Below are 57,671 nucleotides of genomic sequence, written 5' to 3'. Positions count from 1 at the left end.
GGCAAACACGTGACACCTGGCGGGGCGATGGCTTGGTGCGCAAATTGTTGTGGGAGATATGGCGGCTACAACGATTTGCTTGTCGCTGCGATCAGTTGGTTCGATCGATGTGTAGTGTGCAACTCGACGAAGCCGGGCCCGCCATTCAGGAACTGTCCGACATGTTGGACCGAGAGCCTGCGGTCATGTGGCAACGTCGGTGGCATAGTGAACTGCTACTTTGCGCTTCTGAGCGGACGTTGAATCCGAAGGAGGACGCAGTGCGCAGGCCGGGTGCCCATGACGAGATGGAAAGCGAGTTTCTGGAGGGGGGCCGCGGCGCTCGCCGGCCCATCGTCCGGCGTTAGGAGTCAGTCAATGCCCTTCTCAAATGCGCCTTTACGTTGGAGCTCGAGCAAGACGGCAACAGCTTCCAACCTGCGCTCCGCGCGGCCAGCTATCTGACCTGCTAGTTCCCCAGCGGCGTCGCGCCATTTGAGTTCGCCGTGAAAATACAGCCGGTCTACCAGTCCATCAAGCAGCTCCTGCGCGCTCGTGAGGTCTTGCTGCGCTTGTAAAAGCGTCTGAAGCACCACCTCGAGGGATGGAAGGTCTGCCGAGTCGGCCCGATTGTCTTGCACCGAAGCACTCCTGGTTCGCATCCCGAAAAGGAATACGGTGGATTTTCACTAGTGAAAATTTTACAAGAGATATTGCTTGAAGGTAAAGGTCGCTGAGTGAAATCACCCCCCTCTTCTGGCGAGCATCGGTTGAGCCATGTGAGTGAAATCACCCCCCTTTGGACAAAGAGTCTCTCGATGCGATGGCGCCGATCACCAGCAGGCCTGTCTCCCGCAATGAGATTCAGCATGATCGACATGGTTGGAGTGAAATCACCCCCCCTTTTTCTGTCCACGGATCTTGCCCGGTTTCCGAGTGAAATCACCCCCCTTTCGTCCTCTTGTCATGATGGCTAGTTAGTGCCCACTATCAATAAAAAGCCTTTAAAATTGATACCTTATGATCTCTCGACAGCTATTTGATCCCGCATTTGCGCGCGCAATCTATGCGTGAAATCTCCCCCCTTCAGGGGCGTGGGTTGCAGCTAGCTCCGTGCGTGAAATCACCCCCCCTAGTTGACGGCCTATTTTTGGAGTTGCGTGCGTGAAATCACCCCCTATTGGGCAGAGAGCCTCAACCGGTTGTGGATAAGTGGATAAGTCTGCATTTTCCAAAAGTTATCCACGTGAAATCACCCCCCCTTGATGAGTGAAATCGCCCACTTTTAGCGCGTGATATCTGCCCCCTTTTTTGCGTGAAATCACCCCCTCTCATATATATCCTGTATTTTTCCTTTAGTTTTTCCTCTACTACTCCCTGTATGAGCCCCCAGTACCTGGGGACAACTTGCCAACTTATCCCGGCGCTTCGCGCCGACACCCATAACTAGAGCCCCCCAGAGGGGGGGCCGAATCGAAGCCCCCCACAAGAAAATCGAGCCCCCCTAAGGGGGGTGAACGGGCCCCCAACCCCCTTCACACCACCACCTTTCATCAGCAAACTGTCTGCCGGGATACGGAGTTGGCACCGCTTAAGCGGCGCCAAGCCCTCCGGGCCGGCTCCTACCGGCAGACCTGGGCGTCCCCCGGACGCCCAGGCAAGCACCTTTGCTTCAACCCGATCCCAAAACACAATGTCCCAACCCAAGTAACCAACAGTAAGGCCTTCCACCAAACGCATGGCGCTCCAAGAGCTCGCACAGGGCCTCAGAGCGCATAACGTCAGTGTCCTGCGGGGGTAGGTACTGCTGCTAGTTCAAATCGCTCAGCGGCCGTTTCATTCGCTTCTAGTCTTCGCCCAAGCAACTCCACGCATTCGTTGCCGCATGTCTTATCATTTGCTTGCGCAAAAGCCCGGTCATCTGCATACTGGTCAACGTTCAATACCTCGAGAGCCCTCGATGCAACCGTTAACGCTCGACCAATTGAAGCTTCTCCACACGAACGGCGGCGTTCGCACAGTGCAACTTGCGGGGCAAGGCGGCGCCTTCGTCGTCAATATCCAATTGCAGCAAGAGAAAGCTCGAGGCTTTCTCGTTACTCTCCGGAGCAATGACAAGCCGCGACGCTTTTCGAGCACTGATGCCGCCTTGACCGCATTGCGGCGGATTGGCATCACGGCTGTCGACGTCGATATCAGCGATTGGCACCCCACTGAGCGCAAGCACGAGCGCGGCAATCCTGGCCGTGCTGCCGCACTGCGCGCTACGCACGAGGCCGCAGCAGCCCACAAGCGCGCTGCGTAACCGAGGAGCACACATGAACCGGCAGGCCCCCCTCGAATTGGTAGACCAGAGCCACAAGATTCGCTTTGATGTTGAAGCCTACAATGAACAACTGCAGCTCTTGGGTTTTCCCGCGAAGCGCGCAGCTGTTCAAGCCCGGGTTGTTGACATGGCGTTTTCGCAATCGAAAAGCGCTGAAGAGTTTGAAGTCAACCTGGTCAAAGCAGGCATCGCAGAAGACGTAGCTCACCACCAGGCGCAGGCATTTCATGCGTGCTTGGCCACACCTCAAAAGGTGGGCAAAACGATCTCGCGCTGGTACGCGTTCGGTGATCCCTCAGTTCTGGCAAGTGCAACACAGCTGCCGGCTAGAGCCGCGCCGAAGTCGAAGGAGCGAAAGGATACGCCAGTCGAATACATCCAGTCGACCGGCCAGGTCGACTACCCGTTATTGCAGACAAAACAGACTTCGCGCGTGCTCGATATCGGCCATCAGATCCGTGAGAACCTTCCCTCTAGCGAGGATTTTGCGTTCACCCACGCCATCTTCTGCCAGGTCGCGCTGCCGCACTCACGTTTCGATGGCAAAGAGTTCATGCGCAAATCCGGGCCCAACTGGATTAACGTTCAGGCCGGGATGATCGACGAAGGGTCAGGTCCCGTCCCCCAGCCGATTCCGTATGGCCCTATTCCCCGCTTGGCTCTTGTCTGGATTTCGTCTTATGCCGTGATGAACCGAGATCGCGAGGTCCCTATCGGTTCGAGTGCGGCGGAATTTTTGGCCAACATGGGGATGGAGCGTGAGGGCAGGCGCTACCGGACACTGCGCACGCAAATGCATGCGTTGGCCGCATGCCGAATCCAGCTAGGGGTAAACGGTCGTACCTACAACGGCCAGCCTGTCGAGCAATTCGACGCTTGGATCAACAACCGGGATTCCAACCAGCGGCCTTTGTGGCCTGGAGTATTGCGCCTCTCTGAGACCTATTACAAGTCTTTGATCGAAAGCGCGGTCCCACTTGATAACCGGGCCATGTTGCTGCTCAAGGGAAGTAGCTTGAAGCTCGACATCTACACCTGGATGGCGCACCGGCTGCATCGTATTGACACCACCGATGGCCTGTTCATGCGATGGTCGAAGTTGCGCGAGCAGTTCGGTCACGAATACCAAGGACCGGATGCTGACAAGAATTTCAAGAAGACTTTCCTCTTGGCGCTCAAGGACGTGATGCAGGCCTACCCCGCGGCGAAGATTAAGAAGATCCGCGGCGGCCTGCAGTTCGATGCATCACCCCCGCCGATCGCGCCCCGGCGTCTTCGGGCGTAGGGCCGCCGCGGTACATTCGAAGGTAACGGGGGTGCGTGAAATCACCCCCCTTTCGCGTTGACGCCTTGCTGTGAATGATGTCCTTGGCGATCAGCTTTAAACATCCTAGTCACGCTGTGCACTCCGCTGGCGCAAGATCTGACGGACTCTCGCGGATTCGCACTCCTGCAGCTCGGCCACCACCTTCTCGTAATCGATACCCTTCTCCCCCAATACCCAGCGCAGGGTCTGCACCTCTACTCTGGCATGGCGTTCACGTTCATGGAGCTGCTGTAGAAGGTACTGCTGACGCGAATGCTTCCCTCGAACTCGCTTGAGTTCGGTTTGCAGCGTTTCCACGTCCCCCAGGCGCCCGAGCAGTCTGGCGATTGTGCCAAGCTCTCGACCGTGGTTGACGACGTGGGCCCAGTTGGCCAACCTCCGATCGGTGACCAGGTCATGGGGCAGGCCTGGGCCCGGTCGCACAGTTAGGTGCCCGGCCAACACGCGAAATCGCGGGCGGCCGTACTCAATCAGTCCCCATCGAGGTGGAAGTTCGTCGACCGAGACGAGGCCTGCCGGCGCAAGATAGTACCGGTAGGTGCCGCCACTCTGAGCGGGATCTTGTCGATGGGGCTTCGCCAAATCGGCTCGGAAATCTGCCCGGGACGTCTTCACCTCGATCAGGATTGAATATGTCTCCCAACCGACGGAGCGTACGCCAAAGGCATCCATAACCTCTCGCCCGCAAGGGGATTGCACCTCTGAAAAGGCGACTGTGCAGCCTGCCCCATTCTTACTGTTGGGGCGCATCAACCATTCCACGGCGGCTGAGCACAGTTCGCGATGGGTTGGTGCCGCGATTCCCGACCGCTTTGTAGTTGGTATTTTCGCCATGAACCCTCCCCAGTCCTCGCTAGGCGCGATGGGCGCGCATCATTTCCACTAATAGCGGGCCGTCGACCAAATTGACTGACTTGCCTCGCGCGAACTGTGTCGCGTCTTTTGTGAAGCCCGCTGATGCCACGATCACAATCCCGGAGGCACCGTGATGCATGGCCAGGCCGAGCATCTCACGAACAACTGCGACCCCTACGCGGGTGGACTTCCAGTGTTTGCATTGAACGAGGACTAGTTCGCCGCCGGCACCACGGAGCCGGATGTCCACTCCCCCATCAGCGCCTCCCTGGCCGACCAGGTCGACGGTATAGCCCAGGCTTGAGTAAAACTCCGCAATTAAGCGCTCAAACTGATCCCAAGACAGTTTACGTAGCGCTTCGAGGTTGCTTTGCGATTTGACCCAAGCCGCACGTCGATGCGACGCGCGCCCCGCGGCAAGGGATTTGATTGCTGTAGCGGTCAGCGCAATCCACGCGGCGCCGGCGACAATCTCGACTACAGGGTATGGTGCGGTGCTATGTATGGCCAACCACCACGCTGCGGCCCGCAGCGCTGCAAACAGCGCAAGGCCCGACCAAAACCAGAGGCGCCACGGGCGGGCTAGCCTTCCGCGGCCGGTCGACCGCCGCCTAAGCATGATAGATATGCTCACCGAACAGTTTGCGCGCGGCCTGTAGCCTGGCCCCCATGCGTTCTTCCGGTGTGACCTGCTGGACGACATTCGACGCGAGTCGCGGACTGGCGAACGCCGCAAGGAAGGTCTTGTCGTCGAGATTCAGCAGAGCGCCCCGTAGCGCCGCGGCGTGGAAAGCTTGTTCGTCAAACAATCGCTCGGTGACGGCCACGAGCAGGAGTTGCGCCAAGCAGGAGTCCCTGCTGAGTACCGGAACTCCATGAACGTCGTTGAAGTAGAGCTGGTCGAGCAGCGCCACCAGGTTCATTTTGGGATGCCACGCAAGTAGTGCCTGGAGCTTTTCATTGTTAGACATGAGTCCCACCGTCAGGCGATCACCGGGAGCGAAGATTCGACGAGCATCTTTCGGAATTCTGCTGCTCGGATGGGTCTGGAGAAGTAGTATCCCTGACACGAGTCGCATTCGAGGTCAATGAGTGCTTGGACCTGCTCCGCCTTTTCCACCCCTTCGGCGAGCGTCTTCATTTCCAGCGATTTGGCCAGAGTCACAATGCCGGAAGCCATCTTCAGATCCTTGCCGCCGGTGTGGATTCGGTCCACGAACTTCTTGTCGACCTTGATGGTTGTCACAGGCAATTCCTTGAGGTAGGCCAGGCAGGAATACCCCGTACCGAAGTCATCGACGGAGAGCTGGACGCCGGCGGAGACCAGCTTGTCTAGGATGACGCGTGCCTGGTCGACGTCCTGGACCAGGAAGCTCTCGGTGATCTCAAGATTTAGCAGATGCGGGGGTAGACCCGTCTCATGCAGTATGTCGAAGACTACGCCTGGCAGCCGCAAGTTGAACTGGCGTACTGATAGATTCACGCCGATTGCCAGTCCGTGACCATTGGGACCTCGCAAGCCCGTGTCGTACCAACTTTTTGCTTCCCGGCACGCCTCACGCAATACCCATTGACCGATTTCAACGATAAGACCAGATTCTTCTGCGATCGGGACGAACAGGTTCGGTGGAACTACGCTGCCGTCTTTCTCCCAACGGATCAGTGCTTCAGCGCCCTCGATCTGGCTAGTACGCAGGTCGACTTGCGGCTGGTACACGAGAAAGAAATGATTGCGGCGCAAGGCCAACTCCAGGCCTTGCTCCAACTCTTGTCGCTGTTGTACCGCTTTGTTGATCTCGTGACTGAAGAATGAGTAGCGGCAGCCTCCGGCGCGCTTGGCGTGGTACATCGCATCGTCTGCCTGCCGCAGGAGGACTTCTTTGTCCTTGGCGCCGTCCGGATAGATAGCAATACCGATGCTGGCGGACAACTCCAGGCTGCGATCGTTGACGATCACGGGCCTTTCGCACGCTGAGATAAAGCGCTCGGCGACGAGCCTGGCGTCTTCCGAGCTTCGCAGATCGTAAAGGAGTGCGACGAATTCGTCGCCGCCAAGGCGAGCGATCGTGTCGGAGTCACGAATGCTGCCCTGCAAGCGGCGGGCAATCTCCATCAGAACCCGATCGCCAACATCATGGCCGTGTGTGTCGTTGATTTCCTTGAACTTGTCCAGGTCGATGAACAGCACGCCCAAAAGCTTGCTGTAGCGATTGGATATCGCAATCAGCTGGGAAAGGCGCTCCTGGAACTGGTTCCGGTTTGGCAAGCCGGTCAGGCCGTCATATAGAGAGGCCCTCAGCATTTCATCTTCTTCGCGTTCCCGGTCCGAGACGTCACGCATGGTGATCGAACAAAGACGACGCGTCGGCAGGTTGATGAAGCCAAAGCGGATCTCCATCACCATTTCCCGGCTGTCTTTCCCTCTCACCTTTAGCCGCCTCGAGTTCCAAAGCGCCGCGACCTTGTCATCCTTGAAGACGTCGCCATGAACCTCCACGATTTGCGCTGGCATGAAATCGCGGATATGCCAGCCGAGCACCTCGTTTCGTTCCCAGCCGAACAGTTGCGCTGCGGGCGAATTGAACTCAACGAGGTGGCCCGCCTGGTTGACCACTGCGACTGCGTCCGTAGAGCCTTCCAGCACTGCACGGAACTGTTCTGCAGGGTCTGAACGGTTTTCATCCATCAGACGAGACAGCGACTTCATCTTGGCTTTGAGCAGCGGCAAAGCAATTGGTCGAACGACGAGGTCGGCGCCGTCGTACTCAGCAAGATCATGGGCTTCATCCAGCTCGATGTCGTCCATGATGAAGACGATGGGCGTCCACCGCGGCGCCACGGACGAGCGCAAGCACGCCAACACACTTTCGGTCGAGAGCGCCGATAGACCATAGCTCAACAGCACAATGTCGTGCTTGTGCGCAACGAATGCGTCTACACCCGCGTCAAGGCAGCTGCAGGCCTGCACTTCGAAGCCCCAGCTACCTAGCGCAGCCGTCAAGGTGCCCAGTTCAGCCTGATTCGAATCGACCACAAGTACTGAGATTTTCCGCTTCATGACATGTCCTTTTTGTTCCCTACTGGAGGGTTATTCCTTTGAGGCCTTGAGGTCCGACTCTCGCGCTTGGCGCAGTAGTTCCGCGCGGGACTCCCACCATTGCTCGGCCGACTTAGTCGGCCTATCAGCGCTAGCCACCTTCATCGCGCGGTTTCCCGTTCCCACTTTTAGGTCCGGCACAACCCCGGCGGCCTTGTAGACGAGGCCGACGTAGCCGTTGGCTACGCCGCGTTCCCAGTTGCCGGATTGATATGCCGAGATGGCCGCTTGCAGCGCCTTCTCGCCGGGGCCAAATTCTTTGGCCGCCCGTTGATAGAAGTTGGTGAGGATCTTGCCGCCGGCAGACACGTTCGTGCAGGGATCAAAGACCTCTTCCACGCTTAATCCCAAGCCTTTGAGATTGCGATCGTTCACTTGCGACAGGCCGATGCTGACGGTGTGCCCTTTCTTCAGCAACGACTTGACCAGTTCAACAGCCTCATCTTTCGATGTCGGAAAATGAGAGCGCACCATGTCTTTGCGAACGCTCCAAGGAAGGTGCACAGGCCCTGCGTCTGCCACCGCGTACACGTGACCGGACGACTCGACTTTCACAATGGACGCCATCGTGCTCACGGCGACGGTAGGCGCACATTTGGCTAGTAGTTCCGCCATAGGCATTTCGGATGCTGCTATCGCCCGGGCGCTAATCGCCGCAATGGCAATAAATAATGTAAGCCTTGCGAAAAAATTTTCACTGGTAAAAATCATCAGAACGCCCTCACTTGTTGGATCTCTTGGACAGCAATGTGATTCGCCAATAACTGGTCGACAATTCGTTGGTCAGCAGCGGTAAGCGCAGGACCGCCGGCCATTGCCTCTGACATGGCGACAGTAGCTGGAGTTGCCGCTGGCGCTGTCCGAGCTAAGCGTTCCCGAAGAGGTGTATTCGAATGCGGTGCTGGCAGTTTTGACCAGGCAGCAAAATCGGGGACTTCGTCGTATTTGATCTTTCGTCCATAAATTGGCGGATTGTTTGCCACCAGCACCACCAGATCTTCATTCGACAGCGTCATCCATTCGCCTACAGTCATCAGCGGCCGTCCTGTTTTTTTACGGGAGACGGACACGTTGCCACCCGAAATACCCATTCGATTCGCTGATACGTTTTCTTCTTCTTCCGCAACCGTAGTCTCGCCCACCATGTCTTCCAGTCGTTGCGCTGTCCGCTCGTCCGAGGGGCCATAGGCAATGCGAATATGGCATCCCGCCACAATGGTCTCGTTGTCGCCATACTTATCTTGAAGCTGTCTCAGATCTTGGCAGATCAGCATCAGCTTGATCCCATACCCTGCGACGTAAGACAGCGCATCTTCAATAATCTCGAGCTGTCCAAGCGCGGGAAACTCGTCGATCAACATCAACAAGCGGTGTTTGTACCCTCCAACAAGGCGGCCGTTCTCAGCCGCCATTGGGACGGTATTGCGCCGAATGATCATGGAGAAAAAGAGCCTTGAGAGTGGCAACAGCCGGTCTTTGTCTTCTTCAGTAGGGATGTAGTAGAGGCTGACGGGGTCATCTGCCGTCATCAGGTCTCTACACAGGAAGTCGCTTGTCCGGGTATTGGCGGCAACTAGCGGGTCGTACCAGAGGCCAAGCACGCGGCGGGCGGTCGACAAGATGGAGCCCCGTTCTTCCTCCGCGATTTTCATCATCGATGCCGCTTGTGCTGCCACCAAGGGGTGAGTCTTCGTGGGTGCGCCGGCAGTGTCGACCCATCCCATCTTCAAGGTCGGGTCATGCTCTGCAGTTAGCATTCTCTGCCACATCTGCGTGTCGGTCTCGAACCGCGGATCCGACAGATACATCACCATTCCACCGATAGAGGCGTCGGACTCGGCATACACGTGGTGTAGCGCCACGGCGGTAAGCAGCATCCACGCCGTCGATATAAAGTGGTCTTCCATCCCCTTATTCTCGGGATCCACGATCATCTGACATATGTTCATGGCATCCCCAACCTCCCGGTCGGTGCCTTTACGGATCTCATCCAGGGGATTCCACTTCCACGTGGAGCCATCGTTGCTGGTGGGAGCGAACTTTCCAACACGCTGCCCCGCTCGTTTGCGCATTCCTGCCGTAAGGGCGTAGTTCTCGCCTTTTTGGTCCGCAACCACAACTGATGCGTTCCATGCGAACAACGTGGGAATGATCAACCCTCGACCTTTACCAGAACGCGTCGGCGCAAAAACTAGAACATGGGTAGGTGCGTTGTCTCGCAGGTACTGCAAAGCCAGCACTACGCTGGGATTCACGTCATAGAGCGGACGGCCCTCGCTATCCCGCATTACGACACCACCATTCTTGCGGGTCACGTGCCTCGATCTGTAGTCGGCGTGCGCGGGAGTTACCGTCTCCCCTTCTTTGTCCAACATGATCGACCCGACACAGATGCCCTTCAGTTCAGCGCCGGGATGGCCGAGCAAACCAGTCCTATCAACCTCCTCCGCAGTTGCCCAGTGGGCATCGCCGTGTAGCGACTCCATGCCCTCGGTGCGCTTAAACGCAAAGAACGTCACTAGCAGCCCCGTGACCAAACCCATTGCGGAGCCAGATAGTGCGATGACGGCCATTTGGTACACAGTGGGCTTTACGGCGACTAGGTCAGCAAATCGCCAACCCCAACTTATCCAGTCGAACGGAAGATAGACGGCCCATGCGCCCAATGAAAAAAGGGGCGCTCCTAAATGGCGCGAGTAGTTCATCTTGGCCGCGAAGAACTGCGTGGCAAACACTGAGGCGACCATGACAATGAACATCATCGCGAGAATGCCCAACATGACATTTTGCAGCGGCGTGCGAGCTGCCTTAAACGTCTGCAAACGGGGTTTTTTATCTGCCATAGTCGCGGTGAAATTCAAGAATCAAGTGCAAACCACAAGTGTAGCCATGTGAAATACATAAAGCATATTTTATTGTGATATTAGGCGTTTTTTTCACTAGTGAAAGAACTGGCCGGCGGGCAATTTTGATAAAGGGGGGTGATTTCACTCAGGCAATTGGCGCCACAATCACGCGGTGAAGGCTCATCGATCTGAGTTCGTCGCTTGCACGACGCCGAGACCGAAGAGCCTAGCCCAAGAGCGGACCGTGGCCTTCTGGATAGCTGGGATGGACGTTTGGCTTGCCCACCAGACGTTTGCGGTGGCGATCACCACATCCGGACGATTCGATGTAGCTGCGCTTTGCAGGACCGGCCAGACAAGCAGTTGTTCATAGCAAATAAGGATCATCGCGCGATGTCCTGCGACATCTACAACGCCTGAGGCGGTCCAGTCCGCGACGACGTGTCGAATGGAAGACCATGGGGCCCACATCCCCAAAGGGACGGGGATACGCTGAGCAATTTGCGTGCCGTCGACTTGCCCCAGTCCGAACAGGCCATTGATTCGCTCGACACCGCCACCGCCAGAGGGGCTTTCCGCTCCCACCAGCAACGCTACATCGCGCGCGCGCAGCGCGCGGCTAACGTCAGTCCAATACAGCTTGTTTATCTCCCAGTTACCGCCTACTGCTTCCGGCAGCACAATAAGCGCCGCTCCGGCCCTAGCTGCCGCTTCAGTTGCTTCTTGAAGGCCTCGGATGACCTGGTAGTCATCGGCCTGCCCCAACCTAGTATTCAACCCTACCCACCCTTCTGGCGCTGAAGGCGCTGGGCGGAACGCCGCAAGGATCATCGCGCCAGCGGCCAGCAGTCCGCACGCGGCGAGAAATCTGGTTTCCAAGCTGGTCAAAATTTTCTGTCGGCCTTGCATGCGTTGCGCCAACAACTGGCCCAGGCGTGATGCCGAGGCAGCGACAGCTAGGCCGATCGCCCCACCCCACCACCCCAGGCCAGGCAGCCATACCCCGATGCCACTTGCAGGGTTGGTCCAACCGATAAAGCCTACTGGTGGCGCGCTCACAACCAGGATCGCAAAGAGCGCTCGCACCATGATCCAACGGAGGCCCCAACAAAGGCTCCAGGCGCCGGCGAGTACGAGAGCGGGTACAGTCCAGACAACCAAGCCCCACTGCCAAGAGAGGGAGTCTGGAGAAGATCCGTTCGCGAAAAAAACGGCCCCTCCGTGTAGAAGGCCACGACTGGCCGCCAAGTAGTAGACGAGCATGACCGCAAACGCGGCGCGACGGCTTCCAGCCATGCCCCATCCTGCCACCGCGAGCATGGCTACCGGCAGTGCCCACCAGATGCCGCTGTATCCAACGAGGCCCGCTGTTAGGGCTAGCGAGAAGGCGAGGTATGTAGAACGCCGATTCATTGCCGCGGCTCCAATAGGCGACGGTGCTGCGCCGCACGTCGTGATGTGGTAAGAACCTGCACGCGGGCGCTCAACATCTGTATCTCGCTTCGGAGATGATTCACAAGCATTTCTGTATCTTCGGGTAATAGGCTGCCTCGCTCTGGCTGGTCCAGTAGCTCCATCAGATCCGCTTTGCAGGCAGCGAGGTTTAACAAGACCAACTCCACTTCGGTCTTCTTCGACGCTGAAAGCTCCCGCTGCCCAAGCTGGAATTCCGCCTCGGTCACCTGCACGAGCAGCTGGTCGAGTTCTTCGTCTGCTCGCTTATTGACGGTCGGCGGCATATGCAAAGAGCAGCCCTATGAAGTGGTATGCCACCGCAAATAGGCTGCGCGCTGGTTCGACGTGAATTGGTCGAGCGGCCAAGTTTCGCTACGCGTGTAAATCATCACGCCGTAGACTTCCGCCATGAGGCTTGAATCGCGGCAGAGGACGACCCGATTGCGATCGCCTTCTGCCGAGCTTCCTTGTTTACGGATTGAGCCGCGTCCTTGAGAAGCGTTGCACCGGTTAATCGCCGCTTCAAGCGCCGCGATTCTCACAACCTGTTGGTCTTCGGACATGAGGCGCTCCTTTGGCGTGTCTAACTGCGTCAAGCGCCAGTGGACGTATGTGCTCCGCCCAGCCTGTCTACAGCGTTGCGCAACATGAAGACTTCGGACAGTGCCGTTTGTACGACCATGGTCACCGCCGAGATCAACTGCTGCTGCTGATCGGTGAGCGGCTGGTGCAGCGCATTTGTGCTTCCCCAGTCGAGTTGCGCGGCGCCGGCCGACATGGACTTGGCGTTGGTGGTCTCCGAGCCGTTCGGCTGCTGCAGCGCGCGTGCCTCCCCGGCCTGCAGGCCCTCCTCCTTCGGAGCCGCGATTGCAGGCGCAACTGCTGCAACGGGGACATCGTCCGGATGCGGAGGGACTCTGCCGATCGCATCCGCCGACGTGCGAGCATCGCTCTCCACGTCGGGAGATGCGGGAATAAGCCCGACGTCGCTCGTTGGGGTGGAAGTCGGCGCCACGGTCACCTGGCCAGCGCCACGGGCCTGCACGCTCTCTTGAGCCTGCTCGGCGTCCAACAGACCCTGTTCCTCTGCGGAGGCCTCCACAGGGCGGTGTGTGGCGGCCTGAGCGTTCGAAGCGGCCTCCATGATCCCTTCGGACTGTGCCAAACGGTTCCCGCCCAACTGACTACTTGCGAGTAGTGCCATCAATCCCGCGAACTGCTGTTGAACTTGCTGCTGGCCATGAGCCAACAGCCGCACTGCTTCTTCCAGACTTCCCGCCGCGGCATTGCCCGGCCCCTGCAACGTCAGGAGTCGATCGCCTGGTACCGCAGCGGTTTGGGGGGATGTTTGCTTGCCCGCCGGCGACGAGGGGCGCTCCTCCACCGCGCGCGTGCCGTGCAAGGCGGCGATGGGTATAGCTGCTTCGCTCGATCGTGCCAGGTCGTGGTCTTGCGCGACCTGGCGGGTCACGATCTCGGCGCGGAGGTCGTCGACCAAGGCTTTGCGGTCTGCCCCGGCCCCGGCCTCCATCGTGAGATCGTAGGAGGCCGGGATGTATGCAGCCATGTCCGCGATGACCTCTTCGACATCGGCGTCAGTGTGCACTTCCACCTTCACCCACCCCATGTTCTTCAGCACCGTGAAAAGGTCGCTGTAGCACTGACGGAGGGCCTGCGATGAAGCCCCAGCGTTGATCGCCAAGGCGTCAGAGTCGCAAGTGATCTGCACGCCGCTTTCCGCGTGGGCGAACACCAGCTCGTCAGTGCTCTCAACATCGGCGAAGCCGCATGTCAGGAAGCATCTCGAGATCCAACGATCTTCCTTCGCCAGTTGATTGTCAGTACGCAGTAGGACCGCAGCGTATTCGTTATAGCTTTCCACAAACTGGTGGGTCATTTCTTTCTCCACATAAACTGAGGCCTGTTAGCGGCCGATAAAATGCGACAAGAGCGCGCCAGCCAGCCCGCAGCACAGGCCGAAGCCCACCACTAGCCATGCAGGCACCTTCATCCCGGAGGGGGGCTTGGCCGAGGCATCGAGGAACATCGGGGCCAGCTTGGCGATAAGGCCCTTTGACACGATGGTTGCCTGGTCTTCGAGTGTTGTGCGGTGCGTGGCGATTGCGCTCGCGGTTGCCTCTTTGATTTTTTCGGGCAGTTCGTTGACCAGGTGCTGGTGAAGACCCAATATGACGAGAATAATGACGATCGGATCGTCATCGGCTATGCCGTATTGATCTTGAATGGCATTCCAATGCTGCGCGTCTTCGGCGGTGAGCGGGCGTTGGAGGATGCGCTCGACGCTGGTGACCAGGCCGCTCTTGCTGGTATGCAGCGCGGTGCCCTGGCCGGCGGAAGCCTGTTGATTGGCCATTGTCAGATGATTCCTTGCTTGAGGTTCGATGCGTCATTCGCTATGGCCGGGGCCAGAGCTTCCGTAACGTCACACATCCAGTCCCGCACACGCTTGCGGGAGAGTGCTCGCGGCGTAACCACCTCAGGCGACTCGCGGTCGCACCGTAGTTCTGCATATTCCCAGGGCGGCAGGCGCAGGCGCTTGACTCGATCAAGTTCGCCGGCCATGAGCCGCGGGAAATCGATGACATGCTCGAAACCTGGAGCGTATGTTTCGTTGAATGTGCGGAAGCGCAGTGCATCCCCGAAATGGAGGTTGCGAATCGGATAGAGCCGCTGGAAGCGCATGGAGAGCGTTTCGAGGTAGCGCAAGCCGTCCTCCGCTGGGCTCATCACGAAAAGAAATTTGAATAGGACGTCGACCTCCTCCGACATGCTCTCGGTGCATTGGAGGGTCGAGTCGAACCACCCCATCAGCTGGTCGTCCGCTCCGTCGGGCGTATTGATGACGACGTGCTCCGATACCTTGACGTAGCTCATCACGATGCGGAAGTATTCATCTTCCGTCATGCTCGAATGTGAGTCGGGCCGCAGGCGCCGAAAGTCGAGTTGCCGTGCAGGAAGCTTACGGTCATAGATCCTGTGCACGTCAGGAGTGCGCCCGTCTCCGTCGATCACGGATACCTCGTGCGTGCCAAATTCCTGCATCAGGGCTTGTGCAAGGCCAATCGCAACTGCCGATTTGCCCGCACCACCCTTGTTGCCAGATACCATCCACACTGTAGGCACGGCTACGGCCTAAAGATCCACGTAGGACCAGACTTGCTCCATCGGAACAGCGAGGTCCTTACTGAGATAGTTCTCCAGTTTCCACTGCTCGCTTTCCAGCAACTTGAATGCCGCGGCGTTTTGGACTGCCTGCGAGAACGGCATCATGCCGTCCGGATCGGCTGCGAGTTTCGTCGTGACCCGCATATGCAGGCCAGGCAGGGATACGGTAATTGCCTTTCCCTTCCGCTCAAGTTCGACGCGGAACGGTGACTCGTCCCAGATGAAGAACTGGTCAGGCGCCCCGAAAACCAGATTGCGCACGATGATGATCTTGTCGATCAAGGAGCCCACGTTTTCGTATGTCGTGTGCAGCAGATTCACTGAGTCTGCGAACAGGTTGATCAGCCAGAACATCACGACTTCGGGCTTTCCCTGTACCTTCGATTTGAGGTAACCGCAGAAGTCTTCGAAGTCCTTCTGCATGGCTTCGCCTATGCCGGCCGGCAACGAGATAGCGATGTGGTGATCCGGGTGCGCGCGAACGAAGTCAATTACGTCCATCCAGCCGTCGTCGCGGCGCAGGTTGATCATCTGGCAGACGGTTTGTCCGGAGAAGATCCGGATGACGTCAGGGTTTCGAGTGTCTGCTTCGATTACGGCCATTTTGTGCCCGCGCTGCAGCGCGCGGTCAACGAACACGTGGAAGGCGAACGACTTGCCTACGCCACCCTTATCGCCATGGAAGAGAAACACGCGTTGTTGGAAGGGCTTGGCGGACGCAGCCGGTGCCTCCGATGCTGTCGCGCCGCCGTCCACAGAAGCAGAACCGTTTTTAGCCATTTTGCACTCCGTAAATTGAATAGTGCAATATTTATAGCATACGGTTGTACTTTGTTAAGCCTAAGAATGCCAATTCCGCTCAAGAGCGGCTGGGAGGCCGCCCGGCCCGCCGGGGCTGCGCTTGTTCAACCGCGGCGGGGAATATGTGGTGTCGCCGTCGGTCGAGGCGCCGTTTCACCGAAGGTGCGCGCCATGCCTGCGTCGAGGGCTTCGCAAACTCGCTGTAGACCGGCCACGCTCAACGGTTTCGCCATCTCGTTTGACATGACTGGTGGGAGCGAATCACCTGAAGGCGTCTTGCCGTCTCGCGCCCACGCTAAGACGCTCTGCCGTAACGCAAAATCAGCCCTAGTTCCAGCTGTAGCGTTGAACAAATCATCAAGCTCGCCCTGCGCAACGCCACCTGGCAACTGGAATTTTTCGGGCTGATCCACCTCAAATCCCGGCCGTTGGTGGGCCATTGCCTGGTCAGCGACGAATTGTAGGCTGGCCCGATCGGCCAGCGGTGTTCTTCCGGTCGTATAAACCCATACGGTATCCGCAGTGAGCACTTGTTGGACAGCGCTCAAAGCGATGGAGTCGATCAATTTATTCATAGGTGCATGCTCTTATCGCTTTACCGGCCCTTGGCCGTGTTTCGCTGAAATCGCTTCGTTCGCAGCTAGCGATATCTGCTGCGCGGTTAGGCCTAGCGCTCTGAGCCTGGGAGCGAGTTGTTGGAGAGTGTGGGCAGCGCCTTCCCTCAACTTCAGATCATTGAAATCCGTCGGGCGACCGTCAAGGGATGCAAAGACAGGCACAACAGCGATGCCACCCAATATCTTCGCGGCCTCTTCGCCGCACGTGCGGCCTTTATTCTCCAGGACCAGTTGAACATGCCGGTCTGATCCCTTGCGGGCCATATCGACACGGACTTTTTGAACGCCGGCGCCATCCCGCGTCTCGATGAATAGTCGGTACTTCCCATGGTCGGTTTCATGCCAACGGTCATCCGCGATTGCGGATCCGAGAAACACACTGCGCAGGCCTGCACCATCACCAGCCTGTACTTGCACCTCCCGACCGGTGGTGTTCACATGCGGCAGGTCGGGCATTACCTCACGCACCTGGTCTAACGCCCGCTCGATTATGAATTGGTCGTTGTCACAGCAGACGATCTTAGGTTGCGTGGAAGGAAGTCGCTTGGACAGAGCCTTGGCCACCTCAACCAGGTTGCCAGCGTCAAAGGTGACGACCACAGGAAGACCGCGGCCCAGATCCTCATAAACACTTGCCGCGGTGGCATAGCCTTCTAAGAAGATTGCTGCTGGAGCAGCAGCCAATTCTGCCACGCTGTTCACACCGATAAGGTGAAAGGCCGCCTTCTTACCTGCACCGGCGACAAAGACCTTACCGCCCTTCTCCCGACTGGATATAACTTGGGCGGTCCTTATCCTGTCGTCGACGTCTTGGCCAGGGACGACCAGGAACTGATCATTCCAGCTCTTGAACTCCGGCAGGTTCAGTAGCTCGCGCAATTGACGCTCATCGCCACAATGGAACAGCCCATGCGCGTCAACGCCCTTCCGCTTCAGATATGGATGATCCTGCCCGTGGACTGCCTTGAGCTCCTGCAGGATCGATCTTGTCTGTTTCGCAATTTCACCTTGTTGGTGCGCAAGCTCCCGATCTCGCAGCGCCGACTGCTCACGTGCTTGGGCTTCATGAGCCGCGCGGGCCTCGGGACTGATGGATCTCCCGTCATATCTCCACGGACCGGATGTTCCTTTAAAGTTCTTGATGAATCCGTAGGGCACCACGGCGTCTACACAAAGGATATAGGACCCCTTCTTGCTGTTTCCCTTGGCATCGGATGTGGGCACATAGTGCCACTTGTTGTCATCCACCGGTCCTCCCAGAGGCTCAACCAGGCCATGCGCACGCATCGCCTCGGCAAACGAGTCAAGCACGTCGTTTCGCGAAACCGCTACACCACGGGGCATCCATTTATCGACTTTGCCAAGGTCGGTCCCTTGTGGCACATACCAGCCCCGAAATTCGGGGTGCCACCTCACACCGGCTGCCTTCGCGGCCGAGATCTCGCTGGGCGGAACCGCCAAGAAAATATGCCCTTGTCGGCCAGCGTTCGGTGCGGCAGGCGAGCCATCCAAGGTCCGGCGCGGCGCTGGAACAGCGGTCGATTGGGATGCTTCCCGGACAGGCTTTGCTCCCACTTGAACACTGGCAGTTCTCGCAAGTTTTGCAATATTTACTGCGATCGCCTGTGCATCTCGGGCGGCACGAAAGAACTCGTCCGGGTCTTCCAGGAGTTTGCTGGTGAGTGGTAGCAACGAGGCCGATTCGATGCTTGGTCGATACCAGTCACCGGCCTCGCGAACAAACAGATAGCTTGCCAGCTGGACGCGCAGACTGTGTTGCCATTCTGCCCCCTTGTGCGGAGAATCTAGCAATTGACCGGCTGCGCGTCTGGCGAGCGCGCTCGAGCTAAGCAAGTGTGCACGCTCGATGCGCCCTCCCAATGCGTTTGCGAAGGCGTTGATATCTATCGGTGCCGGCCGTGCGCCGGGCGTAAGATCCGGCATGCCGATCACCTCGGCAGCGTTGTAGAGCTTGATAACGGACGAGCGATACTGCTCGCGCTCATTGCCCACAGATCCCGCCGGCTCCCTTTGCCAGAAGATCAAGTTTGTTCCACCGCCTGGACGGACGCGCCAGCCTGCATTCTCGGCCTGTCGCGCGGTTATGAAGCGGGGGTCGTTCCAGCCGTGAACTTGCATCGCCGATAGCAACACCAGAGCATTAGAACTCTTGAAAATGCGTTCCGCTCCGGCGATGCCGTTGTATGGCATCGCGGGTGCAGGCAAGTCTGCACGGTCCGACCGTTGCCAGGGGGCACGCTGCTTTCGCATGAGGCTCACCATTTCGGTGACAAGGTCACGCCGGAACAGCCTCTCGGAATCGGGGTAGCTACTCACAGGTGACGGCCTTTAGTCGACCACGGCCAGGCTTTTCACGGCGGCGCGCGTTACTCCGCCAAGCGCAAATGCGGCGATTGGCACATGGGATACTCCGCTCAGAGCGTCCAGAGCGATCGGAGACAGCTTCGCGGTCCTTGATGTACCGTCCGGCGCCCCAAGAGTTCGAGACTTCCTGGAGAGGTGCAGCGACGGCGCGTCGAAGAATGGACAGTCGTGTCGGGTAGCAATGAAGGCCCCGGCTGCGGACACAAATACCTCAATCGAGATCATTGCTGCATCTTCCTTTTTCACTGGTGAAAAATCCGTCAGAGCCGATCAGCGTCGATGGGATTGCCGAATAGCCTGCTGTTCGGTTTGTGATTGAGATTTGCCCTTGTCCACTACTTGCCCGTTCTTGAACTGCAGATCCAGTACCTTGTTGACGGCAAAGGTCACTCCGCCCAAGACTGACTTGTCGATCGCCGTCGCGGTCTGAGCGCGACCGTTCACAGACAACAGCACATGGCTTTCCGTTTCACCCAAGACCAGACCGCTGTAGCGGCCGTTCTGCAGATCCGGCGCCACGTAGTTCCGTTGCAATGCGAACAACGCATCCATTGCGTTGTGCAATCCAAAGCCTGGTGCCGGCGCGCGGCTGGGCGTGATAGCCGATCCTTGAGCAAGCCCAACTTTCGCTGCTGGCGTGGACATGTTTTGACTTTCAACGAGCGACGTCGCTGACAGCAACGCTTGCCCCTTTGAAGCTAGCAGCGCCTTCATGTTGGCGAAGCCGCGCGACAGTGCAGAAGTCAACTGATCAACAGTGCTGGCTTGATTCGTGCTTTGGCTTTGCGCGACCTGATTCTGGGTTGAGGGAGGCAACAAGCCCTGCTGATTGTGATGAGCCACTGTGCTGGTCATGGCCAGGAGGCTGGTCATGGCGTGCGGCAGGGAGACAGCCGTAGAGAGATTGACGCCGCTAAGCGTTTGTGTGAATTGGTCGTAGAGATCGCTTGCACGCTTCGAAAAATCATCCATGGTGTGCCCCGACGTTATTGGTAGGATGGGTAAGAAGGTTCAGCAAACTGGCTTTCCACCAAATTGCAGAACTGGTCAACGAGGTGGACCATTTTCGCGACCGGGGTCTCGCGAACATCAAGCCTGCCGGCTTGAACGTCAGTGAGGAATCCTGCGTAAATCACCGCTTGGCGCAACTCGGGGTTGAGTTGGCCGAGCATGGTTGATGCTTGGTCTAGTCGTTGAATGACTCGGCCAACGTCAGGAAGTGCATAAGAAATTACCGCGGCATGCATCTGACACTCCTATCTTTTGGGTCGTACCCCGAGGCCGTGGTCGCGCCCGGGAACGAGCTTTCCATTTGAAAACTGCACGTTGAGCAGTTCGCCTATCTTGTAGTCGACGCCGTCGATTGCAGCCTTTTCGATCGCCGTAGCGGTATTGGCGCGGCCGTCCACGGTTACGATGATGTGGTGCGACGTGCCCGCCAAAACTCGACCGTGATAGGTCCCGCTTTGAAGATTGGGCGCGACCATATCCTTCTTGAACTTGAGGATCTGCTCTTTGGCGTCAGAAAGGGATTTCGCCACTACATCCGGGCGGCCCTCTGCCACGCTTTGCTGAGCGGCCCGTTCTGCGAGCCGGCTGTCCAGCATCGCTTGGTCTTTCTCGGTAGGTTCGTACCCTTGCACCTCCAGCCCTTGGAGACGGCCTTCGAGCCAGGAAGCCTGTCGATAGCGGGGCGTGCCGCCCACCTCGATCGACGTCCACCCCTTGCTCTTTGCAAGCTCGATACCCGCTCGAAAGGTGTCGATGTCGCGGTTTTTCAACGTGATTTGTGCGCCACCGTCGATTAGGGCTGGCTTGGTTTGGCCAACGCGCGTGTATGCGCCCGTTCCATCACGGATGTAGAGTCCGCCAAGAAGGACGTCGGGCGGCGTCTTGACTGGCGCTTTGGACTGGCTGGTGCCTGCGCGAATCAGCCCTTCGCCCTCTTCTTCGGTCGCCTTGCCGCCAGTCGACATACGCTCAGCGCCCATCTCCTTTGCTTGGGCGCCTAAGCCAGGTGGAGGCATGTCGGTTGCCTGGCCAACGCGCGGCTGCGCCGCCGCAGGCTTGCCCTGGCGGATAAATGATTCTTCAGCGACTTCGGCTTCGACCTGCGTAGCTGGTCGCCACCATCTCACGAAATCTTCATGGTGCTTCTGCAACCGAAGCAGCTCAAGAGCCTGGGGGCCCAATAGGTCCGTGCTGCTTAACCCACCCAGAGCCCGCAAGTCCTGGAGCGCCATGCCGGCCGGCGTCTTAGCCCTTGCATCGGCGCCTGCCGCGAGCAGCAGCTCGGCAATCCGCCCGTTCTGGATTCCGGCGTGATGGAGCACCGTGAAGCCCTCGGCGTCGCGTTCGTCCAGAATGGAGAGCGTCGCTTTGTCGCGAAGCATTTCCTCGACTCGTCCCTGGTCCCCCGCCTTCACGGCGTCGAACAGCTTTGTAGATTGATCCACACGGGGCATTATTTGTCGCTCCAATTTCTAAATAAAGATTGTCTGCTGGATCAATCTTTCCCCCAGCAGACCATTCGTTCGCTAAGCGTGGCGCCGGCCGGCCACGCGCTGGCTCTGGTTGATCGTCTGATGTCGTTCTTCCACCAGAGCCTTGCCGCTCGGTTGGTATGAGATCTTGACCATCTGCCCCACCTTCGGAATCTCCGCCAGATTGCGCAACTCATGTGCTTTCATGAATTCACGTCCGCTTGCCTGCAGGGCGTAGCGATCGTTGGCGTAGAGAATAGTGCCCTCTTGCCACTCGGGGGCCTTCGGTACCGGAAAGCTCACCTTGGCGCCGGCCAGGCGGTCCTGAGCGGCGGCCAGCACTTCCTTGCGCGCGAAGGTGTCTTCACGAATCTCGCGGCGGCCGTCGGCCACTGCGCGGCCGAAGACTTCCGGCGCGCCAGGTTGTTCAAGGGCGCCGTTGGGCACCACGAAGGACTTCAGGGCGGCATCGAAGGAGACTTTGCCTGCCCCGTTGAGGAACTTGTCCATTCGATGCAACGCCTGCGCGGGCCGGCTATTGTGGTGGTCAAACGCGACCAGCATGTCGCCGTTTTCGCGCCGCGTCACCGTGACGCCGTCGATCTTCTCGCCCATCGTTGCGATCAGTTTGTCGTAGCTCATGCCGGCGAATTCGGCATGGGTCTGCTGCTGGGTAAGTACGGACGCGCGGCCTTTGTCGTTGTACTTGATACCCATGTTGTCACCAACGAACACTTGGCGGTCCAGTGCCGATTGCTGGTGTATGACAATTGAGGTTTCGCCGTCGGAGCGGCCAGTTTGTTGTGCCGCGTAGTGGCGATTGGCCGCGACGATTTCCCCAGAGTAGATCCAGTCCTTGCGGTGGAAGTCCGAGACTTTGACTATTTCGCCGGCTGGGAATCTTCCCGCTGCGGGGCTCAGCTGAGCGATTACCGCTTCGCGGGCTTGCTCCTGGTCCGCCAGTGTCTGTCCGGCGGACTCCAGCGCCGGCAGAAGCGCGTTTCGCGCTTCCAGCGGAACCGACCAAACCTTCGCTTCGGTGAGGAACTGCGCGCCAGGCAGGCCGCGCATCGAGCGAACGATGTCTGGATGAAATGGGAGGCCCACTTCGTAGGTCATAGCGCCGCGGTTGAACTGGACAGACACGCGGTCCTTCAAGCTCACAAACACCGGCGGCAGGCTATCGGAATCGAGAGGGTTTGCGACGTCTTGCGCCTCGAAATGCTGCAGTACGGCTGCCACGATCGCGTCCTGCTTCTTGCCGTCGAGGCCGGCGGTCCCCGCGGCGATGCGAAAGTCCTCGAGGATTTGAAAATGCCCCTGCAGATCCGCGCCCTTGATGGTGAACCCAATACCCGACGGGTCGAACTCCACATCCGTTTTGCCCAGCTTCTTGGTCGCCATTTTTTCAATCTCCAATAAATATTGGTGAAACACTTCCACGGATCTACCGTGTGCGGCCATCAGGATCCGGCCGCGGGATTTAGCGGGAAATTCCCCCGCGCTTTTGGGTTAACCCTTGTATCGAGACATGGGCCGGGCGGCGCAAGTCATTCGAATAGGCGATATCGAGCGATTGCCCCAGCTGCGGCACGCGATCGAGCTTGGCCAACTCGTGGACGACGACTTTGCCACGTCCAACGTCCTGCACCAAGTGCAGATCGGTGCGGACCTTTACGGAGCCAGAATATGTACGGTTGGCCTCAGCAGTACTGACGAGGACTTCGTCGCCCATCTGGTTGCGCAATTGCGAAACTGCCAATGTGTAGCTCGCGTCCAGATTTCGCTCTACCAGGTCAGTGCTGATCGAGGCGAGTTGGCCAGTCTCACGCAACTCGGCTTCTGCTTCATATAGTGCGCGAGTGGTCCGCGAGACCTGTGCGGGCAAGACACCGACCCTGGTGGCCGCATCGCCCGGCCGCACCCCATCGACCATTACAAGGCGGGCGGCCGCGAGAGACTTATCCGAAAGTCGGGGCCTTTCCTGGGCCAAGCGTTCGAACAACTCCGGAGCAATCCCCATGCCTTATTTCCTTTAGCAGCCAAGCCGGCTTTTCACTGGTGAAAATCTAACCGGACTCTACATGTCTGAAAGCGCTTGCTGCGCCTTCAACCTAACACCCTCGAACCAGTTCTCAACGTCGTCCGACGTAAATGACGCCTGTTGCATCGCGAGCGACACATCTGCGGGCTCCAGTTCAGCCTTTTCAAGGTCATCGCGCGTGTAGTGTACCTGCGCCTTGTTCTCGACGGCTCGACCATTCATTACGGCACTCATCTTGACTCCTAGCCGCCCTTTGGCGACGCCAACAGCAATCTCCGGCACAAACATGCGCATTCCTTCGCGTGCAGCCGTCGACAAAGTGTCGTTGATGCTTAACACTAAGTCAACAGTAATTTAACAGTTAATTAACAGATAAAATCACATTAAATATTGCAGACTAACTTTCGGTAAAGATGACTCGCTGATATTGCGTGCGTTCATCGCTGGCATTGTCGATCTGGACCAGGCCGTTGTACTTGGGCCTCAGACGCTCAAGTTCATTCTTCGAAATCTTCAGCGACCGCGCTGCCTTCTCCCAGTAGGTGTCATCAAGACGGAAGATGAACTTGGCGCCGATGTTGACTAGGAATGCTTCGGTGAAGTTGCTGGGGGACTGGCTTACCGCCCACAAGCAAAGGCCAAATTTTCGCGCCTCTTTGGCGATCTTGTTGGGCATGTTGTCTTCGTCATCGGAGAAAAAGATGTCGCTCTCGTCTAGACAGACGATCTCTTGCACCTGTTGCTGCTGGCCTCTTTCTACCGCCTGGTCAAAGCGATCGGCCAAGACGAAATGGACAAACATTTCGGCTTCGGCGGGTTGCAACGCGCTGATGTCGTACCGCCACACGGACGCCTCCGGATCGAATGGCGGGGGCTCGGGTCTGAAAATTCCGACGTCGTTCAAGTTGGTCAAGCGGTCGTAAACGCTGTGCATCACTTCAGCGCTTTTGAGTTCCAAAACTTCATCAAGCTCACGGCCGGTTTGCACCTGTTGCAGATACGCCTGGAACGCTTCGATTGCCTTGTCCTGCGCGTCATTGCGACTTTTAAGTAGTCGCTCCAATTCCTCGCCAAGCGCTTCATTCTTCTGTTGTGCCAGGCACAACTTGTGGTAGCGCGTGGCGTATTTATTCACGTCTTGCAAGTGGTGCACAGCGGCGGTATTTGTCCCAAGGTAAGCCGCCTCGAGTCGTCGTCGTGCAAACACAACAGCATCGTCAAGCGTGGGATTAGCCTTTGCGAGACTTTTCGGTGCCCATAGCAGCAACTCACCTTCATAGCGCTCGCGCGGAACCCACCAACCCTTCATGTCCACATCGAACGCAGCGCCAGCCGCCTTGGCGAGATCCTTCTGTGCAAACGGCACGTCCAGGTACACGCGATTCTCGCGCCCCTTCATGCGCGCTGCGACCTCCGCGGGATCAAGAGGGCACCAGCTGCGGGGATCCTTGGCTGAGAATCCTCTGCTCTTGTAGAGATCCTGAAGCAGGCGACGCAGCGCCGCCTGTTGCCTCGCCCCTAGTGCGTGTCGACGCGTAATGCCAGTGATGAATTTGGCGATTTGCTTGCGAACTCCACCAAAATGAGGATGGGGATTGATCGCAAGCGGATTGATACATCCGTAGGGGGTTGATTCGCTGAACTTGACGACGCTCTCTCCTGGCGTGTCTAGATCGTTGTGCCTATCGAAGACATAGAAGCGCACACGCCCTTCGGCGCTGGCCGAAGCATGTCGTATCGCTCGGCGCAGTTGAGCTGACTTGCCTGCACCGGACTTGCCCGCGAACATGATGTGAGAGTTAACGACCCGCGCCTCGTCCCAGAAGACGCTGATTTGCTCTTTTTCGCGCTCCCACTTGTCCTGAATCACACCAACCGGAAACCGCATCTACTTCCCCGTAAAGGCCGCCTCTAGAGAGGGAAGGCAACCCGAACATTTGCAATGCTTGTGCAAGTATTTCAAGATAACACAAATATTGCCATATTGCGAACAATATGCCATATATCGGCATATATCCCCTTTCGCCTTCGCCGAAAAATGAGAATGCCCAGGTCCTAGGAGCCTGGGCATTCTCGAGCTGGCGAGCCGCTGGCCTATTTGCTGGCCAACTTGTGTCCAGCCTCGGCCAGTTTTAGCCCGAGCATCATCGGCGGCAAGCTTTCGACTTCTTCGCCTTCACCGAGTGCGCTCAGAACCTCACGCACTACCAGCTCAGGCAAGCGGAAACTGACCGACAAAGATTGAAGCGTGCCGCTGGCCTTTGCCTTCTTTTTCTGGAGCTGCACCAGAATGGCCGATAGCTGCCCGACGGAGAGCTGCGAAGTGACGATGCTGCCAGGAGCATGCGTCGCACCTGACGTCTGCCCTGCCGGCGCCGAGTCGTGTTCCTCACGGTGAGCGGTGCTGATGCCGTTACCCGGAGTGTTATCCATCGTCCTGAGCTTGCCGTCGTGCGGCTCCAAGCCTTCAGCCGAAAGGCCGTCAGGAGGGCGGTAGCCGTCCGGGGTCTCCGCAGTGTCGGCGTTCATCATCATTCGCTGCGCGGCGGCGGCCGGGTCAAGCACGTTCGATTGCGACGTAGCGCCGGGAGCAGTGCTACCGCCGTCGCCCGGCGGCGTGACGGGCAGCCCGCGCTTCACCATGGCTTCGAAACGTCGCAGTTCTTGCGAAGTAAGCTCGCCGGAGTCGCGCGCAGCGCACATGGCGTAGATCTGGTCTTGTACCTCGTCGGGCAGCTGGGTGACCGCGTAGAGGATCCAGGCCTTCTGGATGTAGCCGGGTTTCACCCACTTCTGGTAGTTAACGTCGTCCGCGAAGGCCAGATAGCGAGTGACCCATGCAGGCTTCTTGCCGAAATGCGCAGCGAGTTCATGCTTTTTCATTTCGCCCGCGGCCACAATGTCGGCGATGTAGCGCGCCGTGTCCAGTTCGGACAGATCTGCACGGTCGACGTTTTCGGCCAGGCGATACAGCCGCAGGCTTACGCCCTTCAAGTCGTTGCGGATGTTCGCCCGGATCTCTTTCCATTCGAGCAGATGGGCGGCTCGGACACGGCGTTCTCCGACCGCGATCTTGAACCTGCCATTGTCGAGCTCGATCAGTGTCACTTCGGCTTGCTGACCGTGGATCTTCATGCTCGAGGCAAGCTCCTGCAGCTTTTCCTGCACCTCGGGCGCGATCACGCCATCGGGCGTGTAAAAGTCCTGCCGCGGCTGGCTCGAGTCGAAGTCGATGAGATGCAGCGGGACGACCCTCACGCCGGCGCCGGAAACGGCTTGCGACGCCTTCGACTTTTCCGCATTCGCTGCGATTTTTTGCAATGTGGACAACGACGTCATGCGATTACCTCTCTTGTACCTGTGTTTTCTGTGCTTTGACTTACTGAACAACGGCGCGGACAAAGCCGAGCCATTGGTCCTTGGTAGCTTTGTTCGCGCGCCGATACCGCCAGACAGGCACGGGCACGTCCTCCTGGCGGCAGTCGGCGACCGCAACGCGATCGTTGAGCACCGCGATCACTTCGTCGCCATAGCTTTGCTGTACGACCGCGCAAATGGTCTTATGCGACTTTGACGATGCCTTGAACTTATTGATGGCGATCATCGTAACGAGCCCGGGATTCTCGAACCTGACCGACTCCAAGGTCTTGTAGACGTTCTGGAGGCCGATCACTGCTTCGGTATCGGGTTCAACAGGGATGACTACCCGATCCGACCAATATAACGGTGCGACATGCCGCAAGCCGATCGCCGGCGGCGTGTCGATGATCAGCACGTCGTACGGTAGTTCGCGCAGCTTCTCTTTCATCTTGGAGGAGTAGGCAAGATCTTCGACCTTCGAATCGCTGTCGATGGCCTCCAACTGCTCGTGGCCATGCCACACTTCGATTCCATTGGCGGTTGTCCGCGAGGGCTTCGCCGTGCCGCCAGATTTCAGCAGTTCCATGGCCCCGCCCACATAGTCGTGTTGTATGTCGAACTCGTTGGTCAGCGCGCGGCTGAGACTGCCCTGCGTATCAAGATCAATCACGCCTGTGCGCAGGCCTTGTTCCTGTGTGTAGCGCGCCAGGTTGAAGGCAGTAGCAGTCTTCCCGACCCCGCCCTTGCGATTGATGAACGTGTAAATAAACATCCGTTGGCATCCTTCTTGTCGCGTAGTGTTCACCCGTCACCCATTAATGTATGGCCGACGTTGGTCTGGATCTATTTTGTTTCCGCCTTACCCGCCAGCAACTTCAGCGCCGGGTTGCGTCCCAACCAGTCGCGCATTAGATCCTGAGCCGTTACCGTACTACCACTGCCCTGCTGGAGTGTGGTTTGCGCGGCGAGCGAGCGATATGCCACGATTAGGTCACCGTTCAAGCGGAGGGTGAGTGCTTCTGTTTCACCCGGGGTCTTGCTCCTAGCCATAAAATCACCGTACAGTGTTGTGATGCTGTGATGTTAGAGCATTGCATAAAATAATGCAACATCGATTTTCACCGGTGAAAAAAAAGCCTCGCATGTGCGAGGCTTGTGTCGGAACGGCGATTAGGCATTGGTCGGCGGGTACATGTATTTGACCCACCAAAAGATTGCGGTGTAACAGAACACCGACATGGAGACATCCAACTCTGTGCATAGGCGTTCAACCTGGTCCTTGAGCGCATTCGACACTTGGAGGTTAAAGGTGTTCCAACCAAGCACCGTTCGCGGCTTGGGGCGCCGCCAGGTAAGTGGACTGCTCGCCGCCCACGGTTGGTACATGATGAACTGCCTCAGCATTTCTTCGTTCATCACCATCAGCTTGCCATACTTGAGCATGGCAAGCCCCTTCAGATAGCGAATGATCTCCACTGGACAACGTGTTTGGATGATGACCAGGGGACTCTCGCCGAGCGATTGTTGCATATGCTTTAACGTGGAGGTGAAAGGCGGCGCTGCGGGCGGGACAATGGACTTGTAGGACGCCGCCACTTCATTATAAAAGGTCCATAGTCGTTTGCAGACAACATTAGAACACTACAACATCTTTTGTCCACCGCTAAAAGCCCGCATTGTGACAAGAAAAATGTCTTGTGCAGAAAATTTTCTGCACACTGCTGCGATCGGTGTGCGCCCCGCATTTCCGCGGCCGCGCCGCAGCGATGAGGAGCCCGGGACTGGTCTGTGGGTACTCGGATTCCAACGCCCTGCGCAGCTACGCTATCTTGAGTTGGACCTATTGGGGAGACGGTGCCGGCTAGCAGATTGGGCCGGTCTAGGTATGCAGCGGAAAGCGGCTGCAGCGAGATGCATAGCGAACGGATTGCGCAACAATCCGTTCGTGTTCGGCTTGAACGTGACGCGCTTGTTCAATTACCTCAAGGAGCGATGAGGAATGCCTCGCGTGATGTGCCGGCACGCTCGGCTGCACTCAACCAGCGCGGTGGCTTACCCCTTCCCGTCCAGGTGTCGCCGGTGGCCTGATCGCGATACTTCGGCGCAACCGGCGCGCGCCTGCGTGCATCGTCGGCGCGCGGCATCTTTTGCGCGCGTCTCGCCTTCGGAGCCGACTCCAGGGCCTGCCGGATATCGTCGGGTGTCAACGAATGCCCGCGCATGACCTGCACAATCCGTTGAACTTCGATCGCGCGGTGTTTCACCAGTGCACGGTCGAGCTGCGATTGCAGCTTCTTGATCTGCGAACGGAGGCGCGTGATTGTCTTGTCCATGAGCGTCGTTTCCTTAGTAGAAATGTCATTGAGCGGCTTGCGCCACCAGGTGTGGCGCGCCGTGCACTAGAAGGCGGCGGCTACTTCCACGACCAGGGGCGTTCAAACACCACGTTCTGTTTGACCAGGATGTTGAAGCGCGTCCCTTGAGACGTGGTGATGGTCGGCTGAATGTTCAAGTACCGGTTGATCATGTTTCCCGAGACCTGGCCCAACTGTGTGCCCAGCTGCGCCGAGAGCGTCTGGTTGACTGAGGGGCCTTCGTTATCGCCGTTCGACCTGCGGGATTGGGGCTGCGAGAGTTGGGCCCCCGCAGTGATCACTGACATGAACGTGGCCGCTTTAATCACTGTCCACATGTGATTGTCGACCTCCCCAGTGAGGCCTGCGGCGCCGACCTGGTCGACTGCCGGCATCCCCAATAGGGCCAATTCAGAACCGTCCGGGAACTTCAACAGGTCCCACACCACCAGCACGCGCTGCTGCCCGAAGGCGATTTGCGAGTCATAGTGGCCAACCAATCGGGCCCCGCTGGGTATTAGGACGAAACGACCAGTCGCAGAATCCATGACGTTCTGGCTTACATGCGCGCGGATGGTGCCAGGCAGGTCAGAGTTCATCTGGGAATCCATCATGGCCGGGATTAGCCACCCCGCTTCAATTTGATATGGTGACCGGGGTTTCTGAACGCTCGCGGGCAAGTAGGTAGCGGGGACGGCCCCAGCGTTGCCCGCCAACCCGCCTAAGAACGCCTCCTTGCGTGCTTGCTTGTTCTGATCGTCCTGCATGCCGTTGGGCATGCCCTGAGGATTGGGCTGACCTGCTCCCTGCTGCCCTCCTCCAATAGCGGGAACAACGCTGCGGCCTCCGGCCGGAGCGCCGTCAGCTTGCTGCCCCTGCTGAGACGAGCCGTCACGCAGGTCGGCATTGCGTGCCTCACGCAGCATTTGCTGGCGGTTTCTACGCTCTTGCTGGGCCTCCTGCTCTTCCGGTGAAAGCGTACCGTTTGCTCCCGGTTGGTGACCTGCGTTTGTGCTGGCGGCGGCTGCGAGCGGGTCCGAGCTAGATCGTACCCCCGGGACAACTGGGCCCTCGGTGCCCTGGGTGGGGCGCGTAGACGCCAGGGCCGCTTCCACATCCGCCGATTTGGAAACACCGTCCCCAGCATTTGCGACACTGTTGGGCACAGTGCTTTTGGGACCGTCACGTTTGGCCTTATCGGCCAATCTGGCCGCCTCTTCCTTCTCCTTCTGCAGCGCTGCAGTCTCCGCTGGATCTGGTAGTGCCGTTATGCCAAGGACAATGCACGCGACGATGACGCCGGCGGCGAGCGAGGCAAAGAGCTTCGCTCGCTTGCTCAAACCCAAGTAGCCTTTTGTCTTCCCTTTGAGATTGCCGGATATCTTCCCGCGCGTCGGTATCGACTGCGGCGCCGCGCTGAAACTGGGTTGTGCCTCGTTGGCTTCGTTGTCAGCCATGCTTACCAACTCCACCGCTTGTGCTTGTCCCAGATAATTGTGATTTTGGAAACCGACCCATCGCTCCCGCCGTACAGGAGTTGTGCCCTCTTGAACAGTCTGTCCACAAGAAAGAACTCGCCGTCACGGCCGATGCGCCGGCTGTTCACATCTTGCGGCTTGCCGTCGTCGTCGAGAAGAACGAGCGTGGGGACCTCGGTTCTGTCCATCATGGGAGACATTTGGATCCAAACCCGTCGGCCGTCGTTGCCGACCCGAACCGGACGCTGATCCTTATCTCCGCCGCGGACGGTGTAGCCCCAGTCCATTTGGTCGAGCGATACCGTGGGGAGGTCGGCCTTGCGCGAAGCCTCGTCTTGCGCCGCCTGATCTGCTTGCGCTTCGTTCTCCCAGGACTGGACGATCTCATCGGGATAGTAGAAGCCAATTTGGTTCATGTACTCCTTGTCAGACTTGGTTGAGACAAGCTTGATGTGATACACGCGTCGATCGGTAAAAAGGATGACGTTCGTTTCGATATCCGGCAGTGTCGGTTTGAAGACTACGTGCGTCCAGAGCGCACCAGTTTTGGGATCTTTGGACTTTGCCCGGTCCATCTTCCACAGCATCGTGTCTCCTCGCGTCGAATCCATGAGGATCTCACCGGGCTGCAGGTCGACGGAGCATGCGCGCATGATGCCGCAGGTCAACGTAGGCATGTATTGACCGAAGGGGTACAGTACGCGCCCCTCATCCGACACGATCGGTTTGATGGTGTTGGTTTGCTGCCATTGCTGCACCTGGGCCATAACGGCTTCGTCGAGCGTCTTGTAGTTGGCGCCTGGCCTAGCTTGCGCCAGGCAAGCCGTGGCAAGCAGCAGCACGCCGATTGCGTGAAGTCGAAGTGTGGTTCGTCGCATGCTTTGATCCGCCTTACATCTTCTTGGCCCAAGTCAGCTTCTGGACGTAGAAGCCGTTGGGGTTGGTCTCGAGCTGTGTCATGGAATTGGAGCCGCGGATGAACTCGATTTCTAGATGGCCTCGATATTTGATCGGTTGGCCGACGCGTCCACCGTTTAGGTCGATGAACTGTTCAAGCCACTCCACTTCCCATGTCTGTGCCGAGAGCTTCAGGCGAGATATCACGGTCACTTCCGCAGAATGCGTCTCGCCAACGACAAAGGGGTCGTTTTCACCCCGCATCTGGTCGACGAACCAGCGTCGCGCTGCTGACTCGTCCGGCAGCCTGGAATAACACCTTGCCTGCAGCTTGCGCAGGCCCATCTTGTCCCCGAGGACTGTGCGGCAGTTTTCAATGAAGTCTCCGACCTCGGTGTATTCCTGCTGTGCCAGCAGCGCGGCATCCGGGGCGGTGTCTCTCACAAGCACCGACCTGCCCAAACTGCTGGTAGCGATCGGCACTTGAATGTATTTCGGGATCTTGAGTGCGTATACCACCACCCCCAAACATGCCACGCTGAACAGGAACTGGTAGAACCACGCTCGCTGCCAGTTCCTCGCACGAATGGTTTGCCGCATCATGCGATCGTCATAGGCCCGTTGGCCGTCGAGCCAGTCGCCACTGTCTCCGTGTTGACGCGCCGCTGGGCCGGCTGCGTCGCTCGCCGCCGTGACACGAGATTCGTCAGTGGCGCGCGGCCTACCGAATCGTCCGGTCAACAAGGATTTCAGTCCCATGGATTTTCACCAGTGAAAGCAATAATTAATGCAAAAATGCCGAACGTATTCATTTTAGGCAAAGTGCAACTAATATTGCAAATTAAATTGCACTTTGCAGGCTATGGATGTCTTCACCGTTTGAAAGTCATTTCGGTCGTGGGAACCAGGGCGCGCGCGTTGACTTCATCGTCTCCTGCCTTTTGATTCTGTTGAGCAAGGTATGACCCCATGGCCTGTGCCTGAGAGGCTTGCAATTGGCGCAATTGCTGCACCTGTTGGACCAACTGCACTGAGATTGCGTTGCCGGCCTGGATCGCCTGCATTTGACCCTGAGCGGTTTGTCCCTTGGTCCGCAGGCTCTCGATTAGGCTCGCCTCGCTCTGGACCTGGTCCATTGTCCAACCGGAAGTGGATAGCAGGCTTTCGAGCGACCCCTTCGTTTGGTTGCCCCAGGCGATCAACTTGTCCAGCATATTGCCGCCCTGCGCGTATCCCTTGAAGGTGTTATTGAACCGGCTTTGGACACTAGCCAGCGAATAGCCCATAGACTGGGCGGTGTTGTAAACGTTCCTCAGGTCCTGCAGTGCGTTCATCGTCTGTGCCCAGGGCGTGTTCGGATCGCGCAGCGCGTTCTGCAACTCAATCTGAACGAGCTTTGCCTGCTGGGCAGTCTGCGATAGCAGTTCTGTGTTGTTCATGATCTGCGTAACTTCTGTCGACCCACCGGTGCCTGCAACGCTGCCGGCCAATGCGGGGGCTGCCGCCGACAGCAACGCAGCGAAAATCGTCTTCTTCATTACTCTCTCTCCTAGTCTCTACTGTGGGTGTCGACGTGCACCTGCACGTGACCGCTATCATGTTGCATGCCTTGAACGCTGCCCATCGCCGCCCTGCCCAGCTGCGTGCCGGTACCAGGCCGTTGTCCGCGCATCGCTTCGGCCATATTGTCCAGGGCCTGTGACATGCGATCCTCGCTGGTTTGAGGAGTGGCCGGCGGTGAGTCTCCAGAGGTGCTGGCCTGGCCAGCACTCCCAGGTGTGGCGCCACCACCGGCCTCGCTTGAAGCGCTGCCCCCACTTACGCCTGCATCGGATGCATCGCCGGCCTGGTCGGAGGCACCCACGGGATCGCCGCCCATAGGGCCAAGTACAGACTGCGCAGCATCGGCTGAGTTCATGCCGGCTGCCCTACCCTGTCCCCCTGCCCCACTGCTGTTGTTGGCGCCATTTCCAGCGCTCGAAATGGAACCTGAGCCGCCACCCAATGCATCAGATAGATTGGCGAAGCCGCGGCCCGCCGCAGCTCCAGCCCCGCCGGCACCCTTGGACGCCGCGTCGGCAACACCGCCCGCGAGTTGGCCGGCAGAGGCGGCTGCAGTCATCGTCGTGGCGATCGTTTGCATCATTTGGAGGCCGGCAAACATTGCTTCGTTGCCACTGATGTTGCTCTGACCACTGGCCAACGCCCCGGCAATCTTGCCGGCGGAGAAGGAGGCAACTGCACCGAGCAGGCAGCCAAAGACGACGATCCAGATAGGTGCGAGGTTGGACGCTGTGACCGTCTTGAAGTTGTTGCTCCAGGGCACCAGCTGGTCGTTCATCACGCCGACGATCACACCAAGGATGATGAGACGGTAGCCGATGGACAACATCGTTTGCAGCGGCGCGATGCTGCTCTGCTTTAACGCTTCCAGGCCGCCCATAGCGAAAGCTATAGGGGCCGCGGCGAGGATCAGAAAGAACTCCAACGTTGCGATTGCGACCGCGAGGGCAATCATGAAGAACGACAGGAGGATAGCCAAGCATGCGACCGACAACATCATCGATGGGAAGAAATACTTGAAGGCGTTCAGCAAGCCATCGCTTGCGCCTGTAGCCTCGTTGTAGGCGATCACCATATTGTTCTGCAGTGCTATGCCGTTCCACATGATGTTGCCAGGCTGCAGGTCGACACCCCCGGACGCTATCCGCCCGAGGGCTAGGAAGGAACTGAAGATCGCGTTCAATAGGCTGTAGCTGTTGCCGATCAGGTACATCAAGAACCCTAGCCACAGCATCGGAAATACGAGCTTGGCTAGCAGTTGCTTGGGATCGTCCACCGAGAACGCTGTCTTGTAATTCCGCAACGCGAACTGAATGAGAAACAGCACTCCGAGAAGGCGGAGCGCATATGGCACCAACTGGTTCGCGACGTTGCTCGCGGACTGTTGCATTTGCGCTGCCATCGCTGGGAATACATCGTCCACCGCTGACGCTGTGTGCGATACCCCCAGCCCTATTAGCGCGGCCGAAATGCACAAACAACGGCGCAAATTCTTTTTCATTGGCTCACCATGCATAATTTATTGCCTGATAAATCATAGTACCGGCTACTCGATCGACGACGTGTTGGAAATGCGTACCTGGTGTCCGCTACTTAAGTGGTACTACACGCTCATGAAGCACGGCGTTAGGTTTGAATTCCACCGCTCAGCGGTTGGTTCGTGGCGCTCGGGCGCCTGGGATCGGCAGGACAAAATCGCGGCCGTTCTCTGGCGGGTAGCCGTGTACGAAAAGTCTGCAGTTCGATCGTCGACCTACGTTGTCGACATTTGGAATGCCGCTCTCGAGGAACGTAGTCGAGAGCGTGCCCCTCTTAACTTATTGGGTTATCGCTTGAACTGCATTTCCTGTTTCGGAATGAACTGTTGCACGTCGTCTTTTGGCTGTGGCTTCGGGGCGGGGGGCTCGTCCTGTTGACATCCCGACAGGAAGACCGCCGTGATAAGCATCAGGCTACCGATGAATCTCATTGACCGTCTCCAGGGCCACCAGGCGCAGTTGGTACGGCAGTGGCGCCGCCGTGCTCAGGCAACGCTACTTCTGCGGCACGCGCGTCGACGGTGTCGAGCGCCGTCTCCTCAAATGCCCCCATGCTGTCGGCTTCTTCCTTCGTGAAAATGCCCATTACATCGACTCCTAATTATTGCCATTGTCTTGTCGGCAAAACATCAGCGGTATCTGGGGGATGGCCTTCAGGTACTGGCTGTTGTCCACCAAGTTCTTGTGAACCAGCGCCCATTTGAACTGGTCATCGCTATCGTAACTCGGGTTCCAAGTTCCCTCGGCTACTCGTTGGGGCCGTAGTTCGTTCAGGGCCTCTCGTCGCGTTTTGATCATGTCCATAGCGGCCGGCGTGAGAATGCCATAGCCGATGTAGATCGACCAGTTTTCGACAGGAGCGGTATTGTCGCTGGCTAACGGGAGCAGCGTCTGCACGGGCACCTCGGCAGGCAAGCCCCCGTCAAAGCGACGATAAATCGGGAACAGACCGCCGTCGTAGCGCTCCCAACCACTGCCGGTCAAGAAGTAGGCAATTCGCTCGCCGGGATCGTGCGCACCGACGAATACCGCTCCAGGCTGCCCTTGAGTAGGAAGACGATAGTTTTCCACCAAGTATGGCGCTTCACCAATGCACTTGATTTCCGCGGCGTGGGCTGGTTGCATGAACAAGACCCCCATAGCGGTTGTGGCGATAAGCGCCACTCCCGCTCCGAGGGTGCGCCGTGCGCCCCAGCGTCGATAGGCGAGTACGACGAGCAATACGGAGATTCTCAGCGAATGCACCACCGCAACGGTCAGATTGACTGCGGTTTGAAGAAGACCGATGGTCAATTTGGGTGCGATGAAGCAACCCACCAGGAACATGTAGAACAAGGACATCTCAGCTCCAAGAATTGAGTTTTGACGTTATGGCATTATGCAATCTTTATGGAATTTTCACTAGTGAAAATTCTGACGATGGATAGTCAAGCGCTATACAAGGACTATCCGCCTCACGCCATGCTCCTGACCTGGTCGTGACGAAAGGTGCCGGCGTCTCTCTGGTAGCGCTCCAACTGTTGGACAACTTCTTCCGCTACGTCGTATTCACGCATCCAGTGTGAAATCCAGGTATCACCGAACTCGCGCTGCAGGTCCTGGATGCGCCTTGTATTCTCGATACCTGCCACCCCCACAAGGGACAGAGCACCACGCCCCAACCCCAACTGAAACATCCGCGAGCCATAGGGGGATGTGTAGTAGTAGTCGCGCTTCTGGACACCCTTCGTCACGAGCTTGATCTGCCGCGCCGTCAAACCGAGGCGTTGGTAATAAGGTACGGAAACATCGGTATCTGCGTCACGGTCAGGCAGGAAGATCCGCGTCATGCACGCCGAGTAAATCGTGTCGCGGATCGGGGACTGGTCCAGGTCCGCAAGTTCCTGCGTGGCAAACACAACGAATGCATTCGCTTTGCGCAGAACCTTGAGCCATTTCTGCAAGATTTCCTGAAAAAGTGCGTGCTTCAACATCAGCCACGCCTCGTCCAAAACGATCATGACTGGCGATCCATCGAGCTGCCGTTCGATGACGCGGAACAGGTACATCAGCACGGGAGCGACGTGCTTGTCGTCTAGCTCCATCAGGGCTTCCATTTCAAAGACTGTGAAGCGCGTCAGGTCAACGGTGTCTCCTGTACCGTCCAAGATCCCTCCCGCCCCTACGCCGGTAGTGTAGTAGCGCAGCGCTTGCGCCATTTCAGTGTCTTGCAGCATGCCTGCGAAATGAGTAAGCGTGCGGAGGTCGCGATCTTCGCGCCCGAGGGCCGCTAGCGTCGTTCGAATCATGGTGCGCCGCGACGATGTCACTTCGACCTTGTTCAGCACGAGCATGGCTTCTATCCAAGACTCCGCCCAGGCGCGTTCCCCGATCTTATGGACTTCTCCCAAGGGGAAAAAGCCGACGTCAGTGCCCTCGCCCATGATGTTGTAATGCGTGCCTCCGCACGCCTGGTTCAATGCGTATGCGGACCAACCCTTGTCGAAGGCAAACACCTTGGCGTTCGGGTAGCGAAACCACTGAGCCATCAAGAATCCCAACATGGTGCTCTTGCCGCCGCCGGTCCTGCCAACCATCAACGTGTGGCCGACATCACCCACGTGCAGCGAGCACCGAAACGGCGTACTCCCCGAACTGACCGCGTAGAAGTGCGGCGGAACATGGAGCGCGTGCTGGTCGGGATACTGGCTTTTAATTTTGTCGCACGGATTCTGTTCGAGGCCCTGCCACGGCGCAGTGGTAGGGATGAGGTCGGCCAGGTTCAGCGTGTGAATCATTGGCCGCCGAACATTCTCCCAACCATGGCCAGGCAGGCTTCCAAGGAAGGCCTCCACGGCGTTGACGTTTTCTTCTCTTGCCACGAAGTGCTTCTGGCGTAGAGCGTCAATGACCTGCTGTGCATCGGCTTCCAGCTCGCCGAGGTCTTCGCAATACAGAACGATTACCCCGGTGTAGTACCCAAACTTCACTTCTTTGCTTCGTAATTCGTTCTTCGCGGCTTGAGCGTCATTGCTCATCCGCAATGCTTCCTCGTTTATCCTGCCGCCCACCCTGTTGAGAGCTTGGTCGAGGAATTTACGAACCTGCTGGTTCCACTTCGCATAGTGGCGATCCATCACTGCTTCTGCGTGCTCATCGTCCACGAAGATGAACCGCGTTGACCATCTGTATGCAACTCCTAGGCGATTCAGAATTTCAAGGATAGCGGCATGTGTGCCTTCGGAAGGCAATGAATCGACCGCGATGACCTTGATGTGCTTTTTTCCCACCCGCGGCTGATCGCCACCAACGAAATCCTGATTGCCAATCAGGTAGTCGATCGCAAAAGGTGCCGTGTCGGGAGGCGGGAGTGCAATCTGCTGCCGGAGGCCGGTGGCGCACCAATGGAAGACGCCGAGCTGCGGGTCGATTACCGTGCGTTGAGCCAGATGCGGGTACTCAATGGTCTGAGGAACCAACGGCTCGACGGTAACGAACTCTAGACGCAATTCGCTGGCGATGTCGTCGATGGTTTGGATGAAGTGCTTCTTCTGCTCGGCGGGCACGCTTTCGGGCACCATGTCCTCACTGGCCTCGCGAACGAGGCTCTTTACCTTGTTCTCCAAGGGAGGCGGCGGTAGCCAGGTTAAGGTCAGCACGCGTTGACTCTCAAAGTGGCGGCCCTCCCCTTCATACATTTGGCGGCGTTCTTCGTCCACAACGCGCGTAGCAGCGTCCGGAAAGTAGCCGGCCTTTGGATATCCCCGGCTCTCGAAGCGAAACGCGTTGAAGTGCAACATCCAGCCGTGGCCGAGCCGCTTCAAACCAGCATTGACGCGCTGCGAGATTGCCTCCAGGTCGCGGCCCGAACTCGAATCTGCGTCGCGCCCCATAACCGCGAATGACGCCATCAGCTGCCCAGCCTTTCCGATGACAATCCCGCGCCGGCGGTCGATAACCGCGACGTACTGAAGTAGATCGGCGTAGCCCTCGAGCTCGTCGCGAAATTCTCGTTCAAATATCATGTCGTCAATCCAAGCGCGTTGGCCAGGCACGCGGCCTGGCCTCTGATCAGCGATAACTCTTTGCTTTGGGCACTTTCGCCGAGGCTCTGCCGCGCGCGGAATAGCTGCGGCGATAAGTAAGTGCGCGACGTGCCACCAGGGTCATGAAAGGATCAGCCTTGCCCATCCTACGGGCGACCCACAACCCACCGAGACCGACGGCGGCCCCCAATGGCACACCCACAAACGGACCAAAGCCAACCGAGTCCACGAAGCCCACCATGATGCCCAGCAGAATCACGATGTAGACCAGTTCTCGTTCTCCTCCTTTGACCATGATGCGTCGCGCGAGGCTGGTGTAAATCGGCCTAAGCGGCAGCAGGTCTTCGCTTTCGCTAGCCATCAGCAGGGAATTACCGAAGGCCAGAGCCAGCGGATGATCGCAGACCCGCCGATGAGGACGGAGATGAGCATGAAGACGACGACCAGGGCTTTCATGACGCCCTTGATTTCTTCACCCCACAGGAGCGCGACGGAGGTCGCGAAGAAGACGATGACTGCGAGGGCGAATGCAGTTTTGCCCGTAAGAGCGTTGGCGAACGTGCAGAGTGGTCCTTCCCAGGGAAGAGACTGCGCTTGCGCGGCGCCCGCGTACACGCACATGATGAGGAGCGTCAGGAATCGGGACCCTCCCTGCTTCTTCGCAAGTACGATATCGCTATGCATGGTCGTAAATCCTTCAATAAATATTGAAAATAAGGGGAAACGTTTGCGCCATTTAGACGCGGACCGCGGCGGGGGCTGATCGCCAGCGGTGGATGCGGGCTCGCATGCGGGCCAGGTTTTTCAGAAAGCACACGGTGACGATCACCGCGATCAATGCCCCACCAGCAAGCGCCTGGTGAAGGTTGGTAAAGTCATTGGCATGACAAATCAAATCTTGCATGGGCACTCCATATCAGAGCGGTTTTACGATGAATTGGTTGTTGCGGCTGTCATATCCATCGACAGCTAGTACCTCCTTCAATACGCGCCGGCCCGGCGTAGTCGGGTCTTTCTCCAGGTACAGCACAATGTCGACCGCGCGCCCGATCAGCGAGAGCTTCGACGGAACACCTGCTTCCTGGATTAGCTCATCCAGGCGGTATAGGCCGTCCAGCGCGCCATCTGCGTGGATAGTCCCCATCCCGCCTGGGTGTCCTGTGTTCCATGCCTTCAAAAGGTACAACGCCTCGGCGCCTCGCACTTCGCCGACCATGATTCGGTCCGGCCGAAGCCGCATGGTGGCTCGCAACAGATCCTGAATCGAGGTGTGGCGCGACGTTCTGAGGAACTCGACAAATGGCGCCTTGCACTGCAGCTCGCGAGTGTCCTCGATGATGATGATGCGATGTTCGGGAGTGTGTGCGGCCATGGCTTGCAGAATGGCATTGACCAATGTGGTCTTGCCCGATGCGGTGCCCCCCACCACCAGTATGTTCTTGCGCTGGCGAACCGCATCAAGAATTACTTCCATTTGCGCCACGGTGATGATTCCTTGGCGCACATAGTGCTCTAGGGTAAAAATCTTCTCCGCGAGCTTGCGCATGGCGAAAATTGGGCGCTCAACGACTGGCGGTAGCAGCCCCTCGAACCGCTCTCCTCCCAGCGGAAATTCGCCTTCCAAGATTGGCTTCTCGGCGCTGACTGTTGTGTCGAGGAGCTGCGCCACAGTCCACATCATGTTGCGGGCGGCCGTTGCGTGGATACGCACGGGAACTCCACCATGGCAGAGCATCTTCAAGCCGTGATTCACGGAATCTGTAAGGACAGTGCCGTTCACCGTGAGCATGACTTCGAACACCATGGGGTCGCGCAGAGCGGCAAGTACCTCACTGCCGAGATTGCGCTTGACCGATTCGAGCAATCGCTCGCGCTTCGCGCGTTCTTCTGGCGACAAGCCTTCATCAAGAGCTAGCGCATCGGCGACGCTTGCATTAAGTGGGGCATTCATGATTGTCGCCGCGTGGGGCCACGTTTGCCCTGCTGGGGCAAGGCCTTGGAAACGGGCTTGGCCTCCGGGATAGCGCTTTCCGTGGCAATTCCCACCGCTGTCCCCGACCTTGCCTTTTCTTCCGCCTCTCGCTGCGCGCGCTGTTCGGCCCGGCGGACGAAGGAAATTAATGTCGACCTTTTCACCTCGACGCCATTCTTGGCGAGGAAGTCTTTGATTTGGTAATAGGAGTAGCCGCGCTGCTTTAGTTCCGTGACCTCCTCCATGTGCATCCACACCTTCGACGAACGGCGTCGCCCGCGTTTCGCGGGCGTTTGCTCAATGAATTGTTCAACGGAAATGGTCATATCTGTGTCGGAAGAGGAAGATTCGCGCCTTGCAAGATTTTCACCAGTGAAAAAGGACCCGGCGAACTATTTTTACAATTATCTATGCATCCTTGCAAATGTGCAATATAGCTTGCATAATCTACGCAAAATCACCCTTTCTGCCGGTGTTCAATGCTGTTTCCTCCAACTCGCCTGAGTCCAATAGCGCTGTCAATAATTATTGCTTGTTGCCCATCGATGGCAACTGCCGGCTTTCGCGCGCTTGAGGACGGTAGTGGAAAGACCCAGGGGCCTTCTCGTGCTAGCACGATGGAGCCTCGGTACTCTCCCATCCCGAATGTGGTCTTGTCATTTCATGCGCGGAGCAACCGATTGACTGGTGACTCACAGACGGGCCTGTTTGAGTTTGTCAGGCATGGTGCAACGAATGCCAGCTACGTGATTGTGGTGAAGGGCGATCGTTCCATGGGAGCGTCGGTTGTGTCCGCCCGAGTTGCGGCGACTAGGCAGGCACTCATTGATGCCGGGGTCGACCCGAGCAGGTTTTCCTTAGGTGTGACTGCTGATTACGAGGATGACCTCCCCGCGCCCTACGTCCGCGTGTTCCTTGCGCCTGCTCAAGCCGTCCAACTGTCTACCTCGACGCGCACGGGGGCCAACACGTCGGCTGCATCCGCCCTGTCCAGTGCCGATGTTCAGGTCGAAATTGCCAGCCGACTAATCGCCATCAGCCAGTCTGGAAAGCTGGAGCCACAAACGGCTCTGATGTTGATGCAGAACTTTTTGGGACCTCAAGGCCAACGCCCCGAACAAGCAGGCGAAGCCCGTTCCGATCGTGCTCAGTCGGCGACCGTAGGCTCGCGGCCAGCGGAAGTAGCTCCGCATTGGCGGAATGCCGATGGTTTCCCTGCCGCAGCGCCGATTGCGCGGGCACAACAGCAGCAGGCGCAATCGCAATCTCAGCGCATAAGCCAGGGCGGCCAATCATTGCCGGCTGCACTACCTATTGTGAGGGAATCTGATAGCGCGGTCGCATCTTCTCCCCGCACACCGATCGCGAGGCCCGAGGTGGCTCGGCCACAACCCACGATGGCATCGGCATTCAGACTTGCTCCGACCAGCGAAACCGATGTCACCGCGGCATTTGCGCGGGCCACAGCGCCCTCTGTGGCACCGCGAGTGGAGACGCCGCCGGCGCCACCCGCCCAAGCGATTGCGGCTGCTAGCGCGTCCGCAACATCTTTCGAGTCGATAGAGAAGTTTTTTGGAGTTACCACTGCACCCAAACGCCACGAGGGATTCAGCGCAGCGCGATACGTCGCGGTGGGGCCGGCGTTCTCGTTCCCGGCCAGCGTCGATCAATCGAGCGGAAGGGGATTAGCCACGGCCCCGGAGGGAATTGCACCGGCACCGGCACCTGCAACCGCTCTGCCGATCGCCGTTGCATCCATGGCGATACCCAACGTCCCATTGGCGACCAACGAGAAAACCGGTCCACAGGTGTCGAGGGATTCCCCGCCACGCGCCGGCGATGAAACCCCAGCCGGCGCAAGAATGCCCACACTGACAGTGCACGCTAGCGTGCGTCTGGCAGGCGAGGTGGCATTGGCGGACTATCCCAGCGGCGCGGCGGAAGCGATCGCCTCGGGCGCGGCCAAACGCACTGCGTCCCCCAGCCCCGCTGCGCCAGACGCGGACGGCGCGCATGTAGGTGTTGATCCTGACGGTACCAGCGCCGCCATCAGCGACGTTGCTGAGCAGGCGGCCACCCCCGCACTGCCAACGTGGCATCTGGATGCGCAAAAGACGCTTCGCGACAACCTTGAAGAATGGGCGACCACAGCAGGCTACAGGTTGAAGTGGGACGCTTCCAACTACATCCAAGTCGTCACGCCGCGAACCTACTCCACCGAATTTCTTAGCGTCGTGAAGTCGGTTGGTCAGGCTGTCGCTTCGCTCGTGCATATCGAGGTCTATCCAGACGCAAATCCTCCGGAGATCCGCGTTTCCGACGCCACGCAATAGAACGCTCTACGCCATCTAAACAACGGACCAACCCAATGATCATTCACCGCATTTTCATCGCCGCCGCGGCCTCCTCTTTGCTTGTCGCGTGCGCCACAAACTACGACAAGGAGGCGCGGGAGTTCCATGAAGGAGCCACTAAAGGCCTGGACGACGTGAAGGAACAGCAGCGCAAACAAGAGGAGATTGTCCGCGCGGGAGAAGTCCCTTTGGAATTCAAGCGGTTGTCTGAGGCCGAGCAAGAGGCCAAGCAACACGCTTGGCTGCGCGCCAAGAAAGTCACTTACGTGCCCAAAAATGCGGTCAGCGCCATGGAGATCCTCAAGGTGCTGCGCGCCCACGGCATCAACATCGCCACCTCACTGCCGTTGGATAACTATCTCTACAGCGGGCTGGGTGTGACCCAGCTGGATGGCGAGACCGCCCTCAAGACACTCCTACTTCCTATGGGCCTCGACTACCAGCTGGACAACCAGGCCAAGGTCGTAGAGATCATTCCCATGCGCTCGCAAACGTGGACGATCAACATCGGGAACCGCACAAGCAGCTACAGCTCGGCAACTACGGACATCGATGACGAGGATGGATCGCCTACAGGCGCAGGCATGGGCGGAGTCGGAAATACGGGCGCGGCGAACCGGCGCAATAGTTCCGACGGCGACGGTGGCAACAAAAACATGAACACCGTCACCAGTACGGACAATTTCTGGAAAAGCCTCTCCAACGAGTTGTGCAGCCGGCTCGCCACCCTTATCCCGACGGCGGCCAACAATAACGGTGTCAGTTTGAATGCCGCGCCGCAGATCCAAGGCGGCTCGCCAATTGTCCCGGGAATCAATCCCGGAATGGCAATCGGCGGGCGCGTTGGCGCCGACGCGGGCGGCGGGGGGGCCGCCACTTGTGGTGGCCAGAGCGCTGGAGGCAACTCGCTCTACACCGCAACGCGCATTGGCTTGCCTTCGATGAACCCGGAGACGGGCGCAATCACTATCCAGGCCCCCGGCTGGCTGATGAAGCAGATCAGCCCCTACATGGACAGCATTCAGGCCAAGTACAACACCCAGATCACCTTCGACGTGGAGGTCGTTGAGGTCACGACTAGCAAGAGGTCAACTCGCGGTCTTGATATTGCGAGCTTCGCGCGCTTCGCGAAAGGCCGCTATGGCGCCGTCGTCACCAACAACATCCTTGGTGGCGCCACGATCAGCTTCCCGGGCGGGGGAAGCCAAATTCCCAGCGTCAATGTTCCGTCGACGTCGCTGGCGGCGACGCCCACAACGCTGCTGGGCGTCTCGTCTGCCGCAGATGGGCTGCAGATCTTCAACGCTTACATGGACACGCAAGAAAATACTCGCACCATTCAGAAGCCGACGGTTTCCACGACGAGCGGCTCGCCCGCTGAGTTCGACTACCGGACCACCGGTCACTACACGATCAACAGTCAGCAAGCCGCCTACGGCACGAACACGGGAGCGGCCGCCACCGCAACGCAGAACATTCTCGTGCCCTACAGCACCGGTATGCGGTTGCGCATTAACCCGCGCTACGACTCCACATCTGGAATCGTGCGCGCCCAGGTTTCCATGTTGCTGAAAAAGGTCGTGGGATGGGACTCCTCCAACCAGGTCATCACCGCCGGCGAGAAGGTCGTACAGATCCCCCAGCGCATCCCAATCATCAACAAGCAAACGAACAATGCCGAAGTGGTCTTGCGCGATGGCGATTTGATCTTGCTGGGTGGCTTGAGCCAGGAGAACACCAACGACCTTGGCAGTGGCATTCCCGGCCTTAAAGATGTGCCGGTGCTGAGCGCTGTGTTTGGCAACGAAAACAACAGCGGATCCAAGACCTCGATGTACCTGGTCTTGCGCGTAGGCATTACAAAACGCAATTAGGTCGCGACATGAATCGACGTCAACAATATCGCGCGAGCGAACGACAGGCCTCACGCCAGGACGGCTTTACGCTGATCGAAATCCTGTCGTGCGTCGCGTTGCTGGGAGGGCTGCTGTACCTACTGGCGCCCATGGTTCGAGACGGATACAGCGCTCTAGTACGCGCCGCCGATGGACGTCAAGCGCTGAGCAACCAGAACGTTGCCGCGGTGCTTCTTGACGCGGCGCGGACCCGGTCGGTGCTTGGAAAGTTGCCCGAGCCGTACAGCGGCGGGGGCTTGCGCAACGCTGTTCTGGATCCCTTGGATTCTGACCTGGTGAGCCTGTTCTCACAATCTGGGCTGCTGCCGCGTGATATCAATAGCGACGGCACTGCAGCGCAGAACGCGCGCGTCTATCAGCGGACGCCGGACATCTCGATGCAGGTTCCCTTGTACTTCCGCAGTGGGCCGCTCGTGACCCTCGCTTATCAAATTGGCGCGGTGTACAGCACCCGGTGCCCGATCTCGTCAGGTGCATGCGCTGGCGTGGCGGGGATTCCGGGCGCGAGTGCCGCCCTCACCGTCGCGAATGTGGCAACTTGGGCGCCTACGCAACCTGACTACGGCGTGCAGATCTTCAGCACGCTGCAACTCCAACGCTCCATGATGCAGACGACCGTGACAAACGTCGACCTCATGCGCGACAACTTCCAGAACTACTACCGCGAAAGCCAGCGTCTGGCGTCCGCCACGGACACGACGAATTGGTATCCCGCAGCCACCACAAGTCTTGCTGGCCAGAATCCCGCCACAAACCAAGGTTGCTACGACGGCTGGTATGACCTCTCCAGTTCTTCGGTCAACGTGCTAGCCCAAATCGGTATGGATCAGGCCCGGTACGGGAAGACCCAGTGGGGCGGGCCCCTGCAGTATTGCCGCGACTACAAGCCAACCGCCGTCGGGCCCAACAAAGTTCCTCACTACGGTGCTATCCGCCTCAACGCCAACGTGTCAGCTGGGGTCGCACCGGATTCTTCAAACCCCACCAACAACGTCGTCTTGACCTTCTAAAAGCACCGAGATAACTATGAAACAACTTCACCGCAGTAATCGTACTCTCTCCCCCTTTCCCCGCTACCTGCCCAGCGCTGTGGGCGCGCGAGCGTACCGACGCAAACAGGCCGGCTTCACTCTGCTCGAGATCCTGGTTGTTGTTGGAATCCTTGGGATCCTCGCCTGGATCTTCGCCCCGAAGTTGTTGGGTTCCACGGACAACGTCAAAAGCCTCGCGTACCAAGATATCGCGCAGGGGCTTGCCAATAATTTCCGAATCATCAATCAATCGTGCGGGACCGCCAACATGGTGGCCACGTCAGCAGTACCGACGACGCCGGGGGCCAACGGCGCGCTGCAATTGCTGGTCGACGGCAGCAACGTGAACCCGCTGTATGCAGCCTGCTACGCGAACACGAACGCGCTACCCATGCACGAGTCCATTCAGGGCTCGCCCGGCAACTATCGCCTGGGCGGCTCGACCGTGTCTTTGAGCGATGCTTTTATCAACAATCGAAACGTCATCGCCGTCCAATTCGCGCCCGTCACGGACGCGGTGGTGTTGGCGAACTATCAGCGCTTGTCGAGCACGCCTGGTGCGATGAACGCGACAGCTCTGCCTGCGGGTGCGGATACCACGGACCCGAAGATCCAGTTCTCGGCAGGTGGAAGCGGTAATCGCACCATGACCATCTTCTATTGACCGATCATGCCGCTGCTCCTCCTTGGCGTGGGATTCGCCTTCCTGACTTTTATGCTTACGGGATTCGCCACGTCGGCCGGGCAAGCCCAAGCGATCGACGGCCAAGCCCGTGCCATGGCCACGCGATTCGTGGCTGGCGCAATCCAGAACCAGATCATGGATTTCGGGGTGCCGCCAGCCTCGTTGGAGGAGGCCGCAGGTCGCGCCGGCTATCAAGAGCTGCGCGTGGAAGCTGGCAGGGCTTGGCAGGGGTATGAGGTCAGCCCGATCATGACGGATGGTGTCTGGCAGTTCCGCCGCGCGGTGGTGTTTTCGCAGTTGCCCCGTGATGCCACCGACTCCGCGGCGTACCTCGCAGATAACGAATGTGGCACCTTGCCTTTCTCTTCCCCCGGCCCTTGGTGTGGCAGAAAGCGCAGCCACTGGTGGCTCTACGACAGCCGCAACGATTACGCGAACGAGATCTCTCTCGAAAAGCTTGCGCAGCGGCGAATCCTGCAGAAGTTCGCACGCGCCTATTCACAAGTAATAGACAACCGGCAGGTATTCCCCAAGCCGGCGGGCTCGTCTGCCACGTTGGCCGCACTTGCCGGTTTCGGTGGCACTGCTGGCACCTGCTCTGGCTCCTACATCTGGGCCGGTGTGCCGTTGGACTGCACTGACCTGTTTTCGGTTTGGGGAACGCCACGTGTCTACAACTATTTGACTGAGGACTACGTCGCAATATTGACGACCTCGACCATAAAGGATGCCACAGGCAAAGAGGTGCCCGTGGCAAGCCAGCTCGACGCGCGAGCGCGTCTTTTTGCTCAATAGGATTCGAATCATGACTCAGCAAGACGCTGCCTCGCGCATCCAAGATGTCCATTCACCGTTAGCGGCGCTTCTTGATGGATGGGGCTACCCGGACGCTGCGACAGCGCCGCGAGACCTCGCAGACGTAGCGTCGCAGATCGTTGCCAACCCCGGGCTGCGCGCTGGCGACTACGTCGTTCAGCTGGAATTCGCGACCCAGAGACAGGTGGACGTGCTGATGGATAGCAAGCCCGCGAATGTGCTTACTCTCGAGTACCTGTCAGACAAAATCAGCAATCTACGTCCCAGTATCCAACGGATAGTTGCACTGACGGAACAACGTCCCTACTACACGACACTGCCCGAATCGCCTAGTGCCATGATGGCCGATCCTGCAGTCCGTGATGCGTGCGGGCACGAGTCGGTTCTCATTGACACGCCGAGCGGGCGCCCGTGCTTGGTCTTCACCGACAACGGGCGCCTGAAGGAATTCGAGCAGATGGCCCGCGATATGCGAGCCAACAACGCTTTATATGGGCTCCACCACGCGGGCCCGATTCTGGCTCTAGGTCAGCGTGCAGAGATATATCGACTGGCGAATCTGGACGGCGGCGAGATCGTTGCAAACGACCTCAACAGCCAGACCAATGTCTTCACTCCAGAGAAAGCGACGACCGACCTGCAGCGCATGTTCGTGCGCATGCTGGATTTCGCACATGAAAAGCAGTCCAGCAATATTGCCTTGCAGCCTCAGGCGGACGGTATTGTGATTGCGCGCTATCGGCGGGCTGCCCACATGTTCGATATCCCGGTCGTTCGGCCGTTCTCGCCTGACCAAGGCAACGAGCTTGCCCAGTTTCTGCACCGTATAAGCCAAGCCAAGTACACGGACGACCAGGCGACGGCTGAGGGGCGCCTGCTGGCGCCAGCCGATGGCAACTTGATCTATCGCTCCCAAGAGGCCGAGGTCTTCCTGAGACTGGCCTTCACTCCGATGGATTCGGCTGGCCTGGACATTGCGCCCGAGTCGATCTCAATCCGACTTATCCCTCGAAAGACAACGCGTGTGCAGCTGGACCAGATGAAGATCAAGACCAGCGTCATCAAGGCAATCGAGAGCGCGCTTCGTGAGACCAAAGGACTCATCCTGTTGGCGGGACCGACCAACTCCGGCAAGAGCACGACGATCGCCGGCGCGCTGACGCTTGAATATGACCTGTTCGGGAAGAGCCGCAATCGTCTATCCATCGAACACCCGAAGGAGCGGAACATTCCTGATGTGCTCCAGCATGCCGTGACCGCGCGCAATGGCTATGACCTGATGACAGCGGCCATTCTGCGGCAGGATCCTGACACGGTGTATGTCGGTGAAATTCGAAGTCGGTCTTCGGCTGCTGCTGCGGTCCGGGGCAGTGGCACAGGCTCACTCATGCTCTCGACGATACACGCCGGTGATTCAATTATGGCGGTCCCAACCCTGCGGGCCTACATCAACAATCCGGTGATCGATAACGCTGAAGCAGCAGTTGTGAACGAACACGACATGATCGAGGCCCTCAACCTTGTCGCTGCTCAACGATTGATCTCTCACATCTGCCCCGCTTGCCGGAAGCCGCTAGACCGGAAGGCCTTCCGCACGCAACACGCGCAGATCGAAGACTATTGCCGCAAGCATGGGCTTGCACAACCAACCGACGCACAGTATGCCGCGCTCCAGGGCAACAGCTTCCTTGCCGATCCGGAGGGATGCAAGGAGTGTGATCACACCGGCTATGTGGGCGTGGTGCCGATCAATGAGGTCCTTTCGATGACCCGCGAAGTTAAGGATCTTCTGCATGAGATGTTCGAGCGTCGGACGTTCAGGTACAGCGAGCTGGTTAGGTTCCGTGATCGCAGTCTTTTCGACGCCGCACTGGAGCGAATTTTGCTCGGCGAGTCGCAGATATCGGATCTGTTCATTTAAGGCGTGGCGTCGATAGCTGCGTCAATTCGCAATCCATTTCACCGAGCATCGCATCGTTAATGACTAAGACGGACGAACAACTCGACAAGCCGTTCAGCTTGCTGGAAATTAACCTGGCGGCCATGTCACTCGCGGCTCTCGCGGATACCCTGAGCCTGGATCAGGCCCTATCGGAGCTAGCGAGGCTCCAGCGCAGCCGTGCGACCTTCTGGCTGACGGCAAGCACACATGTGAGGGAGGGCAAGAAGCTCTCTAGCTTTCTCTCTACTTACTGGCCGGCCATGTACGCCGCTCCAGTGGCTATCGCAGAACACGCGGGGAAGCTACCTCAGGTACTCGAGGGACTGGCCCAAACCGCCGAGTTGCAACTTGAGATTCGCAATCTGATGCGCAAGCTGTTGTATCCGATCGCGATGATAGTCGCGGGGCTGGGTGTCAACCTCTTCATGTTGTTGGCCGTAATTCCCGCCCTCACCCTCGGCGACGGGTTTCGCAAGCCGAGCTCGATGATGCAGCTCTCGAAGTCCGTGCATGACTTCCTCACCGGCAACTCGCTGGTCCTACTTGTGGGCCTTTGCTTGGCCGGTGTTGCAGCCTTCCGCTTCGCGAGGCGGCCTGACGTGACGTCGTCGATGTTGTCCAAACTTGATGACATTCCCACCCTGGCTGTCGCTGTTAGGTCACTCTACTTCGGTCTTTGGTCCAGGTACATCAGCCTGATGCAAGACTGCGGCATTCCGCTGCAGGATGCATTACATCTGTCTGAACCGTTGCTGTTGCCGTATATGGTTCCCTCGATTGCTTCCGTGCGCGAGAACTCGCGGATGGGCTACAGGCATGCATTGGATCTGGACCGAATCGACGAAGCGGATCCGCGGCAACGGTTGCCGATACTGGTATGCAACGCCTTTCGGCTCACAGAAAGCACGGGTAATGGGAGCCGTCACTTCGAGCACGCTGCCAAACCGCTCATCAAGTTAGGTATGGATCAGATTAAGCGTTTCCTTAGCTATGGCAACAACGTTGCCAGCATCGCCGCCGCTGTGATCGCAGTGTCCCCGATGGCCCTCTACTTCACGCAAATGTCCGACCTCATTTCCAATGCGATTCGTTGATATGAAAGAAGCCCTCCTCCGCGCTTTGCCTCTGGTCCGCAGAGTTTCTCTGGTTTCGTGGCGGTCCAAGCGTGATGTGTCACCTCGGCGCGGTGCCGCGGCGGCAGATGTGCCGACAACCGGCGGCGGCCGTGATCTGCGCCCGGCGCCTCGAAACGCCGCACCGCAACGTACCGTGCGCGCTCCAGATTTCATAGGAGATCTTACGGGGCTCCAACAGCCTGGCGCCATCAAACCTGAGCGCGCGGTGATAACGGGCGAACTGGTGTTTTCTTCACTTCAGAAGTCCTCGCCAGGGCCAGGATTTACAGCGCTGGTGCCGCGCGTGGTGACACCTTGGTTCAAGCTGCGTAACCCCCGGTTGATGCACCTGTGGGTGCATAACGAACTCGTGGTGAAGGGGCGTGATGCCCGGGTCGCTTTCGCGGTCGACGGCGTTCTTCGCTATGGGAAGCGGACGAAAGGCCGCGCCATCGTGTTCAATGGATATCGGGGGACAAATTGCACTTATTTGCACTGGTACCGCTTCACGAATGGTGAGCTGGTTGATATTCAAGAACGGGTGCTGCGGGTTGACGAATCTAGGTATCAGACTGAAATCAATGCGCTCCTCAGCAACATCGCGGTGGAAGGTGACACGAAGCTCTACTGGACGGATCCCCTGCCCGCGCCGCGGTCTGAGAGGCTGATCCATATCGGCTCGGCGCCCTTCCAACGCATAGCAAGAGTGCCGCTCGCTCGACGGGAACCCGTTTGGCATCGCTTCGGCCCGTGGCTTGTGGCCGCATTGGCTTTGACGGCATACCTAGTCCCGATGGGTATCGAATGGGCCCAGTACTTGCACGCGCGCACTCGATTCGACGAGTTGGCCAGTGCAGGGCCACGGTCCGCGGAGTCTCTGGAGGTCTTGCGGGCCCGTCAGGATTGGCTGGCCTCCGAGGCACCCATGCAGGCAAGGATTGCGCCACTTGCGGGCCTTTTCAGCACTATTGCCTCTCACCCCACATGGCAGATTCAACGCCTCCAGATCAACGCGCCAACCAAAGGTAAAGCGTCGGGTAGCACCGCTGTCTACTCGGCGGCCGCTGGGCAGCAGCCGCCGGATCTGCAGGTCACCATCAGCGTCCCGCGGGAGGATGTTCGCAATCCGCTCGACCAGGCACAAGGTCCGTTGCGAGAGTTGGCGAACGCGACCGGTCTGCCGCTGCGCGTCGCAGCATCGCCGGTCGGCCTGGTAGAACAAGCGTCCGGTGGCGGAAAGGTGTTGTTGATCACTATCGAAACGTCAGCTGACCGCCCGGCGCGGCACATTAACCAATAGGGGGCATCCGATGATGCAAAGCAAGACTTGGCGATGGCTCTGCACCGGCGTCTTTTGTCTCATTACTTATTCTGGCGGCGCCGAGACGTTGGCGCTGGTTCAGTCGCGGGCGAGTGCGCAGCGCGCGGCGACTGATGCGTTGCAAGCATGGACAGACCAGTACAAGGCTCTGCAGCCCGTAGAGGCGGCTTGGGAAATCGCATATCCGATGCAGACGCCCAAGGACCTGCACGCGGTGCTGCAGCTTCTGGGAACGGAGGGGTTGGGCTTGGATGTGCCGGCGCAATTGTTCTCGACCACCGGCACCATCAATCCAGTCGAGTATGAGGGTCAGAAGCTGGGCATTTATAGCTTGTGTGTGCAGAACGGGGGAGGAAACTCAGGGCTGACTGCCACTGCGATCGATTACCCAACGCTTTTCATGGCGCTTGAATCGCTGGCGGTCCGCAAGGACTTGAGCTTTACGCAGGTCAACATTCAGAACGGCGCCGTGCCCAGTATGACGTTGGCCAACACTTGTCTTCTACTCAAGCCCAATTGAAGGCGTCACCATGAAGCGAACTGCTATATCCCCACGAAACGCAGCTGCGATGCTTGGCGTGTTGTGTTGCCTTGGCGCCTATCAGGCGGATCAACTTCTGCGTACGGCTGCCGCTACGAGCATGACCGTGTCAGGGGGAACTCCCGCCGCGCGCCCTGCCCAGCTCGACAGCTTGCAGCAGCTGTACCCCCTTCTTGCAACACCCCAGATCCAGGAGCAGGCGCAAGCTGATGGCACAGGAGACACCCCGCCGGTTCCGCAAACACTGGACCAGCTGTTTGGCCGAGCTGCGCGCGCCGCCAAAGCCGACGGGAAGCCCAAGGCGCAAGAGCCGGTCGACTATTTTGCAGCGCTGAACCAGTCGAAGGCCAAAAACGTGCGGCTTGACGGCCTGGCACCAGGTGTCGGCGCAGTGATAAATGGGATCTTCATCGCCGTCGGAGATCCAATCCCGAGCTTAGAGTATCCCGCAGATGCGGAGCAGAAAAAAATGGTGGTGCCGCGCTTGACGACTGTCGCACCGGCCGGCATCACGATCCGAGAGCCGAATGGTAGCCGCAGCATCGTGGTCACTATTGCGCAGTAGTCTCAGCATGACGTCTTGAGCAGTTTGCAGTGGGCCCGCACATCGCGGGCCCTTCTTTTTGTCCCCTCCGTCCAGCAGTGCAAATGCTCGCGAGGCCGGCAGCGTGGACACGCGCCTCTCTGCGCGCTTGCAGCGCCTTTAAGTGACAAATCACATTATTCATAGTTTATAGGTCTTGGCTTAACGCTCTGTGCTGCTAATTAGCGGATGAAGTGCGTGCGCAAGACACACAAAATGGGAGCTTTTTCACGGCATCAGCCCATTGACCAACCACAACGCGGCACTCGGAAAGGCATTACGCCGACTTAGAGAGGAGCGAAACCTTACGATCGAAACCCTTGCCTACCAGGCCGGGCTAGACCGTAACGGCATTTCGCTGATCGAGGTCGGCCGTCGTTCGCCGACTTTTAACACTATCGCTGCGCTCTTGCGGACCATGAATGTGGGCATTGTGGAACTTGCCCACCTGATTGAGGATGAGTTGAACCAGTCGGAATAGCGTGACCGCGCGAGAAAGGATTTCGCGTGCTTGAAGCACAAACTGAATTCAAGGCCGACTTCGTCGGACCGCCGGCACTTCCCCGCCCCAACTCTCGCCCTACTCTGGCGCGCGTGATCGACGTCTACCGAGTACGTGTAAGCATCCTAAAAAAGGGGTTTGCTCAGGAGGCCTTTCGTCTCCAACAACTGCAGCGTTCGGATCTCGGTGCCTTGGTGCTGAACGAGGTTACGAGCGTGGACATCGCCACCTACCGGGATGCTCGCCTGGCACAGCTCAACCCCAAGACGCTAACGCTGATTTCGCCAGCCACCGTTCGTTTAGAGCTTTCGCTTCTGTCGAACATCTTCGAGGTGGCCCGGATCGAATGGGGGTTTTGCTCGGGGACGAATCCTTGCCGCGATGTGCGCAAGCCAAAGGTCCCGCCAGGCCGCGTGCGACGGCTCACGCCTCGAGAGGACCGACAGATTCAGCGATATGCCTATTCCAGTGCAAACGCGGAGCTGTTCTCGATCATCGTGCTCGCGCTTGAGACCAGCATGCGTCAGGGGGAGATCCTCAATCTTGAGTGGCAACATGTCAACCTACGCAGCCGGATCGTGCACTTGCCGGAAACCAAGAACGGTAGCCCTCGCGATGTGCCTCTGACGACTGATGCGGTAGAGGCGTTTGCCCGTCTTGGCGTAAAGCAGTCGGGGCGTGTGTTTCACTATACGCCCGCGGGTATAAAGTCGACGTGGCGCTACATGCTACGCCGGTTGGGGATTGAGGATCTGCATTTCCACGATCTACGACATGAGGCAATATCCAGGTTGTTTGAGCGCGGCACGCTCGACATGCTGGAAATCGCCGCAATTTCTGGCCACAAGTCATTGAGCATGTTGAAGCGTTATACCCATCTGCGCGCTACCCGCTTGGTACGGAAGCTCGATGGCCAGCGCAATCGCTCCAAGCAGGCCGTCCTAAATTTGCTGCTCCCATACCCCGCTCTCTTGGAGTTCCGAGGGAAGTCCGAAGTCTCGGTTTCATTCCCCGATTTCTGCCCGCCACTAGCGGTCTCCGGCCAAAGCCGGCTTCACGCGCTGCAGCTGGCGCAGAGTGCACTGCTTCGAACGCTATGCACGCTAATGCGTGATGGGGTGCGCGTTCCAGAGCCGGATCAGTATTTGCAGCACGTCGACAGGAGTTCGCTGGTAATGATTGATCCCCTGACGCCGCTGATGGAGGACACTGCGCTCGTGAGCGAAGTCCACTGATACTTTTTTTAGCGTAGATCGCAGCGCAAGCGCGGAACATGCGTCGATCAGGTGGAATGTTGGGTAAGCGGCACCCGCAAGGCCGAGCGCGGGGTATGCGCGGCAACCGCGCCGGCGCCAGCCGCGAGCCGTCGCACGTCGACCTGGCGGGAGGCGCCAAGCGCTGTCCAGCGCCGCTGCGGGAGATCCTGGATCTGATGTCCGTGGCGTTACGACACCGCGCCGAGCGCGGCGCATGCTGGCAGGCGCCCCAGCGTCGGCCTCGAACGAACGCATGTCGGCTTGCGCAGAAGCGCTGTTCGCACCGGCCAGCCTGACCTCGCCGCGGCCTCAGCCTTGCAGCTGATTTGGATTCTGGCCATCAGGCCAGGCGCATCCCGCGCACGTCTGCGAGACCGGGTGGTTCAGGCCCGGCAGTGTCAGGCGTAAGCTGTTCCCGTTCCGCAGTTGGCTTGCTGCGAGATCCGGGGGGAACGACTATCATCGGCTCAACCCACGACTTTCGGAAATTAAATGAGTGACACGACCATTGCACCGTGCCATAAATGCGGTGAACACGAGATTGGGCGCGGTAAGCTAGTGAGCGATTTGCATCCGGGCATCGCTTTCATCCTTTGCGAAAAGTGTAACCATCGTGGGCCGGCATTGATCCCTCCGCGCAACATGTCCCAACAACGCAGACGCAGGCTGCTTCAGGAAGTGATTGACGCCTGGAATGCCGAGCAGGCGGCCTTGGCATCGGCCGCCAAATTGGCGCCCACTGGCGTGCCAGTTTCACGAGGATCTGCAAGCTAAGGGCAATGGTTGGGCCATGATCGCTCGCACGAAGGCTGGGCCGGCAGCCGCGCGCACGCCGGCGGGTGCCATTTGTGGCTACTGGTGCTTCATCGCCTTTGCTATCAGCCTTAAATAGTTCGGTGATGCCGCCCGCGCGCCGCCTGGTCGACTACGCTGGCCCGAGACCTGGCCGACAGCGCCAGGCGGCGGTCAGCGTCGCTGGCCAAGATCCTGCGGCTGAGGTCCGCGGTGGCCACCGGGCCAGGCCGCGCGCCGCGTGTGCCCGCGGCCGCGCCGGCGCCGGCCTCGTTCTGGTGCGCGTCGACTTGGCCGCCAGCGCCAGACGCATGCCAGCGAAGCTGGCCGATTCGCTTCGATTCAAGAGGCACGCGAGGTGCACGACCTCCTGGTGCGTGACTTCAATGACTCCGACACTGATAGCATTAGCGATGCTACTTGGCATGCATACTGCTGCGCGGTAGAACCAAACGAAGCAAATCAAGTTGGCGGTGGTCGCCCCTGTGTGCTGCTTGCCAATCCGGTGTCTGGCTAAGCAGCCTGCCGTTCAAAGGACGCTACTTCTGCCAGGAAGTAGCCACGGGGAGCGCTGACGGCAGCAATCATGGCCTCGGCCCCTTGTTTCTCACTGCCAATCGAAACGGCTACTCCAACTCAGGCCTCTACCTCTACGTGGACGGGAGCCTGATTAGCCGTTCGGCGAATTCCGGTAACGACAGCCCCGGAGGCACAATCGACTCTGCCTCTATCGTCGTGCCGGTTGGTTCGCACTGGTCCGTCCGCTCAAATTCGAAGCCGGAGTATGACAATCGCTTCACTGTATGCCTTCTGACGTAGGGCAGTTCCGATTGATGCTGGCAGCGATAGAACCGCGCCTTGCCAATCCAGTCGTTGGCGTGCCAACAGCGTGGTGGCATATGGAGGGGGGTACGTCCTCGTCGCGGCTCAGTCAGATCCTTCCGCGCAGCACTGCACGCCTAATCCAAGCACAGGTGCGTGTAGCTGCCCGGAGGGCTATCACGCAAGGTTCAATGGGTATGGGTGGGATCGACAACCGGATCCATCCTCATACGTGACATTCGTTTGCGAACGACCCTGAAAGGACCTGCCTGACGGCGTGGAGCGTCTCATCGCCTTGCCAATCCGGTGTCTGGAGAAAAGTCAGCCTTGCGGTGACTGGTAAGGATTCGCAGGCTGGCCCAGTCTCCTCCGTATTGCTCGACTTTGGGCCAAATCCTGGTGACGGGTTACGCTATTTCTGCAAAGACTATCAGGAGGTGCTTGAAGCGACGGGCATAGTGATGTTCAACATTCAAACCGCTGGAATTTCAGAGCAATCTCGTGTGTCTCAACTCGCCGCGTTAGTTGCAATCGACGGACGCGTGCTGGCGTCAAACTACGACATTGCTCAGTCGGACAATGGGGGCTTTAGCGTATCGTCCTCCGCCTCCGACACTCTCTCGGCTGGAAGCCATCAATTACGGATTTGTGCTGCCGCCCGTGCGGTCAGCGGATGGACCGCAAGCTATTCCGTGAGCGTCATTCGATAGCTGCAGCAGGCGCGGCACCACCTTGCCAATCCGGTATTTGGCGCCCACAAGCCCCCACGCCCGTCAAAACTTGGTATTCCGCCGATTCGTCGGGAACCGGGACTACTGTAAGCATGGGCAATCGCAAATATTGTGCCCTGAACTATTCCTGGTACGCGTGGAAAGAACAGGCGGGGGGCTGCTATGTGTTTCAGTCGGGCCTCACCTATTTCCTCAGGGCTCAGGGCGACCCATCTGTTTCAGCAGGGACGGGGGTCTCATGCCAAGCTACTTGTTTTGACTGACAGCAGCCTCATTCTTCAATCGGAACATGCGGCGATGTCAATGTATTCTGTAGTGCCGTCCGCGTAGACCAGTTGAATAGTGCCGCAACGGACGCGCTGAACAGATACCACGGGCCCGTGGGGGCCCACGTTTGGGTAGCCTGGTCCTTGCGGTCCTTGCGGTCCTTGCGGCCCCTGTGGTCCTTGCGGTCCCTGGTACCCATTGAAGTTAATCTGCGAAAGCCAGAGTCCTACGGATCGGATATAGGCGTCGTTGATGTTGATGCTGCCGGCGCTTGATTGGCCAACTGCGTTGCCGGCTCCGCTGGCATTCAGGGCAACAAGAGACCAATCGTTCTGCTGTATCTGAAGACGTCCGGTCATCGTGTCGCCCGATGCGCGCACATATCTAGTCCAAATACCGGATTGGCAAG

Annotated in this window: 53 protein-coding genes and 1 pseudogene; 13 read left to right on the top strand and 41 right to left on the bottom strand. The window is 58.4% G+C overall.

The features are described from left to right. Positions 1-350: 350 nt before the first annotated feature. Positions 351-620 carry a hypothetical protein gene (locus HV742_RS23370; RefSeq protein WP_054473810.1) on the bottom strand — a complete coding sequence of 90 codons (270 nt, stop codon included), beginning with the start codon at positions 618-620 and terminating at the stop codon, positions 351-353. A gap of 1,328 nt (positions 621-1,948) precedes the next feature. Continuing rightward, a complete protein-coding gene (locus HV742_RS23365) occupies positions 1,949-2,206 on the bottom strand; it encodes a hypothetical protein (protein WP_175146485.1) in 258 nt (85 codons plus the stop codon). A 91-nt stretch (positions 2,207-2,297) separates the two neighbouring features. On the opposite strand from HV742_RS23365, the gene HV742_RS23360 reads away from it, so the two are divergent. Then, positions 2,298-3,590 (top strand): replication protein RepA, encoded by a 1,293-nt coding sequence (locus tag HV742_RS23360; protein WP_254601228.1) that lies wholly within the window; start codon positions 2,298-2,300, stop codon positions 3,588-3,590. An 895-nt stretch (positions 3,591-4,485) separates the two neighbouring features. Here the strand turns inward: HV742_RS23360 and HV742_RS23355 are convergent. From HV742_RS23355 to HV742_RS23170, 38 genes are all read right to left on the bottom strand, one after another. Then, positions 4,486-4,998 (bottom strand): restriction endonuclease, encoded by a 513-nt coding sequence (locus tag HV742_RS23355; protein WP_175146484.1) that lies wholly within the window; start codon positions 4,996-4,998, stop codon positions 4,486-4,488. Between the two features lie 100 nt (positions 4,999-5,098). Further along, on the bottom strand, positions 5,099-5,458 hold the full coding sequence (locus HV742_RS23350; protein WP_175146483.1) for a hypothetical protein: 360 nt from the start codon (positions 5,456-5,458) through the stop codon (positions 5,099-5,101). Between the two features lie 11 nt (positions 5,459-5,469). Continuing rightward, on the bottom strand, positions 5,470-7,545 hold the full coding sequence (locus HV742_RS23345; RefSeq protein ID WP_175146482.1) for an EAL domain-containing response regulator: 2,076 nt from the start codon (positions 7,543-7,545) through the stop codon (positions 5,470-5,472). A gap of 30 nt (positions 7,546-7,575) precedes the next feature. Beyond that, the gene (locus HV742_RS23340; RefSeq protein ID WP_175146481.1) at positions 7,576-8,295 is read right to left on the bottom strand and encodes a lytic transglycosylase domain-containing protein; all 720 of its coding nucleotides are present in this window, start codon (positions 8,293-8,295) and stop codon (positions 7,576-7,578) included. After that, a complete protein-coding gene (locus HV742_RS23335; RefSeq protein WP_175146480.1) occupies positions 8,295-10,445 on the bottom strand; it encodes a type IV secretory system conjugative DNA transfer family protein in 2,151 nt (716 codons plus the stop codon). Before HV742_RS23335 ends, HV742_RS23340 begins: the two co-directional genes overlap by 1 nt. A gap of 165 nt (positions 10,446-10,610) precedes the next feature. Beyond that, positions 10,611-11,339: a carbon-nitrogen hydrolase family protein gene (locus HV742_RS23330; protein ID WP_175146479.1), complete on the bottom strand. Its 729-nt coding sequence runs from the start codon at positions 11,337-11,339 to the stop codon at positions 10,611-10,613. 500 nt (positions 11,340-11,839) lie between these two features. Then, positions 11,840-12,169 (bottom strand): hypothetical protein, encoded by a 330-nt coding sequence (locus tag HV742_RS23325; protein ID WP_175146478.1) that lies wholly within the window; start codon positions 12,167-12,169, stop codon positions 11,840-11,842. 15 nt (positions 12,170-12,184) lie between these two features. Beyond that, the gene (locus HV742_RS23320; RefSeq protein WP_082385693.1) at positions 12,185-12,448 is read right to left on the bottom strand and encodes a DUF3717 domain-containing protein; all 264 of its coding nucleotides are present in this window, start codon (positions 12,446-12,448) and stop codon (positions 12,185-12,187) included. Between the two features lie 29 nt (positions 12,449-12,477). Next, complete coding sequence (locus HV742_RS23315) at positions 12,478-13,782, bottom strand: hypothetical protein (RefSeq protein ID WP_175146477.1); 1,305 nt, start codon at positions 13,780-13,782, stop codon at positions 12,478-12,480. A 27-nt stretch (positions 13,783-13,809) separates the two neighbouring features. Then, positions 13,810-14,259 (bottom strand): hypothetical protein, encoded by a 450-nt coding sequence (locus HV742_RS23310; RefSeq protein ID WP_175146476.1) that lies wholly within the window; start codon positions 14,257-14,259, stop codon positions 13,810-13,812. Between the two features lie 2 nt (positions 14,260-14,261). After that, positions 14,262-15,014 carry a hypothetical protein gene (locus tag HV742_RS23305; RefSeq protein WP_175146475.1) on the bottom strand — a complete coding sequence of 251 codons (753 nt, stop codon included), beginning with the start codon at positions 15,012-15,014 and terminating at the stop codon, positions 14,262-14,264. A 24-nt stretch (positions 15,015-15,038) separates the two neighbouring features. Further along, on the bottom strand, positions 15,039-15,851 hold the full coding sequence (locus HV742_RS23300; protein WP_175146474.1) for a hypothetical protein: 813 nt from the start codon (positions 15,849-15,851) through the stop codon (positions 15,039-15,041). 125 nt (positions 15,852-15,976) lie between these two features. After that, positions 15,977-16,447, bottom strand: coding sequence for a hypothetical protein (locus HV742_RS23295; RefSeq protein ID WP_175146473.1), 471 nt, complete (start codon positions 16,445-16,447; stop codon positions 15,977-15,979). 12 nt (positions 16,448-16,459) lie between these two features. Then, a complete protein-coding gene (locus HV742_RS23290) occupies positions 16,460-18,772 on the bottom strand; it encodes a DUF5710 domain-containing protein (RefSeq protein WP_302478811.1) in 2,313 nt (770 codons plus the stop codon). Between the two features lie 372 nt (positions 18,773-19,144). Next, positions 19,145-19,846 (bottom strand): hypothetical protein, encoded by a 702-nt coding sequence (locus HV742_RS23285; protein WP_175146471.1) that lies wholly within the window; start codon positions 19,844-19,846, stop codon positions 19,145-19,147. Between the two features lie 14 nt (positions 19,847-19,860). Continuing rightward, entirely contained in the window at positions 19,861-20,121 is a 261-nt protein-coding gene (locus HV742_RS23280; protein ID WP_175146470.1) for a hypothetical protein, read from the bottom strand. Between the two features lie 9 nt (positions 20,122-20,130). Then, positions 20,131-21,339 carry an LPD7 domain-containing protein gene (locus tag HV742_RS23275; protein WP_175146469.1) on the bottom strand — a complete coding sequence of 403 codons (1,209 nt, stop codon included), beginning with the start codon at positions 21,337-21,339 and terminating at the stop codon, positions 20,131-20,133. Between the two features lie 72 nt (positions 21,340-21,411). Beyond that, positions 21,412-22,761, bottom strand: coding sequence for a KfrB domain-containing protein (locus HV742_RS23270; protein WP_175146468.1), 1,350 nt, complete (start codon positions 22,759-22,761; stop codon positions 21,412-21,414). Positions 22,762-22,840: 79 nt separating this feature from the next. Further along, the gene (locus tag HV742_RS23265; RefSeq protein ID WP_054473481.1) at positions 22,841-23,380 is read right to left on the bottom strand and encodes a KfrB domain-containing protein; all 540 of its coding nucleotides are present in this window, start codon (positions 23,378-23,380) and stop codon (positions 22,841-22,843) included. Between the two features lie 57 nt (positions 23,381-23,437). Next, the gene (locus tag HV742_RS23260; protein ID WP_054473480.1) at positions 23,438-23,689 is read right to left on the bottom strand and encodes a hypothetical protein; all 252 of its coding nucleotides are present in this window, start codon (positions 23,687-23,689) and stop codon (positions 23,438-23,440) included. A 109-nt stretch (positions 23,690-23,798) separates the two neighbouring features. Further along, entirely contained in the window at positions 23,799-25,289 is a 1,491-nt protein-coding gene (locus HV742_RS23255) for a DUF5710 domain-containing protein (RefSeq protein ID WP_175146467.1), read from the bottom strand. Positions 25,290-25,495: 206 nt separating this feature from the next. Beyond that, positions 25,496-26,740: a ParB/RepB/Spo0J family partition protein gene (locus HV742_RS23250; RefSeq protein WP_175146466.1), complete on the bottom strand. Its 1,245-nt coding sequence runs from the start codon at positions 26,738-26,740 to the stop codon at positions 25,496-25,498. Positions 26,741-26,780: 40 nt separating this feature from the next. Further along, positions 26,781-27,533, bottom strand: coding sequence for a ParA family protein (locus tag HV742_RS23245; protein WP_175146465.1), 753 nt, complete (start codon positions 27,531-27,533; stop codon positions 26,781-26,783). A 398-nt stretch (positions 27,534-27,931) separates the two neighbouring features. Beyond that, positions 27,932-28,291 carry a hypothetical protein gene (locus HV742_RS23240; protein ID WP_131726790.1) on the bottom strand — a complete coding sequence of 120 codons (360 nt, stop codon included), beginning with the start codon at positions 28,289-28,291 and terminating at the stop codon, positions 27,932-27,934. 452 nt (positions 28,292-28,743) lie between these two features. Continuing rightward, the gene (locus tag HV742_RS23235) at positions 28,744-29,094 is read right to left on the bottom strand and encodes an H-NS histone family protein (protein WP_175146464.1); all 351 of its coding nucleotides are present in this window, start codon (positions 29,092-29,094) and stop codon (positions 28,744-28,746) included. An 80-nt stretch (positions 29,095-29,174) separates the two neighbouring features. Next, positions 29,175-30,572, bottom strand: coding sequence for a TraB/TrbI/VirB10 family type IV secretion system protein (locus tag HV742_RS23230; protein WP_175146463.1), 1,398 nt, complete (start codon positions 30,570-30,572; stop codon positions 29,175-29,177). Positions 30,573-30,574: 2 nt separating this feature from the next. Then, complete coding sequence (locus HV742_RS23225) at positions 30,575-31,471, bottom strand: TrbG/VirB9 family P-type conjugative transfer protein (RefSeq protein WP_175146462.1); 897 nt, start codon at positions 31,469-31,471, stop codon at positions 30,575-30,577. Positions 31,472-31,484: 13 nt separating this feature from the next. Continuing rightward, the gene (locus HV742_RS23220) at positions 31,485-32,249 is read right to left on the bottom strand and encodes a VirB8 family type IV secretion system protein (RefSeq protein WP_175146461.1); all 765 of its coding nucleotides are present in this window, start codon (positions 32,247-32,249) and stop codon (positions 31,485-31,487) included. A gap of 113 nt (positions 32,250-32,362) precedes the next feature. Beyond that, a complete protein-coding gene (gene trbJ, locus HV742_RS23215; RefSeq protein ID WP_054473470.1) occupies positions 32,363-33,028 on the bottom strand; it encodes a P-type conjugative transfer protein TrbJ in 666 nt (221 codons plus the stop codon). Between the two features lie 11 nt (positions 33,029-33,039). Next, positions 33,040-34,443: a type IV secretion system protein gene (locus HV742_RS23210; protein ID WP_175146460.1), complete on the bottom strand. Its 1,404-nt coding sequence runs from the start codon at positions 34,441-34,443 to the stop codon at positions 33,040-33,042. A 575-nt stretch (positions 34,444-35,018) separates the two neighbouring features. Further along, entirely contained in the window at positions 35,019-35,177 is a 159-nt protein-coding gene (locus HV742_RS23205; RefSeq protein ID WP_156333447.1) for a hypothetical protein, read from the bottom strand. An 11-nt stretch (positions 35,178-35,188) separates the two neighbouring features. Next, on the bottom strand, positions 35,189-35,932 hold the full coding sequence (locus tag HV742_RS23200; protein ID WP_175146459.1) for a hypothetical protein: 744 nt from the start codon (positions 35,930-35,932) through the stop codon (positions 35,189-35,191). Positions 35,933-36,045: 113 nt separating this feature from the next. Then, positions 36,046-38,595, bottom strand: a complete 2,550-nt coding sequence (locus tag HV742_RS23195) for a VirB4 family type IV secretion/conjugal transfer ATPase (protein WP_175146458.1) — start codon at positions 38,593-38,595, stop codon at positions 36,046-36,048. A 46-nt stretch (positions 38,596-38,641) separates the two neighbouring features. Continuing rightward, positions 38,642-38,977: a VirB3 family type IV secretion system protein gene (locus HV742_RS23190; protein WP_175146457.1), complete on the bottom strand. Its 336-nt coding sequence runs from the start codon at positions 38,975-38,977 to the stop codon at positions 38,642-38,644. After that, the gene (locus tag HV742_RS23185; RefSeq protein ID WP_175146456.1) at positions 38,977-39,300 is read right to left on the bottom strand and encodes a TrbC/VirB2 family type IV secretion system protein; all 324 of its coding nucleotides are present in this window, start codon (positions 39,298-39,300) and stop codon (positions 38,977-38,979) included. Before HV742_RS23185 ends, HV742_RS23190 begins: the two co-directional genes overlap by 1 nt. A 52-nt stretch (positions 39,301-39,352) precedes the next feature. Then, a complete protein-coding gene (locus HV742_RS23180; protein ID WP_156333448.1) occupies positions 39,353-39,520 on the bottom strand; it encodes a hypothetical protein in 168 nt (55 codons plus the stop codon). A 12-nt stretch (positions 39,521-39,532) separates the two neighbouring features. Then, positions 39,533-40,567, bottom strand: a complete 1,035-nt coding sequence (trbB, locus tag HV742_RS23175) for a P-type conjugative transfer ATPase TrbB (RefSeq protein ID WP_175146455.1) — start codon at positions 40,565-40,567, stop codon at positions 39,533-39,535. Beyond that, complete coding sequence (locus HV742_RS23170) at positions 40,564-40,914, bottom strand: hypothetical protein (protein ID WP_175146454.1); 351 nt, start codon at positions 40,912-40,914, stop codon at positions 40,564-40,566. The genes trbB and HV742_RS23170 overlap by 4 nt, the downstream gene beginning before the upstream one ends. A gap of 1,536 nt (positions 40,915-42,450) precedes the next feature. On the opposite strand from HV742_RS23170, the gene HV742_RS23165 reads away from it, so the two are divergent. From HV742_RS23165 to HV742_RS23110, 12 genes are all read left to right on the top strand, one after another. Beyond that, positions 42,451-42,921 carry a TcpQ domain-containing protein gene (locus tag HV742_RS23165; RefSeq protein WP_175146453.1) on the top strand — a complete coding sequence of 157 codons (471 nt, stop codon included), beginning with the start codon at positions 42,451-42,453 and terminating at the stop codon, positions 42,919-42,921. Between the two features lie 35 nt (positions 42,922-42,956). Beyond that, positions 42,957-44,816: a secretin GspD/PilQ domain-containing protein gene (locus tag HV742_RS23160; RefSeq protein ID WP_175146452.1), complete on the top strand. Its 1,860-nt coding sequence runs from the start codon at positions 42,957-42,959 to the stop codon at positions 44,814-44,816. Positions 44,817-44,824: 8 nt separating this feature from the next. Next, on the top strand, positions 44,825-45,868 hold the full coding sequence (locus tag HV742_RS23155) for a prepilin-type N-terminal cleavage/methylation domain-containing protein (protein WP_175146451.1): 1,044 nt from the start codon (positions 44,825-44,827) through the stop codon (positions 45,866-45,868). Between the two features lie 16 nt (positions 45,869-45,884). Further along, complete coding sequence (locus HV742_RS32480) at positions 45,885-46,553, top strand: type II secretion system protein (RefSeq protein ID WP_175146450.1); 669 nt, start codon at positions 45,885-45,887, stop codon at positions 46,551-46,553. A gap of 6 nt (positions 46,554-46,559) precedes the next feature. Then, a complete protein-coding gene (locus HV742_RS23145) occupies positions 46,560-47,369 on the top strand; it encodes a hypothetical protein (RefSeq protein WP_175146449.1) in 810 nt (269 codons plus the stop codon). 10 nt (positions 47,370-47,379) lie between these two features. After that, complete coding sequence (locus tag HV742_RS23140; protein ID WP_054473460.1) at positions 47,380-49,311, top strand: ATPase, T2SS/T4P/T4SS family; 1,932 nt, start codon at positions 47,380-47,382, stop codon at positions 49,309-49,311. Positions 49,312-49,370: 59 nt separating this feature from the next. Beyond that, a complete protein-coding gene (locus HV742_RS23135) occupies positions 49,371-50,426 on the top strand; it encodes a type II secretion system F family protein (RefSeq protein ID WP_054473459.1) in 1,056 nt (351 codons plus the stop codon). Position 50,427: 1 nt separating this feature from the next. Beyond that, positions 50,428-51,747, top strand: coding sequence for a hypothetical protein (locus HV742_RS23130; RefSeq protein ID WP_131726789.1), 1,320 nt, complete (start codon positions 50,428-50,430; stop codon positions 51,745-51,747). A 10-nt stretch (positions 51,748-51,757) separates the two neighbouring features. Continuing rightward, positions 51,758-52,288, top strand: a complete 531-nt coding sequence (locus HV742_RS23125; protein ID WP_054473457.1) for a hypothetical protein — start codon at positions 51,758-51,760, stop codon at positions 52,286-52,288. A 10-nt stretch (positions 52,289-52,298) separates the two neighbouring features. Beyond that, positions 52,299-52,874, top strand: coding sequence for a hypothetical protein (locus tag HV742_RS23120; RefSeq protein WP_131726788.1), 576 nt, complete (start codon positions 52,299-52,301; stop codon positions 52,872-52,874). A gap of 262 nt (positions 52,875-53,136) precedes the next feature. Next, a complete protein-coding gene (locus HV742_RS23115; protein ID WP_054489040.1) occupies positions 53,137-53,373 on the top strand; it encodes a helix-turn-helix domain-containing protein in 237 nt (78 codons plus the stop codon). A gap of 26 nt (positions 53,374-53,399) precedes the next feature. Continuing rightward, positions 53,400-54,629 (top strand): tyrosine-type recombinase/integrase, encoded by a 1,230-nt coding sequence (locus tag HV742_RS23110; protein WP_217482416.1) that lies wholly within the window; start codon positions 53,400-53,402, stop codon positions 54,627-54,629. Between the two features lie 2,644 nt (positions 54,630-57,273). Here HV742_RS23110 and HV742_RS32135 read toward each other — a convergent pair. Further along, a pseudogene (locus HV742_RS32135) lies at positions 57,274-57,671 on the bottom strand (hypothetical protein); the annotation flags it as partial.

It is taken from the genome of Achromobacter ruhlandii, from assembly GCF_902859695.1.
Classification (GTDB): Bacteria; Pseudomonadota; Gammaproteobacteria; order Burkholderiales; family Burkholderiaceae_B; genus Achromobacter; species Achromobacter ruhlandii.
Note: the sequence above shows the minus strand (reverse complement) of the source record. Positions and strands in the feature narration are given on the sequence as shown.

Coding starts and splice junctions, on each gene's coding strand:
- HV742_RS23180 (WP_156333448.1), bottom strand. CDS start 39,520: ATGCAAGATTTGATTTGTCATGCCAATGACTTTACCAACCTTCACCAG.
- HV742_RS23205 (WP_156333447.1), bottom strand. CDS start 35,177: ATGGGCATTTTCACGAAGGAAGAAGCCGACAGCATGGGGGCATTTGAG.
- HV742_RS23275 (WP_175146469.1), bottom strand. CDS start 21,339: ATGCCCCGTGTGGATCAATCTACAAAGCTGTTCGACGCCGTGAAGGCG.
- HV742_RS23160 (WP_175146452.1), top strand. CDS start 42,957: ATGATCATTCACCGCATTTTCATCGCCGCCGCGGCCTCCTCTTTGCTT.
- HV742_RS23155 (WP_175146451.1), top strand. CDS start 44,825: ATGAATCGACGTCAACAATATCGCGCGAGCGAACGACAGGCCTCACGC.
- HV742_RS23280 (WP_175146470.1), bottom strand. CDS start 20,121: ATGCATGCCGCGGTAATTTCTTATGCACTTCCTGACGTTGGCCGAGTC.
- HV742_RS23230 (WP_175146463.1), bottom strand. CDS start 30,572: ATGGCTGACAACGAAGCCAACGAGGCACAACCCAGTTTCAGCGCGGCG.
- HV742_RS23235 (WP_175146464.1), bottom strand. CDS start 29,094: ATGGACAAGACAATCACGCGCCTCCGTTCGCAGATCAAGAAGCTGCAA.
- HV742_RS23285 (WP_175146471.1), bottom strand. CDS start 19,846: ATGGATGATTTTTCGAAGCGTGCAAGCGATCTCTACGACCAATTCACA.
- HV742_RS23165 (WP_175146453.1), top strand. CDS start 42,451: ATGCCCACACTGACAGTGCACGCTAGCGTGCGTCTGGCAGGCGAGGTG.
- HV742_RS23315 (WP_175146477.1), bottom strand. CDS start 13,782: ATGACCCACCAGTTTGTGGAAAGCTATAACGAATACGCTGCGGTCCTA.
- HV742_RS23295 (WP_175146473.1), bottom strand. CDS start 16,447: ATGAATAAATTGATCGACTCCATCGCTTTGAGCGCTGTCCAACAAGTG.
- HV742_RS23200 (WP_175146459.1), bottom strand. CDS start 35,932: ATGTCCTTGTTCTACATGTTCCTGGTGGGTTGCTTCATCGCACCCAAA.
- HV742_RS23220 (WP_175146461.1), bottom strand. CDS start 32,249: ATGGGACTGAAATCCTTGTTGACCGGACGATTCGGTAGGCCGCGCGCC.
- HV742_RS23120 (WP_131726788.1), top strand. CDS start 52,299: ATGAAGCGAACTGCTATATCCCCACGAAACGCAGCTGCGATGCTTGGC.
- HV742_RS23265 (WP_054473481.1), bottom strand. CDS start 23,380: ATGGGGATTGCTCCGGAGTTGTTCGAACGCTTGGCCCAGGAAAGGCCC.
- HV742_RS23140 (WP_054473460.1), top strand. CDS start 47,380: ATGACTCAGCAAGACGCTGCCTCGCGCATCCAAGATGTCCATTCACCG.
- HV742_RS23255 (WP_175146467.1), bottom strand. CDS start 25,289: ATGCGGTTTCCGGTTGGTGTGATTCAGGACAAGTGGGAGCGCGAAAAA.
- HV742_RS23305 (WP_175146475.1), bottom strand. CDS start 15,014: ATGGTATCTGGCAACAAGGGTGGTGCGGGCAAATCGGCAGTTGCGATT.
- HV742_RS32480 (WP_175146450.1), top strand. CDS start 45,885: ATGAAACAACTTCACCGCAGTAATCGTACTCTCTCCCCCTTTCCCCGC.
- HV742_RS23260 (WP_054473480.1), bottom strand. CDS start 23,689: ATGTTTGTGCCGGAGATTGCTGTTGGCGTCGCCAAAGGGCGGCTAGGA.
- HV742_RS23135 (WP_054473459.1), top strand. CDS start 49,371: ATGACTAAGACGGACGAACAACTCGACAAGCCGTTCAGCTTGCTGGAA.
- trbB (WP_175146455.1), bottom strand. CDS start 40,567: ATGAATGCCCCACTTAATGCAAGCGTCGCCGATGCGCTAGCTCTTGAT.
- HV742_RS23360 (WP_254601228.1), top strand. CDS start 2,298: ATGAACCGGCAGGCCCCCCTCGAATTGGTAGACCAGAGCCACAAGATT.
- HV742_RS23345 (WP_175146482.1), bottom strand. CDS start 7,545: ATGAAGCGGAAAATCTCAGTACTTGTGGTCGATTCGAATCAGGCTGAA.
- HV742_RS23240 (WP_131726790.1), bottom strand. CDS start 28,291: ATGCAACAATCGCTCGGCGAGAGTCCCCTGGTCATCATCCAAACACGT.
- HV742_RS23300 (WP_175146474.1), bottom strand. CDS start 15,851: ATGGCTAAAAACGGTTCTGCTTCTGTGGACGGCGGCGCGACAGCATCG.
- HV742_RS23250 (WP_175146466.1), bottom strand. CDS start 26,740: ATGACGTCGTTGTCCACATTGCAAAAAATCGCAGCGAATGCGGAAAAG.
- HV742_RS23210 (WP_175146460.1), bottom strand. CDS start 34,443: ATGCAACAGTCCGCGAGCAACGTCGCGAACCAGTTGGTGCCATATGCG.
- HV742_RS23325 (WP_175146478.1), bottom strand. CDS start 12,169: ATGCCGCCGACCGTCAATAAGCGAGCAGACGAAGAACTCGACCAGCTG.
- HV742_RS23225 (WP_175146462.1), bottom strand. CDS start 31,471: ATGCGACGAACCACACTTCGACTTCACGCAATCGGCGTGCTGCTGCTT.
- HV742_RS23195 (WP_175146458.1), bottom strand. CDS start 38,595: ATGATATTTGAACGAGAATTTCGCGACGAGCTCGAGGGCTACGCCGAT.
- HV742_RS23245 (WP_175146465.1), bottom strand. CDS start 27,533: ATGTTTATTTACACGTTCATCAATCGCAAGGGCGGGGTCGGGAAGACT.
- HV742_RS23270 (WP_175146468.1), bottom strand. CDS start 22,761: ATGGCGACCAAGAAGCTGGGCAAAACGGATGTGGAGTTCGACCCGTCG.
- HV742_RS23130 (WP_131726789.1), top strand. CDS start 50,428: ATGAAAGAAGCCCTCCTCCGCGCTTTGCCTCTGGTCCGCAGAGTTTCT.
- HV742_RS23190 (WP_175146457.1), bottom strand. CDS start 38,977: ATGGCTAGCGAAAGCGAAGACCTGCTGCCGCTTAGGCCGATTTACACC.
- HV742_RS23330 (WP_175146479.1), bottom strand. CDS start 11,339: ATGCAAGGCCGACAGAAAATTTTGACCAGCTTGGAAACCAGATTTCTC.
- HV742_RS23290 (WP_302478811.1), bottom strand. CDS start 18,772: ATGGTGAGCCTCATGCGAAAGCAGCGTGCCCCCTGGCAACGGTCGGAC.
- HV742_RS23185 (WP_175146456.1), bottom strand. CDS start 39,300: ATGCATAGCGATATCGTACTTGCGAAGAAGCAGGGAGGGTCCCGATTC.
- HV742_RS23310 (WP_175146476.1), bottom strand. CDS start 14,259: ATGGCCAATCAACAGGCTTCCGCCGGCCAGGGCACCGCGCTGCATACC.
- HV742_RS23340 (WP_175146481.1), bottom strand. CDS start 8,295: ATGATTTTTACCAGTGAAAATTTTTTCGCAAGGCTTACATTATTTATT.
- trbJ (WP_054473470.1), bottom strand. CDS start 33,028: ATGAAGAAGACGATTTTCGCTGCGTTGCTGTCGGCGGCAGCCCCCGCA.
- HV742_RS23145 (WP_175146449.1), top strand. CDS start 46,560: ATGCCGCTGCTCCTCCTTGGCGTGGGATTCGCCTTCCTGACTTTTATG.
- HV742_RS23125 (WP_054473457.1), top strand. CDS start 51,758: ATGATGCAAAGCAAGACTTGGCGATGGCTCTGCACCGGCGTCTTTTGT.
- HV742_RS23320 (WP_082385693.1), bottom strand. CDS start 12,448: ATGTCCGAAGACCAACAGGTTGTGAGAATCGCGGCGCTTGAAGCGGCG.
- HV742_RS23170 (WP_175146454.1), bottom strand. CDS start 40,914: ATGACCATTTCCGTTGAACAATTCATTGAGCAAACGCCCGCGAAACGC.
- HV742_RS23350 (WP_175146483.1), bottom strand. CDS start 5,458: ATGTCTAACAATGAAAAGCTCCAGGCACTACTTGCGTGGCATCCCAAA.